The sequence below is a fragment of the Nonomuraea rosea genome, assembly GCF_039539705.1.
GTDB lineage: Bacteria > Actinomycetota > Actinomycetes > Streptosporangiales > Streptosporangiaceae > Nonomuraea > Nonomuraea rosea.
In genome coordinates this window covers 25,804-82,248 of record NZ_BAABDQ010000013.1, presented here as the reverse complement: position 1 = coordinate 82,248, position 56,445 = coordinate 25,804, and the positions used below count along the sequence as shown (strand labels likewise).

Sequence of the window (56,445 nt, the reverse complement as noted above, 5' to 3'; positions counted from 1 at the left end):
CGGCCTACCAGGCGTTCGCCGACGTCAGCGGGCTGGTCGGCAACGCGCGCAGGGACGGCACCTGGTGGGCGGCCGACGCTCCGGTGGAGGAGGGGGTCGCGCGCCATGCCGGATGGAGCCTGGTGCTGATCGTCACCGACCCGTCGGAGCCGTACAGCCAGGCCGTGGTGCTCGACACGGCCACCGTGATCGGCGGCGAGACGCGGCGCGTGCGCATCCCGCTGGGCGGGCTGAGCCCGGCCGCGGCGCCCGCCAGGGTCGAGCTGGTGACGTGGGAGGGGGATGGTGACCTGAAGGGCGACAAGGTCTCACTCGGGTCCGGCGCGCTGCGCCCCGCGGGCGGCGACCGCGACGTCGCGAACGTCTTCGACGGCTCATCCAGCGGCGTGGCGGAGATGACGTTCGGTGCCGACATCGATACGGTCAGCGCTGAGCTCGGGGTGGATCCCGGGCTGACGATCGCCACGGACAAGGACGTGGTCCTGTTCGGAGTCGCCGCGCTGAGCGTGCGTGCGCGATCGTGACCGTAAATGGGACAAACTGGTACGGTCTGCCTAAATGGCCTGGGGCGACGGTGGGCGCGGGGCGAATCGTCGGGATTAACCCTCGCACGATCACCTGCTTCATTACCCTGAGAGAGGGCCGCCAAGTCCGGTCTCTGACGGTGCAGAGCCAGCAAGGGTCGGACCACCAGGAAAGGGGCGGTGTCAGTGGATCGCTGTGCGCTGTTCGTGGACGCTGGCTATCTGCTGGCTGATGGAGCGATGGCCGTGCACGGCACTCGTCATCGCGAAGCGGTTGCCTGGGACTACCCCGGGCTGCTCCAGTTGATGACCGGCCTGTCGCGCGAGCGCACCGGGCTGCCGCTGCTGCGGTGCTACTGGTACGAGGCGACGGTCGAAGGCCGCCGCACGCCGGAGCACGACGCATTGGCCGACATACCGGGGCTCAAGCTCAGATTGTCACGCATCCGGCCCGGCCGGCGCGAAGGCGTGGACGCCCAGGTGCATCGCGACCTGATGACCCTCGCCCGCAACAACGCCATCTGCGACGCGGTGGTGGTCAGCGGTGACGAGGACCTGGCGCAGGTCGTGTGCGACGCGCAGGACCTCGGCATCAGGGTGAGCGTGATCCACATCGCGGCGGACGGCGGCTGGGCCGTGTCGCGGTCGCTTCGTCAGGAGTGCGACGACCTGGTCGAGCTGGGAGCCGTCCACCTGCGGCCGTACGTCAGCGTGGTGACCGGCGTCTCCGAGTCGTCCAACGGGCATCAGCCGCTCAGCAACGGGCACGCCGCGCACGCGCTGGCGCCTGCCCAGCCCTCGTTGCCGCCGATGCCCACGTCCCTGCCGTCGCTGCCGCAGGCGCCGCAGCCGGGCGGCAGTCACGCGGCCGGCTCGCCGTCCGCCAACGGGCCCTCGTCCTCCTCGGGGCGCGGCCAGTCCGCGCCGCCGCCCTCGCTGCCGTCCTACACCAGCTACCAGCAGGAGCCGCCGCCCTCTCCGCCGCCGGCCCCGCCGTCCTCCGCTCCGGTGACCGGGCCCATGCAGGCGCAGTCCCAGTCGCCGAGCACCGGGCAGTTCGCCACGCCGTCCAGCGGGACGTACCAGCCCTCGCAGCTCGGTCCGTACAGCGGGCCTCAGGCCGCGCCCGTCAACCCGCCGTCGGCCGCCACGGCGGGCGCCACGACCCTGGCAGACGCCGTCAAGGCCGCCCACAGGGAGGGCCACGACTTCGGCGATTCCGTCGCCCGCGACGCTCCGGCGCTGTGGCTGGAGGCGGTGCTCGCGCGCAAGCCGCGCATGCCCTCCGACCTGGAGGCCCGCCTGCTGCAGGGATCCTCGCTGCCGATCGACTTCCTGCTGCACGACGAGGTCAGGCACGCGCTGCGGCGCGGCTTCTGGGACGCCCTGGAACGCGCCCGCCACTGACAGCCCCGCGCGCCGCGCCCCGACGCCGCCACGGACGCCATGGACCCGCCTCACACGCGGTTCAGGACGCCGCGCAGAACGCTGACGCCCCGGGGACAGAAAACCCCCGGACGCTTGAGGCGCGTCCGGGGGTCCGGTGAACCGGATCTCAGGAGATCGCGTCGAAACCGGCGCGCAGATGAGTCAGCCGCTCGGCCAGATCGGACAGCGGCACGGCCAGCGTGGGATCCTGCGCCTTGCGCGCCAGCTCCCGCACCCTGCCCAGCTCGTCCTCCACCGCGGTCAGCCGCCGCGACAGCTCGGGCAGCACCGAGGCCTGGTCGCCCGCCCCCGGCGGCAGCTCGCCGCTCACCCGGTCGCGCAGCAGCGCCGACTGTTCGGCCAGGCGTTTGTTCATGTTGTAGAGGTCGGTGAACACCGACACCTTAGCCCGCAGCACCCACGGGTCGAACGGTTTGGTCAGGTAGTCGACCGCGCCCGCCGCGTAGCCACGGAAGGCGTAGTCGGGAGCGCTGTCCACCACGGTCAGGAAGATGATCGGGATGTTCCTGGTCCGCTCCCGCCGCTTGATGTGCGCGGCCGTCTCGAACCCATCCATACCCGGCATCCGCACATCCAGCAGGATGAGTGCGAACTCCGTGTTGAGCAGCGCTTTGAGCGCCTCCTCGCCGGACCGGGCGCGAATGGGCACCAGGTCGAGCGAGCTCAGGATGGCTTCGAGAGCGATCAGGTTCTCCTCGCGGTCATCGACCAGGAGGATCTTGGCACGATCCGGCATCGATCACGACCCTTCGACAGATGAGTCGGACGCGGATCCCCGCCCGCGGCTGAGCCAGCCACGCAGGCGTTCGAGCAGGCGGTCCACGTCGACCGGCTTGGGTACGTAGTCGGAGGCGCCCGAGGCGATGCTCTTCTCTCGGTCGCCTCGCATGACCTTGGCGGTCAGTGCGATGATCGGCAGGTCCGCGAACTGGGGCATGCGCCGGATGGCCGAGGTCGTCGCCCAGCCGTCCATCTCCGGCATCATGATGTCCATCAGCACGAGCGCGACGTCCTCGTTCCGTTCGAGCTGCTCGATCCCTTCGCGTCCGTTTTCAGCGTAGACGACCGTGGACCCGTGCCGCTCCAGGACGCTGGTGAGTGCGAACACGTTACGGATGTCGTCGTCCACGATGAGGATCTTCGCGCCGTTGAGCGGGTCGTCGCCCTGCCACTGCGTGGGCACCTCGGCCGGCGGCTCGACCAGCTCGGGCATCGACAGGTCCAGCGGCAGCGGCTCGGGGGCCGTGCTCGTGGGCTCCTCGATCGGCGAGGCCATGAGCTGCCTGCGGGTGGCCACGCCGCCGTCCGTGGCGGCCAGCGGGCCGGTGTAGGAGGCCGGCAGGTAGAGGGTGAACGTGCTGCCCTTGCCCAGCTCGCTGTCCACGTGGATCTCGCCGCCGAGCAGGCGGGCGATGTCGCGGCAGATCGCCAGGCCCAGGCCGGTGCCGCCGTATTTGCGGCTGGTGGTCCCGTCGGCCTGCCTGAACGCCTCGAAGATGACGTCACGCTTGTCGGGCGCGATGCCGATGCCGGTGTCGATCACCGAGAAGGCCAGCAGGTCGTCGGCCTCGTGCAGGGTGTCGTCGTCGAAGTCGACCCCGGCGGGCGCCGTCGAGACGCGCAGCTTGACCTCGCCCCTCGGGGTGAACTTCACCGCGTTGGACAGCAGGTTGCGCAGCACCTGCTGCAGCCGCTGCTCGTCGGCGCGCAGCTCCATCGGCACGTCGGACTCGATGTCCACGCTGAGCGACAGGCCCTTGTCCTGCGCCAGCGGCGCGAACGCCGCCTCCAGCAGATCGACCATCTTGGGCAGCGATACCTGGATGGGATGGATGTCCATCCGGCCCGCCTCGACCTTCGACAGGTCGAGCATGTCGTTGATGAGCTGGAGCAGCGCCGAGCCCGCGCTGTGGATCGTCCGGGCGAACTCGACCTGCTGCGAGGTGAGGTTGCCCTCGGCGTTCTCGGTCAGCAGCTTGGCCAGCACGAGCAGGCTGTTGAGCGGCGTGCGGAGCTCGTGGGACATGTTCGCCAGGAACTCGGACTTGTAGCGCGAGGACACCGCGAGCTGCTCCGCGCGCTCCTCCAGGGTGCGGCGGGCCTGCTCGATCTGGAAGTTCTGGATCTCGATCGCGCGGTTCTGCTTGGCCAGCAGCGCCGCCTTGTCCTCCAGCTCGGCGTTGGACCTGCGCAGCTCCTCCTGCTGGCGCTGCAGCTCGTCGGAGCGTTCCTGCAACTCGCGGGTCAGCCGCTGCGACTCCGTCAGCAGGTCTTCGGTGCGGGAGTTGGCGATGATCGTGTTCATCGTGACGCCGATGGTCTCGACGAGCTGCGTCAGGAAGTCGAGGTGCACCTCTCCGAACGGCGTGAACGAGGCCAGCTCCAGCACGCCGAGCACCCGGTGCTCGAACAGGATCGGCAGCACCACGATCTGCGCCGGCGTGGACTGGCTGAGCCCGCTGTCGATGGTGATGAACTGCGGCGGCACGTCGTCGAGGACGATGTGGCTGCCCTCGGCCGCCGCCTGCCCGACGATGCCCTCGCCGATCCCGAACCGCTGCCGCGGGCCCCGGTCGGGGCGTACGCCGTAGCCGCCGATCAGCATCAGCTCGTGGTCGCCCTCGGGGTCGATGCCGTAGAAGGCGCCGTAGCGGGCCGAGACCAGCGGCGTCAGCTCGCTCATCGTCAGCTTGGCCACCTCCAGCAGGTCGCGGTGGCCCTGCATGAGCCTGGAGATGCGGGCCAGGTTCGACTTGAGCCAGTCTTGCTCCTGGTTGGCCTGGGTGGTCTCGCGGAGGTTGGCCACCATCGAGTTGATGTTGTCCTTCAGCTCCGCCAGCTCGCCCTGCGCCTCGACGGCGATCGAGCGGGTCAGGTCGCCGCGCGCCACGGCGCTGGTGACGGTCGCGATGGCGCGGATCTGGGTGGTGAGGCTGCCCGCCAGCTCGTTGACGCTCTCGGTGAGCCGCTTCCACGTGCCCTCGACGCCCTCGACTCGCGCCTGGCCGCCGAGCTGGCCGTCGGAGCCCACCTCGCGGGCGACTCGGGTCACCTCGGAGGCGAACGAGGAGAGCTGGTCGACCATCCGGTTGACGGTGGTCTTGAGCGCCAGGATCTCGCCCTGGGCGTCCACGTCGATCTTGCGGGTCAGGTCGCCGTTGGCGACCGCGGTGGTCACCTCGGCGATGTTGCGGACCTGGTACGTCAGGTTGTTGGCCATCGAGTTGACGTTGTCGGTGAGGTCCTTCCAGACGCCCGACACGCCCTTCACCCTGGCCTGGCCGCCGAGCTGGCCCTGCGTGCCCACCTCGCGGGCGACTCGGGTGACCTCGTCGGCGAAGGAGGACAGCTGGTCCACCATCGTGTTGAGGGTGTCCTTCAGCTGCAGGATCTCGCCCTGCGCGTCGACGGTGATCTTCTTCGACAGGTTGCCCTGGGCCACGGCGGAGGAGACCGCGGCGATCTGGCGTACCTGAGACGTCAGGTTGTTGGCCATGCTGTTGACGTTGTCGGTGAGGTCCTTCCAGACGCCCGACACGCCGCGCACCTGGGCCTGGCCGCCGAGCTGGCCCTCCGTGCCCACCTCGCGGGCGACCCGGGTCACCTCGGAGGCGAACGACGAGAGCTGCTCCACCATCGTGTTCATGGTGGACTTGAGCTCCAGGATCTCGCCCTGGGCGTCCACGTCGATCTTGCGGGTCAGGTCGCCGTTGGCCACGGCCGTCGTCACCTGGGCGATGTTGCGGACCTGGTACGTCAGGTTGTTGGCCATGCTGTTGACGTTGTCGGTGAGGTCCTTCCAGACGCCCGACACGCCCTTCACCTCGGCCCGGCCGCCCAGCTTGCCCTCGGTGCCCACCTCGCGGGCGACTCGGGTGACCTCGTCGGCGAAGGAGGACAGCTGGTCCACCATCGTGTTGAGGGTGTCCTTCAGCTGCAGGATCTCGCCCTGCGCGTCAACGGTGATCTTCTTCGACAGGTTGCCCTGGGCCACCGCCGTCGCCACCGTCGCGATGCTGCGCACCTGCGAGGTGAGGTTGTTGGCCATGAAGTTGACGTTGTCGGTGAGGTCCTTCCAGACGCCCGACACGCCGGTCACCTGCGCCTGGCCGCCGAGCTGGCCCTCGGTGCCCACCTCACGGGCGACTCGCGTCACCTCTTCCGCGAAGCCGGAGAGCTGGTCGACCATCGTGTTGACGGTGTTCTTCAGCTCGAACATCTCGCCCACCGCGTCGACCGTCACCTTGCGGCTCAGGTCGCCCTTGGCCACCGCGGTCGTCACCACGGCGATGTCGCGCACCTGCGCGGCCACGCGGGACGACATCGTGTTGACCGCCTCGGTGAGGTCGCGCCAGCTCCCGGACATGCCGCGCAGGTTGGCGCTGCCGCCCAGCCGCCCCTCGGTGCCCGCCTCGCGCGCCACCCTCGTGACCTCGGAGTTGAACAGCGCGAGCTGGTCGACCATGCCGTTGATGGCCTTGCCCAGGCGCCGCACCTCGCCACGGGCCGACCGGTCGAGGTCGATCCGGCGCGACAGGTCGCCCTTGGCGACCGCGTCGATCACGTCGGCCGCGCCGCTCACCGGGCTCACCAGGGCGTCGATCAGCATGTTGACCGACTCGACGCTCTCCGCCCAGGCGCCGACCCCAGGCCCGGGCGTCAGCCGCTCGCTGAACCGGCCTTCCTTGACGACTTCTTTACGAACGCGCACCAGCTCGTTCGCCAGATGCTCGCGTCGGTCGGCCACTTCGTTGAGCAGCAGCCGCACCTCGCTGAGTATGCCCGCGGGCGCATGAGGAACCCGACGCCGGAAGTCGCCGTCACGCCAAGAGAAGAGAGTCTCCAGGATGGGCACGAGATCCGACTCGGTGTACGTCCTCTCCTCCGGGCTTGGCGCGGCCTTGGCCGTGGTCATGGGGCCTCCTTCACTCGCGGCTGGCTCCGGCGAGTGATTCAAGTCTGTCACGATGAGTAGCTCGTAGTCCTGCCCTTGGATTTACCCCAAGTCAGCGGGAAGTGTGGTAGGCACGGTGGGATGACTGCTTCCCCGCATGCGGTGCTCGCTGCGACCTTCGCGCCAGGCGAGACCGCTGTGACGTCTGCGATGAGGTTCACGCGCGAAGTGATGACCGCGTGGGCCACCGGTGGCGTGCTCCATACCGCCGAGCAAGTCGCAGGCGACTTGACGGAGCAGGTCGCTGACGAGCCATTTGAGGTGATCTGGAAGCATTTTGGCGATGCGGTACAGGTCGAACTGAGACAGCGAAGCCTCTCCCAGAGTGATCCAAAAGCTCCCTCCGTGCACGTCGAAGAGTGGGGAGTCACCTTTGCGGGCGAGTCCCGTGTCCATTGGGCAAGGCTCACGCTACCTGGCTCCGCGGACAGGGTTGCCGCCGAATGGCTGGAGGAAAGCTCCAGGGGGCCGCATTGGCTGGGGTTCCTGGCTGACGCGAGTGACCTGCTCGCGGGCACTCTCGACCCCGACATGGTGCCCGCGATCATCGCTCAGGTGGTGGTGCCGCGGCTGGCGAGCTGGTGCGCCGTCTACACCTCCGACAACGCCGCCGGCCCGCTGCGGCTGGTCTACCTGTGGCACGCCGACGAGGCCAGGATCGACGGCCTGCGCGAGCAACTCGCCGACATGGACGTCGCCGCGGCCGACACCCGGGTCACCTCGGCGATCCACCTGCCCGACGCGCAGGTGCTCGCGGTCCCGCTGACCGCCCGCGGCCGCAACCTGGGCATGATGTGCCTGGGCCGGCCCGACCGCTTTCCCGACGAGGTCATCCAGTTCGCCGAGGACATCGGCAGGCGCGCCGCGCTGGCCACGGACAACGCCCGGCTCTACGCCCAGCAGGCCGCCGCCAACCGCGCGCTCCAGCGCAGCCTGCTGCCGCCCAACGAGCCCGAGGTCCCCGGCCTCGACTACGGCGTCATCTACGAGCCAGCCGGCGAGGCCAACGAGGTCGGCGGCGACTTCTACGACCTGTTCAAGGCGGGCGACGACTCGTGGCGGTTCGCGATCGGCGACGTCTGCGGCACCGGCCCCGAGGCCGCCGCCGTGACCGGCCTCGCGCGCCACACGCTGCGGCTGCTGGCCCGCGAGGGCTACGGCGTCGCGGCCGTGCTCGGACGGCTCAACCAGGCGATCCTGGAGGAAGGCGAACGGGCCAGGTTCCTCACGCTGCTGCACGGCGACATCACCCCCGTGGCGAGCGGGCTGGAGGTGCGCCTGGTGTCGGCGGGACATCCCGAGGCCCTGCGGCTCAAGCCGAGCGGCAGGGTGGAGGCGGTAACCACGCCTCAGTCGCTGCTCGGCGTGTTCCACGAGGTCCTGTTCGAGGCCGACACCATCCACCTGGACCACGGCGACGTGCTGCTGGCCGTCACCGACGGGGTGACCGAGCGGCGGTCGGGCGGGCGGCTGCTGGACGACGAGGGCGGCCTGGCCAAGCTGCTGGCCGAGTGCGCGGGACTGTCGGCCAGGGCGGTGGCTGAGCGCATCCGCAGGGGCGCCGCCGAGTTCGCCTCCGAGCCCAGCGCCGACGACCTGGCGATCGTGGTGCTACGCGCCCGCTAGCCGCCCGTCGTGATACGCCCCTGCGCGCCCGTCAGCCGTCGCTGCGGGCGCGCGCCGTCACTCGGCGTCCTGCCAGTGGGTGACGACGTGCTTCCTGGCGAATTCGAGCTGCAGGGCGATCTGCGCGATCCGCTCGGAGACCACCAGGGAGCCGCGGATGGCGTCGTAGGTGTAGACCTCGTGCTCGCGCCCGTTCTCGGCGAGCATGGCCACGTACTTCTCGATCTGGCGCAGCGGGCAGCGTGTGTCGTTCTCGCCGGCCAGGATCAGCAGCGGGCTCTTCACCTGGTCCACGTAGGTGATCGGGGAGCTGGCCGCGTACCGCTCGGGCTGCTCGTCGGGTGAGCCGCCCAGCAGCGCGCGGTGGTAGGCTCGCAGGCTCTCCGCCTCGTCCTCGTAGGAGGTCTGGTGGCAGGCGATGGGCACCGCCGCGATGCCGGCCGTCCACAGGTCCGCCTGGGTGCCGAGGCCGAGCAGCGTGAGATAGCCGCCCCAGGCCGAGCCCGCCAGCACCATCTTGCCGGGGTCGGCGATGCCCCGGTCGACCACCCACTGGCGGACGGCCGCCACGTCGGCCAGCTCGATGTGGCCGACGTCGCCGTGCAGCGCGTCGCGCCAGGCCGAGCCGTAGCCGGTGGAGCCGCGGTAGTTCACGCGTACGACGGCGAAGCCCGCGTCCACCCAGGCGGCGACCTCGGGCGAGAAGGAGTCGCGGTCGTGCGCCGTCGGGCCGCCGTGCAGCAGGAAGACCGCGGGGAACGGCGCGACGCCGACCTCGGGCTTGGAGACCAGCGCGTGGATGCGGCCGCCCGGACCCTCGACGTCGACGTCCTCGACCGGCACGCTCGGCGGCGCGGCCGGGCCGCTGGGGTTGACCACGACCTGGCCGTTGCTCGACCGGATGACCGTCGGCCTGGAGGCGCTCGACCAGGAGTATTCGACGTGGCCGCCGGGCCGGGGAGCCGCCTCGTCGATCACGCCGTGCGGGGTGTCGATGAGGGTCAGGCCGCCGCCCGCGAGGTCGTAGCGGTGCAGGTAGCTGCGGGCGCGGTCGTCGCGCAGGATGAGCAGGCCGCGGCCGTCGTCGTACCATTCGGCCGCCAGGTCGCCCGGGTCCCGCAGCCAGATCTCGCGCTGCTCGCCGGTCACCGGGTCCCAGACCAGGGGCTCGTGGCGCTGGCGGCGCTCGTGCAGGGCGAGCAGGCGGCGGTCGCCCACGACCGGGGCGAAGCGCAGGCCGACCACGCCCTTGGTGGGGCCGTCGTACAGCTCGCCGACCGTCTCGCCGTTCTGGCGGACGACGCGCAGCGCCGGGTGGCGGAAGTCGCCGTACTCGCCGTGGTTGATGGCGATCAGGGAGCCGTCGAGCGACATGTCGGCGACCCAGGAGGCCTCGGTGTTCTCGTACAGCAGACGGGCCGGCTTGCCGTTCTGCACCAGATGGATGCGGAAGAAGCCGCCGCTGGCCAGGCTGATCGCCGCGACGCCCGTCGTGGACAGCGCGATGCCGCCGGGCTGGCCGGGCGGCAGGTCGGGGGCCACGGGCTCGTCGGGCCCGCCGGTGAACGGCTGGCGCATCCACCCGCCGAACTCGTCTCCCGCGGTGTCGGCGAACCAGTAGATCCACTGGCCGATGGGGTCGATCGCGGCGTACGCGGTGCCCTTGGGCCGGTCGGTGACCTGGCGAGTGGCGCCCGTCAGCCGGTCCCAGGCGTAGACCTCCCACGTGCCGGTGGCGTTGGAGCGGTAGATGGAGCGGTTCGGGGCCTGGCGCGCCCAGGACGGCAGCGTCATGCGCGACGCCCGGAACCTGGCCTGCCAGCGTTCCTCCGCCTTCATCCGGCGCGCCCCCTCCCTTTGAAGTCCCGCGCCTCCGGGCGTGGGATGCCGTCCAGTATTGCGCCTGCGTCGGGGAAATACTTGGAGAATGTGGGGGAATTTCGGACTAAATGCCCCATCAGTAACACCGGTCACACATGCCCGTCAAGAAACAGGCCTTGATCAGCGTGCCGGCTCGAAGGTAGACAGGTGAAATGCCGCCCGGGTAACTACTTTTTGTCGGCCATTCGCGACATTCCGCAAGACATATCCCGCGATTCGCTCATCCAGCTCCGCAGCCTCGGTATGCCACGCACTCGGACCCATCCCGACGACCTGCGCGATGTCCTCATGCCCCAGCTCCATCTCGAACTCGATCGAGCGCCGCCCGGTCTCCGCGAAGCCCTCCAGGCTGCGCGCGACCCTGCGCTCTTTCTCCTCGTCCACGGAGAGCAGCCCGAGCTCCTCGACCAGCGGGCTCAGGTGCGTCCTGGCAGGTGTGACGACGACCACGACCCCGCCGGGCCGCAGGATCCTGCTGAACTCCGGCCCGTTTCTGGGCGCGAACACGTCGATCACCGCATCGGCCGCTTCGTCCCGGATCGGGAGCGGCCGCCAAACGTCCGCCACGAACGCCCCCATCCTCGGATGCGCCCGCGCGGCCCTGCGTACAGCGTGCTTGGACACATCGAAAGCCATCCCGACGCCATCGTTGACCGCGTTGAGCGCGGCCACCAGATAGTGCCCGGTGCCCGCGCCTGCGTCGACGATCACCGGCGCGGCCCTGCCCTCCGCGCGACGATCCTCGACGAACTCCGGCTCGTACGCGGGGCCTCCTGGCCCCATGCCGTAGCCGATCTCCACTCCAGCCCCACGGTACGCCCTCTGCTCCCCGCCGTCATTCGTTTCGGTGGAGGACTCATGTTCTCTTGGAACGTTCTGCGTACCGGCCCGCGCTCGCCCGCTCTTCGAGACGGCTTCCGCCACGGTCTCGGCCACGGCGGCGCTCAGCGGGGCGTAATGCCCGGCGTCGAGGAAATCGGCCCGCGCGGCCACCATCGCCGCGCTGTCGGCGGTGCCGGGCGGCCTGGAGCCGACCAGCAGGCTGACGTATCCCTGCTTGGCGACGTCGAACGCGTGCCCCTGCGCGCATCGCAGCGCGGAGTCGCCGAGCCGCACGCCGGCGCGGCAGACGGGGCAGATCAGGAAGTCGACGATGTCAGCCAGCATGCGCCCATTCTCCTGGGCGGGGGCCGCATGTCAGGCGCCGGCCTCAAGGAGGAACGCGGCGTTGGAGGAGGTGGAGCGGAGCTTGCCGATGAGGACTTCGAGCCCCTGCTGCTTGTCGAGCGAGGTGAGCATCCGCCGCAGCCGCCAGATCACCTGGCGCTCGTCGGGGTGCAGCAGGATCTCCTCGCGCCGCGTCCCGGAGGCCTCCAGGTCCACGGCCGGGAACAGCCGCCGCTCGGCCAGCTCCCTGGTCAGGTGCAGCTCCATGTTGCCGGTGCCCTTGAACTCCTCGTAGAGGTTGTTGTCCATCCGCGAGCCCGTGTCCACGAGCGCGGTGGCGAGGATGGTGAGCGAGCCGCCGCCCTCCACGTTGCGCGCGGCGCCGAAGAAGCGCTTGGGGGCGTACAGGGCGCGGGCGTCGATGCCGCCGCTCAGGACGCGCCCGCCGCTGGGCTGCAGGTTGTTGTAGGCCCGTCCCAGCCGGGTCAGGGAGTCGAGCAGCAGCACCACGTCGCGTCCGGCCTCCACGAGCCGCTTGGCGCGCTCGATGGCCAGCTCCGCGATGGCGGCGTGGTCACGGTCGGGGTAGTCGAAGGTGGAGGAGAAGATCTCACCGTCGATCGAGGCACGGATGTCGGTGACCTCCTCCGGCCGCTCGCCCACCAGGAGGACCATGAGGTGGACCTCGGGGTGGTTACGGGTGATCCCGGCGGCCAGCGCCTGGAGGACCATGGTCTTGCCGGCCTTGGGCGGCGCGACGATGAGGCCGCGCTGACCCTTGCCGATGGGCGCGAACAGGTCGATGACGCGGGTGCTGAGCGACTCGGTCTCGATGTTGAGCCGCTCGGTCGGGTGGACGGGGATGAGGTCGGCGAAGTGGGGGCGGTTGCGCCACTGCGTGGTGCCGTTGACCGACTCGACGCCGAGGAGCTTGGTGCCCGCGAAGGACGCGACGATCTGGTCGCCGGCTCGCAGGCCGTACTGCCGGACCCGATCGGGCGGCAGGCGTACGTCGGCCGAGCTCGGAAGGTGTTCGACCCGGAGGAACGCGGATTTGTCGCGATCGTCCAAAAGCCCGGTCACCTGCCGGATCGGCACGCCCGTACGCTGTTCAGGAATGGTTTGCACAGACATGATGAACCCCTTGGGGGAGTACGCCAGAGCCCAGCATGGGCTGGCGGGTAATGAAGGAAGCCGGGCCCTCAACTCGGGGCGAGGCGACACATGAAGAGCAGCGGAGCTTTTGCGCTCAACGCTTGGTGGCAAGATACCACACGCTCTGACCTAGCCAACGCCTAGCCCTCTTGGGCTATTCCCGGGCTGTTCTCGTGTCTTCTCCAACGAGCGCGCACATAACGCGCGACAATGGTCTTCTCAGCACCGTCCGGCGAGGAAAATTACCGCCGCCGGTGTATCGCAGGACACAGAACCCTCGTCCATGCAGCGTCATCGTGTCAAGTGACATGCAGGATCCCTGCAACTCGGTGGGGGTTCCATAGGACCAACAGAAAACTCCTTGGGGGAGCAGCACCATGAAGACCGTCAACTGCCCGCGGTGCCACAGCGAACTCGACGAAGGCCCGATCATGTACAGGTGCGCGCACTGCTGCCGCGCCGTCTACGCCGCCGACCTCGAGAACGAGTACGTCCCGCGTGAGCCCGTCGCCGCCTGATCCCGGCGGCCCCCGTACCCTGATGCGGTGCCGCATCAACCGATAACCGTGTCCGGCGTCGAGGTGACACCGCTCTGCGACGCCGTGGGCCCGATGGGAGCGGCGATCCGCCGCCCGCTCACCGAGATGTTTCCCGGCTCCGGTCTCCAGGACGAGCCGTGGGTCCTGCACTTCCACTGCTATCTCCTGCGCGACGCGGCAGGCCGGCTGACCCTGGTCGACACCGGCATCGGCGGCCACGACTCCCCGGCGTCCAGCTGGGCGCCGGTCCCCGGCACGCTGGCCGGTGAGCTGGCCGCGGCAGGCGTCGCGCCCGCCGAGATCGGCACGGTCATCCTGACCCACCTGCACAGCGACCACGCCTCGGGCGCGGTCACGGACGACGGCCCGGCCTTCGAGAACGCCCGCTACGTGCTTCAGCGCGACGAGCTGGACGCAGCCAGGGGCGCCATGCTCGACCAGGTCGTCGCCAAGATCAAGGGCCAGTTGCACGTCGTCGACGGCGACGCCGAGGTCGCGCCGGGAGTCCACGTGCACTCCGCGCCCGGCCACACCCCCGGGCACCAGATCGCCAGGGCCGGCGAGGTCGCCATGACCGGCGACCTCGTGCTGCACCCGGTGCAGCTGGCGGATCCGAGCATCCGCTACCTCTACGACGACGACCAGGAGGCGGCCGCGCGCACTCGCGCCGACGTGCTCGCCGGGCTCAGAGCCGAGCGGGCGATCCTCGCCACCGCTCACTTCAGCGAGCCGTTCCTACGCCTTTGACAGGTTTCCGGCACCATGTGTGTCCATGAAGATTCGCGTTGTGGCCGGTGCCGTACTCGGCGCCGTTCTGGTGGCCCCCTCGGCGGCGTCGGCTTCGGCCGCGCCTGAGCTGTCGGGCGCCGCCGTCTATGCGAGCACGGGCAACCAGCTCAGCCGGTACGCCGCCGGCGAGTGGAGCACGCTCGCCAAAACCGGCGCCATGCCGCAGTTCTCCGCCGCACCCGACGGCAAGAAGGCCGCCTGGGTGACGACGGGCGGCAGGCTCCAGATCAAGCAGGACGGCAAGGTCACGACCATCGTGTCCGGGCTCCAGGGCGGCACGCCGTGCCTGACCCCGGTCTGGTCGCCTGACTCGGCCAGGGTGGCGTACACGGCCGGGGGCACGATCATGTCGGTCAAGGCCGACGGCAGCGGCGCCCCGCGCAAGCTGGGCGCCTCCAGGGGCGTCTGTCACCTGGCCTGGTCGGCGAACGGCCGCTATGTCGCCGGCTACACCGGCGAGGCCGACGGCCTCTACCGGCTCGACGTCACCACCGGCAAGTCCGTCATGGCCAAGGGCGTCAAGCACGTCACCCACCTGCAGAGCCTGTCGCCCGACGGCCGCAAGGCGGTCGTGGCGTTCCCCGAGAACGCCGACGCGCTGGGCGACGGGAGCTGGCCGGCCTGGTTCAAGCCGGTCGTCGTGGACATGGTGACGGGCCGGCGGCAGAGCCTCGCGGTCAAGGGCAAGCTGCTGGGCGCGTTCTACCTGGCCGACGGCCGGCTGGTCGTCCGGGTCGGCGGCGCGCAGCACAACACGCTGGTCGTGCTCGACGGCGCGGGCAAGGAGGTCCAGCGGGTCGCCGAGCCCGCCAAGGCACGCAAGCTGGCGCTGCTGCAGGTCCTGCCGTAGATCGCGGGTGAGCGGGCGGCTATCGCCCGCTCATCGCGGGCAGGTCGGCCAGGAGTGAGGCGGGCAGGGCCACCATCGCGGTCAGGCCGCCGTACGGCGAGGGCGCGAGGGTGACCTTGATGTCGTGCCTGGCCGCGAGCCTGCCGACGACGAAGAGCCCGAGCCGGTCGCTCTGCGCCAGGTCGAACTCCGGCATCTTCGACAGCCGCTCGTTGAGCTCGTCGAGCTCGACGCGCGGCAGGCCGAGCCCGCGGTCCTCGATCTCGACCATGAGGCCGTGCGTCGTCATGGAGCTGCGCACGTCCACCCTGGTCTGCGGCGGCGAGAACAGCGTGGCGTTCTCGACCAGCTCGGCCAGCAGGTGGGCCACGTCGGTGACCGTGGCGCCGTGCAGCGAGACGGGCGGCGGCTGCAGCACCTCGACCCGCTCGTACTCCTCCACCTCGGCGACGGCCGCGCGCATCACGTCGAGTATCGGCACCGGGTTGCGCCAGCCGCGCCCAGGGGTCTGGTCGGACAGGATGATGAGGCTCTCGGCGTGCCTGCGCATGCGGGTGGTGAGGTGGTCGAGCTTGAACAGGTCCGCCAGCGCCTCGGGCTCCTCCGTGGCCCGCTCCATGCTGTCGAGCTGGAGCAGCTGCCGGTGCAGCAGCGTCTGGTTGCGCCTGGCCAGGTTCACGAAGACCTGGCTGACGCCGTGCCGCAGCCTGGCCTGGCTCACGGCGGCCTCGACGGCCGTGGACTGCACGTCGTTGAACGCCCTGACGATGTCGTCCACCTCGGAGGTGTGCGTCTTGACCACCACCGGCGCGGACTCCTCCGCCGTGGGGGCGGCCACGTTCGTCCGCAGGCGCTTGACCAGCCCGGTCAGCCGGACCTCCGCCAGCTCCGTGGCGGCGTCGCGCAGCCCGGCCAGCTCGCGCACGAGGCGCTTGCGGAAGCGGAGCGAGAGCATGATGGAGGCGATGACGGCGATCAGGCCCACACCGCCCGCCACGCCGATCTTGATCAGCATGCTGATGGCCGCCGGGATGACCCGATCGGTGATGCCCAGTACGGCCGCGGCCTGGTTGCGCTCCACGGCCGCCCACAGGTTCTGGGCGTCGATGGGCCACGTCGCCGCCGTGGCCGGCAGGCCGGTGGTGGCCGCCTGCCCCCTGATGCCGTCCTCGGCCTTCAGGAACTCCTTGTAGACCGGCGAGGCGGACATCTTCCCGTACGGTCCCCGCAGGTCGCCGTCCAGGTGCGAGAGCGCCTGGGAGTAGAGCAGCCGCCTGGTGGCGACCATCCCCGTGAAGGCCTCCCGTTCCCTGGGCTCCACCCTGCCCCTGGCCAGCACGATCGCGATCACCGCACGTTCCCTGGACAGCACGTCCTTGGCCTCGCCGAGCATGGTCACGGCTCTGGCCTGCTGGTAGAGGGCCATGTCGGGCACCAGCACCATGGCGTCGTACATGCGGAAGGAGGCGTCCACGATCTGGCTGTAGCCGTCGATGACGTCGAGCGGCGCGACGGTGGTGCCGTCCACTTCGCGGCGGACGTCCACGAGCTGGTCGAGCTTGCCGTTCAGGGCCGTGAGCTGCGTGGTCATCTCGGGTGAGAGGTCGCGCGCGTTCTTGGAGAGGGTGCGGAAGGCGGTGAGCGCCCGGTCGGTCTCGCCGCGCTGCTCGGCCAGCTTGTCGGCGCCCTTGGCGCTGACCAGGAACTCCACGGAGACCAGCCGCTCGTTCTGGAGCTCGATGTTCACCTGCTCCGACGGGGTGGCCAGGTTGGTGGCCAGGTCGTTGATGGCCAGCAGGCGCAGGCCGTCACCGCCGGTCAGACCTGCCGCGAACGCCCACAGCCCGACGAGGGACAGCAAGGGGACCAGCAGGAGGATGAGGAGTTTGAGCGCGATGGGACGGCCACGCGTGGGGGGCATGCGACCTCCGGGTGCATGATGAGATCGCCTCGCAGAGTACACCCCCCTTTGAAAGGATTTCTGTGCGTCTTCCGCGTTCTTTCTCCGGCTGGACCATCGCGGTCTTCGGTTTCCTGGCCTTCGCGCTCGGCCTGCTCGGGCTGATCTCGCCGGAGACCCTGCTGGTCATGCTGGGTTTCGAGGTGCTCGATGCACGTCCCGCCGGCGACTACACGCTGGTCTACATGGCGGCTTCGTCGATGGCCGCGGTAAATATGGGCGTTTATTACGTCTTCGCCGCATCTGCTAACTACACGCCGTTCTTTCGGTGGACCGTCCCGTTCCGGCTCGTCACGTTCGTCGTCTTCACCACGCTGGTGGTGACCGGAGCGGCGCCCGCCAAGTTCTTCGGCGTCGGGCTCTGGGAAGGGCTGGGCGCGGTGATCACGGGATTCGCCCTCTGGCGGGAGGGCAACCTGCTGCCCTCCCGCCAGAACGCCGAGGCGACCTGATCCACCGTCTGATCTACGGACGGGTGTCCTCGGAGCCACGGGAGACCAGGCGGTCGCCTGGCTCGTGGTCGTTCTCCAGCTTCCGTTCCAGATCGCGCTTCTCATCCTCCAGCCGGGCCACCCGGTTGGAGGCCTCGGCCTTGGCACTGCGCAGCCTGCGGCGACGCCTGGCGCTCCTGCGCGACCCAGAGCCCATCAGCCAGAGACCCACCAGCAGGGCCGCCATGGCGGCGGCTCCAGCCAGGAACATCTCCACGTGATTGAGCTCGAAGGTGTAACCGAACAGGATGTACCTGGCGGTGTCCTCGGCCAGAACCAAGGCCACGGCGCCACCGGCGAGCAAGACCAGGAGCAACCCTAGAAAGATCATCCAACTCACCCCTTGTCGTCAGAGCCACGTTCCACTGCCCTTTCGGCGAAGGGGTATGCGCCATGATTGCGTTCATGAGACCAGAGCCGGGCGAGGTGCTGCACTTCTCGGAGGACCCCACGATCGAGCGGTTCGTGCCGCACGTGGCGAAGACGACGATCATGCGCGAGCCCTACGTGTGGGCGGTCGGTCACGAGCGCTGCCCCGACTACTGGTTCCCGCGGGCCTGCCCGCGGGCGATGGCGTGGATGGGGCCGCGGTCCACCGAGGAGGACAAGACCCGGATCATCGGCTCCGGCTGCGGCGACCGGGTCCACGCCATCGAGTACAGCTGGCTGAAGGCGCTCATGGACGTGCGCCTGTTCGCCTACCGGCTGCCCGCCGACGGCTTCGAGCCCATCGGCGACCCGCCGCACGCGGTGGTCTCCACGGCCCCCGTGCTGCCGCTGGGCCCGCCCGAGCCGGTCGGCGACCTGTTCGAGCTGCACGAGGAGGCGGGGATCCAGCTCAGGGTGCTGGCCAACCTGTGGCCGTTCTGGAACGAGGTGACGGCGAGCACCCTGGAGTTCAGTGGGATCAGGCTGCGGAACGCTCGTCGATGAGCGCGAGCATCGTCTCCAGCGGCATCGAGTGCGGCGGCAGCTTCTCGCGGGCGAACCTGTTGGCCTCGCGCCGCAGCACCTCGTTGACCGGAGTGGGCACGCCGTGCTGCCGTCCGAGCAGGACGATCTCGCCGTTGAGGTAGTCGGCCTCGATCGAGCCGCTGCTCCTGGCCAGGCTCTGCCACGACGATCCGCCGCCGCGCGTGATGCCCTCGATCGGGCGGACGTCCACCTGGTGGCCGCGGGCCTCGATCTCGTCCTCGTTGGTGGAGTAGGGGATGCCGGCCCGGTCGAGCACGGTCTCGGCCTCGGCCTTGACCCGGTCGATCACGGCCGCGACGCCGGGCACGGGGCCGGTGAGGGCGTCCACGGCGTTCGCGAGGTTGCCGATCAGCTTGCCGTACTTCCAGCGCATCACGTCGGGCGAGGTACGCGCCACGAGGCCGTGCTTGCCGAGGTCGCCGACGATCTGCTCGGCGAGGTCGTCCACACCCTGTGGATAGCGGCCGACGTGCAGCATGCCGGAGTTCGGATAACCGTGCGCGGCCACGACGCCGGGCTCCAGGTGCTGGGCGGGCAGCCACACGCACATGCCGTAGACACGCTCGAACCGCCGCAGGACCATGCGCTCGTTGTCCACGCCGTTCTGGGCGCACACCACGGGCAGGTCGGAGGGCCAGGGAGCCAGCGCGGAGATCGTGTCCTGGGACTTGGTGGCCAGGATGAGCACGTCGTCATCGCGCGTGGGCACGGGGCCGTCGGCGGCGGGGATGTCGAGGGTCTCGGCGGATTCTGGGGTGATCAGGCGCAGACCGTCACGCCGCAGCGCCTCGTAGTGGGCGCCTCGCGCGATGAGGACGACGTCGTGCCCGCCTTGGTACAGGCGGGCACCGATGGTTCCCCCGACTGCTCCTGCTCCGATCACTATGTAGCGCATTGTCAGAGAATGTCACCATTCACTTCGCAAGCGCCACTTGGGTGTGCGCGGTCATGGCGGTGCCGCGCGTCCGCTCCCGCATGATCGTCTTGAGCACGCGCCAGCCGTCGCGCACGGCGTGCAGGTTGCTCTCGCCGTGGATCCTGGAGCGCTCGTGGCTGGGCACCTCGTGGATGACCAGACCGGCCTGGGCGGCCCGGACGTTCATCAGGGTCTCGATCTCGAAGCCGTCGCAGTCGAGCTGCATGGCGTCGAGGTGGCGGGCCCAGAAGGCGTTGTAGCCATAGCAAAGATCGGTGTAGCTGGTGCCGTAGAGGAAGTTGGTCAGTCCCGTGAGGACCTTGTTGCCGAGCGAGCGGATCGGGCTGAGGTCGTCCGAACCGCCACCAGGGGCATACCGGGAGCCCTTGGCGAAATCGGCGCCGTTGAGGAGCGTGGTGACGAAAGAGCGGATCTCCCGGCCGTCGGTGGACCCATCGGCGTCGATCATGACGATGATGTCGCCCTGGGCGGCCTGGAAGCCCTCAATGAGGGCGTTGCCCTTGCCCCGCCGGCTCTGCACGACGACCCGGAGGTCGGGGCGCAGCTTGCGCGCGACGGCGATGGTGTCGTCGGTCGAGTTGCCGTCGACCAGGATCACCTCGTCGATCCACTCGGGCAGTGTCGCGAAGACGTGGGGAAGGTTCTCGGCCTCGTTCATCGCGGGAACGATGACACTGACGCTGGGGGCGAAGGGCTGCTTGTTCATGTGTACAAGGTGCGCCCGGGCACATGCAGCGCACTTGACACTGCCTTGCATAGATCACTTAAGTGGGTGATCTCCGCTGATGACGGCTTCTCCGGCCCTGGAGATGATCTCGTCCACGGTCTCTCCCGGGCTCTGCCGCGAGCTGTCCAGCCACAGGCCGAGGCGGGGTGTCTCGGCCCGCAACACCCCATCTAGCTGGGCAATCGTCCAGGCGCCGCCGTAGCCGGTCTTGGCCCGCCGCCGCTCGCGCTCGGCCACGGCGGACGGGGCTGGCGCCAGAACGATCACGTGCAAGGGACGACTGCGGACCAACTTCGTGAACCGTTCCAAATCCTCGCCAAGGATGACGTCTTGAACTATTGCCGTAAATCCCTCATTGAAATACAAGTCAGCTGCTTGTGCCGCGAGGCGGTACCGCAGATGGAGCTGGCGCACCGCCTCGCCGGTCATCTCAGGGGTCATGGGGGCGCCGCCGTTGACCACCATGCGCCGGAACGCGTCGCCCCGGACGTGGGCGGACCGCGGCAGCCGCTCGGCCAGCGCCTGGGCCACGGTGGACTTGCCCGCGGCCGAGACGCCGGTGATCAGGACGACGCCCTTCACACGCCGACGAGCTTTCGCACCCGGTCCGCGCCCACGGCCATGAGCAGCGTGGGCAGCCTGGGCCCGGTGTCGCGGCCGACGAGCAGCCGGTAGAGGAGGGCGAAGAACGAGCGCTGCGCCGCCTTCAGCTCGGGCGTGGCCTTGGCATCGGGGTCGAGCCCCGCCTGGATCTTCGGCACGCCGTACACCAGGGTGGTGAGGGCGTCGATGGTCCAGTCGTCGAGCCCGTCGGCCAGCAGCCGCAGCGACTCCCGCTCCCCAGGGCCGAGCGAGTCGAGCAGCTCCTCGTCCGGCGACTCACGCACGCGCGTGCGCTGGTCGGCGGACAGGTGGTCGTCCACCCAGCGTTGCGCCCTGTCCAGGCGCGGGCGGGCCTCGTCGAGCGAGCCGATCGCGTCGAGGTCGCCCAGGATGCGCAGCGTCTGCTCGGCGTGCCCGGTCGTGATGTCCACGACGGAGGCCAGCGTCCGGTAGGGGACGGGGTGCGGGGTGGCGGGCAGCGGGCCCGCGGCGGTGCCCACGGCCCGTTCGTACGCGGCCAGCTCGGCCGGCTGGCCCTGGCCCGCGGTGATCTTGCGGGCGAGGGCGTCCCACTCGTCGTAGAGCCGCTGGATCTCCTGGTCGAAGGCGATCTTGAAGGACTGGGCGGGCTTGCGGCGGGCGTACAGCCAGCGCAGCACCGGCGCCTCCATGATCTCCAGCGCGTCGGCCGGGGTCGGCACGTCGCCCTTGGAGCTGCTCATCTTGGCCATGCCGGTGATGCCGACGAAGGCGTACATCGGGCCGATCGGCTGCTCGCCGCCGAACACGTCGCCGACGATCTGGCCGCCCACGATCCAGGCCGAGCCGGGCGAATGGTGATCGACCCCGGACGGCTCGAAGATCACGCCCTCGTAGGCCCAGCGCATCGGCCAGTCGACCTTCCACACCAGCTTGCCGTGGTCGTGCCCGGCCAGGCGGACGGTCTCGCCGAAGCCGCACTCGCAGGTGTAGGCCAGCTCCGTGGTCTCGTCGTCGTACGCGGTGACCGTCGTCAGGTCGCGTTCGCACAGATCGCAGTAGGGCTTGTAGGGGAAGTAGTCCTCCACCTGCTTGGACCGGTAGCGCGACAGCACCGCGTCGATCGCGGCACGCTCGCGTACGGCCAGCAGGATCTGCTCGCGGTAGGCGCCCGAGGTGTATTGGGCGGTCTGGCTGATGCCCCGGTATTCGACGCCCAGCTCCGCCAGCGCCTCGGTCATCGGGGCCTTGAAGTGCTCGGCCCAGTTGGCGTGCGGGCTGCCGGGCGGCGCGGGCACCGAGGTCAGCGGTTTGCCGATGTGCTCGGCCCAGGACGGATCGATGCCGGCGGGCACTCTGCGGAAGCGGTCGTAGTCGTCCCACGACAACAGGTGCACGCACTCGATGCCGCGTCGCCGGATCTCGTCGGCCACCAGGTGGGGGGTCATGACCTCGCGCAGGTTGCCCAGATGGATGGGGCCCGACGGGCTCAGACCGGAGGCGCAGACGATCGGTTCGCCGGGAGCGCGTCTCTCCGCTTGGGAGATCACCTCGTCAGCGAACCTGGAGACCCAGTCGGTCTCGCCACTTTCAGCCATCGCGCCATTCTTGCGGCTCGGCGCGGCTCAAGCCAACGCGTTCCGGATCCTCCCTGGTCAGGTGGTGGGTTCGATGGGCGGGTCGGAGAAGACGTGGCAAAGACGGCGATCGAGTCTTTCCGCCGACTTCTCGGTGACCCGCAGGACGTGCAGCCCCGGGGCGACGCTCACGAGCCCGTAGCCCGTGTCGGCCTCCTCCGGGGACACGCCCAGCAGGTGCAGCGCGTCGGCGAGAGTCGCCTCCTGCGGCAGGCGCACCTGGACGAGGAGCATGGATCAGGCCGCTCGCGTCCCGCTCTGCCGGCCGAGCGCGGCCAGGACGGCGACCGGGTCGATGATGCCGTACCCGTAGTCGTAGTCGAAGCCCACCGTGCTGCGGTCGTCGGCGGTGCGGTTGATCAGCGTGCGCAGCTGCGCGGGGGAGAGCTGCGTGGCGGACCTGCGAGAGCGGACGGCCGCGACCACGCCGGCCGCCACGGGGCAGGCGGCGGAGGTGCCGGTGTCGGCGGCGCCGACGGCCTCGGAGCCGGCGAAGTGCGTGTACGCGCAGAAGTCGGGCTTGCGCTCGGACAGCCGGCCGGGGCCCTGGGAGGAGTAGCCCACGCGCTCGCCACGGGTGTCCACGCCGCCGACGGAGGAGACGGAGGGGTGGGAGTTGGCGCCGTTGATCGGGCGGTCGGGGAAGCCGCACCTCTTGTCCGGGCATTCGCGGCCGCAGTTGCCCGCCGCGAACAGGATGTCGGCCCCCGCGTCCTCCAGGCTGCCGACGATCACGTTGAACGGGTGCGCGGGGTTGTCGGAGTAGTTGCTGGGATGGCCGGGCGGGAAGTCGCCCTGGGGCGAGAACAGGCCCCAGCTGTTGGTGACCACCAGGGACTTGGACTCGGCGGGCATGGCCTTCAGCACGTTGGCCAGGTGGGAGTAGGCGGCGATCGCGTCGGAGAGGAGGCCGCTCATCCCGCTGCTGCGGCTCAGCAGGACGGGGATGTCCAGCAGGGTCGCCTTCGGGGCGGCGAGCAGCGCGTCGAAGGCGCACATGGTGCCGTGGTCGACGGCGTACTTGCCGGGGGTGCGGTCGACGCCCGCCGGGCTCCAGCTCCGCTTCGCGTCGATGCTGACGGCGTGGCCGATGCGCGCCTCGACGTGCGCGGCGTTGATGCCGCTGTCCACGACCGCGAGGGCCACACCGCTGCCGTCGTGCCCCTGCGCCCACAGGTCGGAGGCGTGCAGGAGCCGCCTGACCTCCTGCCAGTCGCCCACGGGCCCGTCGCCGCCGCAGGTCGCGTTCGGCTCGATGACCGGGTCGACGTACACGCCGACGACCTCGCGTACGGACGCGGGCAGCAGCGAAGCCCTGGTCGAGAACTCGGCGTCGGAGATCTCGCCGCGCACCAGCACGGAGGCGTCCTCCGGGGTCAGCGAGAACCCGACCCGCTGGTGCAGCGACAGCGGATCGCCGTGGGCCGTGACAGGACGTGGGACGGGCACGGGCTCGAACGCGTCGTCGAGCAGGACTCCCCGCAGCTCGCCGATGATGTCGGCGACCGTGGTCCGGACGTCCGGATCGATCACCGAGGCGACGACGTCGGCGGCGGGGCGGAGCTGGATGAGGACACGCATCGAATACCACCTTGGGTTTCGTGACCGAGTGATTACCTAAGGTGATGGTGCCCGGCCGACTTGGGAAGACTCCTTTGTGTAAGGATGTTGTCACTTTATGTAATCGAAGCCGGGCGACGCCCGTCGCCCGGCTGTCGATCAGGAAAGGGTCGCGGCGTACGGGTCCCAGCCCGCCGGCAGCGCCTCCGGCACGGCCGTGCCCGAGGTGATGCTCCTGAACTCCGAGCGCTCGCCCGACTCCGCGATGGCGGCCATCAGCTCCAGCACGTGGAAGGCCAGCTCGCCGGACGCGCGGTGCGGCGCGTCCGCCCGGAGCGACCTGGCCAGGTCCAGCACGCCGATCCCGCGCCCGGCCGTCGTGCCCGTCACCGGCAGCTCACGCCAGTCCGTGTCCCGCAGGCCGCGGGCCAGCAGCGGGCCCTCGAAGGTGTTGGGATCGGGCAGGGACAGGGCGCCCTCCGTGCCGATGATCTCGATCAGCCGCCGGTTGACGGCCGAGTCGAAGCTGAACGTGGCCGACGCCGTCGCGCTGCCCGGGAAGTCCAGCAGGGCGTTGACGTGGGTCGGGACGTCCACGGGGAACGAGGTGCCCTCCTTGGGCCCCGAGCCGACCAGGCGACGGCCGCGGGCCTTGCGGGTGTCGGCCGCCACCTGGCTGACGGGGCCGAGCAGGGACACCAGGGCGGTCAGGTAGTAGGGGCCCAGGTCGAAGAGCGGGCCCGCGCCCGGCTGGTAGAAGAACTCCGGGTTGGGGTGCCAGGACTCGGGGCCGAGGCTCTGCGTGGCCGCGGTGACCGCGACCGGCTCGCCGATGAGCCCCGAGCGCAGGGCGTGCAGCGTGGACTGCAGCCCGGCGCCCAGGAAGGTGTCGGGGGCGCCGCCGACGCGCAACCCCAGACCGGCGGCCTCGGCCATGACCTTCGCCGCCTCGTCGGTGTTCATCGCGAGCGGCTTCTCGCCGTACACGTGCTTGCCCGCGCGCAGGCTCTCCAGCGCGACGGCCGCGTGCGCGGACGGGACGGTGAGGTTGACCACGATCTCGACCTCGGGCACCGCGAGCACGGTGGCGAGGGTTCCCGACACGGGCACGTCGTGCTCGCGCGCCACCTCGGCGGCGCGCCCGGCGTCGATGTCCGCGACGCCGAGCACGCGCACGTCGGGGAAGTCGTTGAGGTTGCGTAGGTACTGGCCGCTGATCACTCCGGCGCCGACCAGGGCGACGCCGACGGGGCCGTTGCTCAAGAGCTCTCCAATTCCGCCGATGAGGTGAGGTAGGCGTGGCTGTCCGCGAGGGCGGCGAAGACGTCGGTCGCGCACTCGTCCAGCTCCACGATGCGCCACGCGTCCGGCGCGGCGGCGAGGATGTCCGGTACGGGCATGACGCCCTGGCCCACCGCGGTGTGCGGCTCGCCCTTGACCACAGGGCCGTCCTTGACGTGCAGCGCCAGCGTGCGCTGTCCGAGGCGGCCGAGCAGGGCGGGCACGTCCGCGCCGCCCACCGCCGCCCAGTACGTGTCGATCTCCAGGAACACCTCGGGCGCGAGCAGGTCCGCCAGCACCTCGATGGCGTGCCTGCCGTCGATCCTGGGCTCGATCTCCCACCAGTGGTTGTGGTAGCCGATCCGCATCCCGTGCCCCGCGGCCTGCTCGGCCAGGCCGTTCAGCAGGTCGGCCGTGCGCGAGAGGCCGTCGCGGGTGGTGAACTCCGCCTCCGCGATCCCGCCGGGGATGATCACCAGGTCGGTGCCGACCGTGGCGATCGCGTCGAAGACCTTCGCGGGCTCCTCGCTGAGCAGCGCGTACGCGTGCGTGCTCGACACGCTCAGCCCCAGGTCGTCGGCGACCTGGCGGAACCCCTTGGGGTCGGTGGTGGGGTCGTAGGGCTCGACGGACCGGTAGCCGATCTCCGCGATCCGCCGCAGCACGCCGTCCCGATCGGCCGCTAACGCGTCTCTGACGGTGTAGAGCTGGACACTGATGGGTTTGCTCATCCGCGTACCCCCATGAGGTGTTCGAGCGCGAGCTGGTTGAGCCGGGTGAAGTGGAAGCCGCGGGCGGCCGCCACCTCGGGGTCGAATTCGTCCTTGGCCAGGTCGGCCCAGGTCTCACCGGCGGCGAGCGTGGGCTGGGCGAGCTCGTCCACGCGCGAGGCGCGCAGGGCCTCCTGGACCTCCGGGTCGGCGCGGTAGGCGCGCGACTTCTCCTTGAGGATCAGGTACGTGCGCATGTTCGCGGCGGCCGAGACCCACACGTCCTCGGGGTCCTCGGTGCGCAGCGGCTTGTAGTCGAAGTGGCGCGGGCCCTCGTAGCCGCCGTTCTCCAGCAGGTCCACCAGGAAGAACGCGCTCTTGAGGTCGCCGTGGCCGAAGATCAGGTCCTGGTCGTACTTGGGGCCGTGCTGGCCGTTGAGGTCGATGTGGAAGAGCTTGCCGTGCCAGAGGGCCTGGGCGATGCCGTGCACGAAGTTCAGGCCGGCCATCTGCTCGTGGCCGACCTCGGGGTTGAGGCCCACCATCTCGGGGTGCTCCAGCTCGTTGATCAGCGCCAGGGCGTGGCCGATGGTCGGCAGGAGGATGTCGCCGCGGGGCTCGTTCGGCTTGGGCTCAAGGGCGAAGCGCATGTCGTAGCCGCGCTCGCGGACGTACGAGCAGAGCAGGTCGAGGCCTTCCTTGTAGCGCTCCATGGCGGCCCTGACGTCCTTGGCCGCGTCCGACTCCGAGCCCTCGCGCCCGCCCCAGCAGACGTAGGTCGTGGCGCCCAGCGAGGCGGCCAGGTCGATGTTGCGGATCACCTTGCGCAGGGCGTAGCGGCGTACGTCGCGGTCGTTGCTGGTGAACGCGCCGTCCTTGAAGACGGGGTGCGTGAACAGGTTCGTGGTGGCCATCGGCACCTTCATGCCGGTCTCGTCCAGCGCCTTCTTGAACGCGGCGACGGCCTTGTCCCGGTCGGGCTCGACGGCGAGCAGGTCGTCGTCGTGGAAGGTGACGCCGTGCGCGCCCAGCTCGGCCAGCCGGTGCACGCTCTCCACCGGGTCGAGCGCCGGCCTGGAGGCATCGCCGAACGGGTCGCGGGCTTGCCAGCCGACCGTCCACAGCCCGAAGGTGAAGCGGTCGGCGGGGGTGGGCGTGAAATCGGGCATTGTGTGCTCCCTCTATTTTTAGTCCATAATCTGTACATAATCCTGAGGAGGTGGGCATGCCGTCGTCAAGAGGGGTGCGGCATGATTCCATGCGCGCCCGTAACTTGGCCGTAGTGCTGGGGACCATCCACCGATCAGGACCGCACACCAGGGCCGCGCTCGCCGAGCTGACCGGGCTCACCAAGACGACCGTATCCAGCCTGGTCTCGGATCTCCTGGAGGCGGGGGTGGTGACCGAGAGCGGCACCGTGCGGGCGGGCGAGCGCGGGCGGCCCGGCGTGGCGGTGAGCCTGAGCGGGCACCGGCTGGCCACCCTGGGGCTGGAGATCAACATCGACTACCTGGCCGCGTGCGTGGTCGATCTGACCCGTACCGTGCGGCTGCGGCGGACGCGGCCGGCCGACAACCGCAACTCCAACCCGGCCGACATCCTCCAGGAGCTGCGCGACCTGGTGAAGGAGACGACGGCGGAGGCCGAGTCGGCCGGGCTGCGGGTCATCGGCGCGGCGCTCGCCGTCCCCGGCACGGTCGAGGACGGCGTGCTGCGGAGCGCGCCGCACCTCGGCTGGCGGGACGTACGGGTGGCGGACCTGATCGACCTGCCGTTCGCCATCGACAACGAGGCGAACCTGGCGGCGCTCGGCGAGCTGTGGTTCGGCTCGCGCGAGACGGACTTCCTGTACGTCTCCGGCGAGATCGGCATCGGCGCCGGGCTCGTGGTCGGTGGGACGGTGTTCAAGGGCACGTTCGGGCTGGCGGGCGAGCTGGGGCACGTCGTCGTCGTGCCGGACGGGCCCGCGTGCAGGTGCGGCGGGCGCGGCTGCCTGGAGGTGTACGCCGGCCAGGACGCCCTGCTCGGACCCTTGGCCTCGGTCGCGGACCTGGTGGGCCGGCTGGAGTCGGGCGACCGGCGGGCCCTGGAGGCGTGCGAGCGGGCCGGTCACGCGCTCGGCGTGGCGCTCACCTCGGCCGTCCACCTGCTCGACCCCGGCAGGATCGTGCTCGGCGGGATCTACGCGCCCCTCTACCCGTGGCTCGAAGGGCCGGTCGCCGAGGGGCTGGGGGCCCGGCTGGGGCAGATGCGCGGCACGCCGCCGGCCCTCACGGTGTCGGGGATCGGCGCGGACGCGGCCGTGCTGGGCGCGGCCGGGCTGATCATCCAGCAGCTCATCGCGGAGCCCGCCCAGGTGCTCGGCCTCTGAGTCGCCGAGCCCGCTCAGGTGCTCGCCTCTGAGCGGCCGGGCTGCCCAGGCGCGCGGCCTCTGGCGGGTGACGCTGCTTCAGCGGGCGTGACGTCGCGCGGTATTTTCTGCGCCATGGACCCTTCGACACCGCGGATCAGGCGGTCGCTGTTCCTGCACGCCCCGATCGGCCGCAGGCCGGCCGCCATGCTGCGCCGCATGCTGGAGCTCGTCGACGACGACACCCTGCCGGAGGCCCCGCAGGCGGCGGTCGAGGCGCGGCTGGCTGAGCTGCTGGGCAAGGAGGCGGCGCTGTTCTTCCCGACGGGGACGATGGCGCAGCAGGTCGCGCTGCGCGTGCACGCCTCCCGCAGGGGCCGTACCGCCTTCGCCGCGCACCCGCAGACCCACCTGGACGTGTGGGAGGAGCAGGGCTACAGCGTGGTGCACGGCCTGCGCCTGCACCGGGCGGGCGACCGCAACGAGCTGATGACCGGGGCCGACCTCGAAGCGGTTGCGGAGCCGCCGGCCGCCGTCGTGTGGGAGCTGCCGCAGCGCGACCTCGGCGGCCTGCTGCCCGAGTGGGACGACCTGCGCGCGCAGGTCGCCGTCGCGCGGCAGCGCGGAGCGGCCGCGCACCTGGACGGAGCCCGGCTGTGGGAGGCCCAGACGTACTACCGGCGGCCTCACGCCGAGATCGCCGGGTTGTTCGACTCCGTGTACGTCTCGCTCTACAAGGCGCTCCAGGGCGTCTCCGGGGCCGTCCTGCTGGCCGACGCGGACACGATCGCCGAGGCGGGCGTATGGCTGAACCGGCTCGGCGGGCACGCCGAGTCCTGGCCGCAGGCCCTCGCGGCGCTCGCCGGTCTCGACACGCTGCTGCCGCGCATGGAGTCGTTCCGCGAGCACGCCGTCGCGATCGCGGCGGCCGTCAACGAGGACGGTGTGGCCTTCGCCTGGCCCGACCCGCCGCAGACGCCCCTGTTCCACGTGCACCTGCCCGCCGGGCGGCGGGCGGTCGCCGCCGCGGGGGCCGCGATGCTGGCTGAGCACGGGGTGCAGCTCTACGGGCGCGTGCGCTCGGCGCCCGACCCGCGCCGGTCGAGCTTCGAGATCACGGTCGGGGAGAACGCCATGGACTTCACCCCGGAGGAGGTCGCCGGGCTCATCCGCGAGCTCGTGGCGCGAGCGACGGGCTGAGCTCGGCGACCCGGGCCGCCGTTACGTGACCCGGCCGTCGTGACTTGGGCCGTCGTGACCTGGGCCGCTGTGGCCCGGGCCGTCGTGGCCCGGGCCGCCGCTGCGTGACCTTGGGCCGCCGCTATGCGGCCGGTTGGCCGCTCAGGGCGAAGATCTTCACGTTGGGGACCGCGGAGCTGGTGAACGAGATCGCCTCGCGGGCCGGGTCGGCGGGGACGCGTACGCGCCAGATGGTCACCTTGCGGCCGTCGGCGGTGCCGTTGACGTTGTAGCGGGTGCCGGCCGTGACGGCCGCCTCCTCGCCGAAGCGCGGCGCCGTGCTCGCCCAGTCGGTGACCTTCAAGGGCGCGGCGGACGTCGTGCCGTCGGCGTAGGCGATGGTGAGCTCGGTCTGCTGGTCGCCGTTGACGGCGGTGACGAGCAGGTCGAGAGCCTGGTAGCGGCCCGGGGTCAGGTAGGTGCGCTGGCCGCGGAGGCTGTGGAAGTTCCCCGTGGTGCCCTTCGTCTCGGGGATCAGGTAGCCGGGCGTGGACTGCGTGCCGGGGGCGGGGAGCTGCTCGGCGGGGAAGCTCCAGCCCTTGCCGTCCAGGTTGCCCTGGGACTTGGCGTCGCCGGTGGCCACGCCGTCCACGTCGTACTGGAGGTTCTGGGCGCACGCGGAGCCGGTCGGCACGCAGGCGGCGGGCAGGTTCGGCACCGGGGCGTCCGCCGCGGGGACGTGGTCCACCGGCAGGTCGCCGGTCGCCGTGCCCCAGGAGGTGTTCGCCGTGGCGCCCACGTTGACCACCACGTCGCCGCCCCTGTTGAGCAGCGACTCGGGGAGCCAGGACCGGGAGTACGCCTTGCCGTTCACCCGCACGTCCTGCACGTAGATCGCGTCGGGGGCCGCCCGCGGGGCGGTCACCGTGATGGTCCTGCCGTTGCCGCGCTTGATCCACGCCTTCTGGAACATCGGGCTGGACAGCAGCATCTCGGCGCGGCTCGGCGTCTGGGGGTACATGCCGAGCGCGGCGAAGACGTACCAGGCGGACATGGTGCCGAGGTCGTCGTTGCCCGGCAGGCCGCCCGGCCCGGTCTTGTAGACCAGGGACGCCATCGCGCGCACGGTCTGCTGCGTCTTCCACGGCTGACCCAGCGCGTTGTAGAGCCACGGGACGTGGATGCCCGGCTCGTTCGTGGGGTCGTAGCGGAAGCCGTCGCCGCCGGTCGCCCACGAGCCGTCGGCGCGGTGGAAGAACGCATCGAGCCGCTTGGCGGCCTGCTCCTTGCCGCCCATGGCGGCGGCGAGGCCGGACACGTCGTGCTGGACCATCCAGGTGTAGGTCGCGCTGGTGCCCTGGGCGAAGCCCGCGTCAGAGGTCGTGGAGAACGGCCACAGCCAGCTCCCGTCGGCCTTGCGCGCCTGCTGGTAACCGCCCTCCTGGCCGGCCGACGGGTTGAAGGTGTTGCGCCACCAACCGGCCCGCGGCATCAGCGTGTCGTGCTCGGCCGTGCGGCCGAGCCGCTTCGCCCAGTCCGCGAGCGCGAAGTCGGCCGCCGCGTCCTCCAGCGTCTCCGCCGCGCCGCCCCAGCAGTGGCAGGTGTCCTGGGGCGCGTAGTGCAGCCGCAGGTACTCGGCCAGGTTCGGCCGCTGACCCTCGCACTGCCCCGGGCAGCCCGCGTCGGACAGGCCCGACGGGTGCGGCACGGTCGCCTGCGTCACCAGGGAGTCGAACGCGCCGCGCACGTCGAAGTTGCGCACGCCGAGCGCGTGGAAGCCGGCCAGCGTGGGGGCCGACGGGTCGCCGGTCATCACGTGCGTGGGCCCGTTCACGTGGACCCAGCGGTCCCACACGCCGCCGTTCTGCCCGGCCAGGTTGTACAGGGATTGCGCGAAGTCGCCCGCTACCTCCGGTTCGAGCAGGGCGAGGAGCTGGGTGTGCGCCCGATACTGGTCCCAGCCGGAGAAGTTGCCGTACTGGGCCCGCTGGCCCCTGGCGAGCCGGTGCACCTTCTGGTCGCTGCCGAGGTAGGTGCCGGCGACGTCGCTGGTGACGTTCGGCTGGAGGTAGGAGTGGTAGAGGGCCGTGTAGAACGGGGTGAGCTGGTCCGCGGAGCCGCCGGCCACCTCGATCGAGCGCAGTCGTTCCGCCCAGGCCCTGGTCGCCTTGGCCGCCACCGAGCCGACGTCGTCCCGTTTGGTGACCTCGCGGGCGAGGTTCTGCCTGGCGGCGTCCAGGCTCGTGTAGGAGATGCCCACCTTCATCCGCACGTCGGCGTCGGAGGCGGTGTCGAAGCTGACGTATCCGCCGGAGCCGCGGCCCGCGCGGTCCGCCCCGGTCGCGTAGCCCTCGCCGCCGCTCGCCGTCGTCGTGCCGGGACGCAGGTCGCCGTCGACCCACGTGCCGGTGCCGGAGAAGGCGCGGTCGAACGACGCGGCGAAGTGCAGCCGGTAGTAGGTCTTCCGGTTGTTGACGCCGCCGTTGGCGCGGCGCCCGCAGAACGCGCCGGTCAGCACCGAGCCGGTGACCGTACGCGTGGCGGGGTCGATGGTGATCTCGGCGTCCTCGCTGCCGTTGAGCGAGTTGGACACCCGGAACAGCAGGTTGGCCGTGGCGCCCTTCGGGAAGGCGAACTCGCCGACGCCCGCGCGCGTGGTGACCGAGAGGTCGGCCTTGACGCCGGAGTCCAGCGTGACGGTGTACCGGCCGGGCTTCGCGCTCTCGTTGTCGTGGCTGAAGCCGCCGGCGTAGACGGCGTCCTTCGTGTCCGCCGTCGGCGAGGAGGTCACCTCGCCGGCCCACGGCATGATCGGGATGTCGCCCGCCGCCCCTGGATGGCAGCCCGCGCCGTTGACGTGCGTGAGCGCGAAGCCGCGCACCCGGGGTGTGGCGTAGGAGTAGCCGTTGGCGCCGGCGGCGTTGGTCTGGTCGCCCGCCGTGTTGGTCGGGCTCCACGAGATCATCCCGAACGGCAGGACCGCGCCGGGATAGGTGTTGCCGCCGTTGGCGGAGCCGATCAGCGGATCGACATGACTGACGGGATCGGAGACCTTGCCGGGGATGGACCGGGCGGGATCGGCGGCGGCCGGTCCGGCGGTGATGAGGACGGCGGTCGTCGATGCGATGATCGCGCCGATGAGCGGCGTGGCTAGCCACGAACGGGGAGGGGACACCTCGTGATCACACCGGTCCACATTAACCGAGTCATGAACGCTCAAGTAAGCACAGAAGTCCTCAAAGATAAAAGCCCCGGGGCCCGCGGTCCGGCGGATCGCGAGCCCGGGTGTCTCAGCCGAGCCCCTCCTCGGATCGGCCGCCGGTCAGGAAGTCGGTGGCGGACAGCCGCCCGTTCATGATCATGAGGGCGGCGACGGTGGCGGTCCACCCGGTCTGGTGGGAGGCCCCGAGGCCCGCGCCGTTGTCGCCGTGGAAGTACTCGTAGAACGACACGAGGTCCCGCCAGTGCGGATCCTCCTGGAACTTGCGCTGCCCGCCGTACACCGGCCGCCGCCCGTCCGCGCCGCGCTGGAAGACGCGGACGAGCCGCTCGGAGATCTCCCTGCTGACCTCGTACAGGGTCAGCTGGTTGCCCGATCCCGTGGGGCACTCGACGGTGAAGTCGTCGCCGTAGTAGGCGTACAGGTGCAGCAGCGCCCGGATGATGAGCGCGTTGATCGGGAACCAGACCGGTCCGCGCCAGTTGGAGTTGCCGCCGAACATCCCGCTGTCGGACTCGGCCGGCAGGTACGCCACGCGATATTCGCGCCCGTCCACCCAGAACGCGTACGGATGCTCGGCGTGGTGCTTCGACAGCGACCTGATCCCGTACGGGCTCAGGAACTCCGACTCGTCGAGCATCCGGGCCAGCACCCGCCTGAGCTTGCCCTGGTCCAGCAGGGACAGCAGCCGGCGGTTCGCCACCCCGGGCCGGTCGGCCGCCGACATGCCCTGGGTCACCGCGGGATGCCGCCGCGCGAACGCCCTGATCTTGTTGAACAGCCGCGCGTCCTCCTCCGCCGCGCGCGGCACGAACACGCTGGACGCGCACAGCGGCAGCAGCCCGACCATCGAGCGGACCCTGAGGCGGGTGGCGTCGCCGTTCGGCAGGCGCAGCACGTCGTAGAAGAACCCGTCGGCCTCGTCCCACATCTCGTCCTTGACCTCGCCGGTCCGGTCGATCGAGGCGGAGATGCGCAGGAAGTGCTCGGCGAACTTGACGGCCAGATCCTCGTACGCGGGCGCCCGGTCCGACAGCTCGGCCGCCATCTGCAGCATGGTCTGCGTGTAGAACGCCATCCACGCCGTCCCGTCGGCCTGGTCGAGCGTGCCGCCGGTGGGCAGCGGGGCGCTGCGGTCGAACACGCCGATGTTGTCCAGCCCGAGGAAGCCGCCCTGGAAGACGTTGCGGCCGTCGGGGTCCTTGCGGTTGACCCACCAGGTGAAGTTCACCAGCAGCTTCTGGAACACCCGCTCCAGGAAGTCCAGGTCGCTGTGGCCGGTGAGCCGGCGGTCCATGCTGTTGATGAAGCGGGCGGCCCACGCGTGGACGGGCGGGTTGACGTCGCTGAACTCCCACTCGTACGCGGGAATCTGCCCGTTGGCGTGCAGGTGCCGGTCGCACAGCAGCACCTCGACCTGGTGCTTGGCCAGATCGACGTCGACCATGGCGAGCGCGACCGCGTGGAAGGCCAGGTCCCAGGCGGCGAACCAGGGATATTCCCACTTGTCCGGCATGACCAGCACGTCGTCGGCGTTCATGTCGAACCACGACTGGTTGCGGCCCTTCTTCGGCGTCCACGGGTCCGAGCCGTGCTCGGCCAGCCAGGTCTCGACGTCGAAGTAGTAGTACTGCTTGCCCCACAGCAGGCCGGACAGGGCCTGGCGGAGCACGCGGGCGTCGTCCTGGCTCGCGCCCTCGGCGGCGAGCTCGTCGTAGAAGCCGTCCGCCTCGGCCCGCCGCCGCGCCATCACCTCGTCGAAGGCCGATCCCAGCGGGTCCTGGACGTCCGCGGCGGTAAGCCGGACCCGCACGGTCGCCTCCCCGCCGGCCGGCACCCGCAGCACGTACTGGGCGGCGGCCTTGGTGCCGGTGCGCGCCGGGTTGATCGCGCGGTCGTCCCCGTCGACGACGTGGCGGCCGATGCCGTCCTTGACGTACGGGGCGGGGTTCGGGGTGTGGAACACCCGCTCGTTGTCCGTCTCGTTCTCGGTGAACAGCAGCGGCACGTCGGCCGCGCAGTGCAGCCGGTACGTGCCGAGGTCCTGATGGTCGGCCTGGATCACGCCGGGGGCGGTCGCCCGCATCGACGGCTTGGCCGTGCCCTGGCCCCACGACCAGGTGTTGCGGAACCACAGGGTCGGCAGGACGTGCACCGTGGCGTCCTCCGGGCCCCTGTTGGCCACGGTGACGAGCACGAGCAGGTCGTCGGGGGCGGCCTTGGCGTACTCGAAGAAGACGTCGAAGTAGCGGTCGTCGTCGAAGACGCCGGTGTCGAGCAGCTCGTACTCGAAGGCGTGCCGGTCGCGGGCCCTGCTGGTGGCGATCAGGTTCTCGTAGGGGAACGGGGCCTGGGGGTATTTGTACAGGTAACGCATGTAGGAGTGGGTCGGCGTGTTGTCGAGGTAGAAGTAGTAGTCCTTGACGTCCTCGCCGTGGTTGCCCTCGCCGTTGGTCAGCCCGAACGGCCGCTCCTTCAGTATCGGGTCCCTGCCGTTCCACAGGGCCATCGACAGGCACAGGCGCTGCTTGTCGTCGCTGACGCCGCCGAGCCCGTCCTCGCCCCAGCGGTAGGCGCGCGAGCGGGCGTGGTCGTGCGGGAAGTAGTTCCAGGCGTCGCCGTCGTAGCTGTAGTCCTCGCGGACCGTGCCCCATTGCCGTTCGCTCAGGTAGGGGCCCCACCTGCGCCATGGCGCGTCTGCAGCGGCCGACTGCCGTAGTCGTCCTCGTTCTGCATCCATTTGCGCAGCATCCTCCCGGCGGGCGGTCGCGCCTGCTCTCCCCGAGGTGACGTCGCCGATCCCGCCGGGCGCTCGCCGGGCACTGTCGCGCGCTTGTTACGGCGGTTGCCGGGCGGTCGTCACGGTGGCCCTTGGGTGCTCGTCACGTGGTGCGCCAGGCCGCCGCCACCTTGTCGCCGTAGGAGATCTCGCGGGCGCCGGCGAACGCGGCCAGCTCGGCGACCGCCCGGCCGACGGCCTGTGTGGTCTCCCGGTCCGGGACCGTGTCCGGCTCGGGGAACAGCCCCTCGATCTCCAGCAGGCCCCGGCGCCGATCCAGGCGTGGCACGAGCCGGCCGGCCAGCCGGTCGCCGTGCAGGATGGGCAGGATGTAGTGGCCGTACTGGCGCTTGTCCTTGGGGATGTACATCTCCGTGCGGAACGCGAAGCCCCACAGGCGCTCGGTCCGCGCCCGGTCGCAGATGAGGTTGTCGAACGGCGACAGCAGCGTCGTGCGCGGCTCCCAGCCGGAGTCGAGCAGGCCGAGCACGTCGCGGTGCGCGTACCAGCGCTCGGTGCCGCCCTCGACCTCGACCGGCCGCACGCGGCCCGCCCGCTCCAGCTTGACCAGCACCTCGGCGAGGCCGGGATAGCGGTCGCGGACGAAGTGGCGCTCGATGTCGGCCGCGCGGGCCACGCCGAGCGCGCGCAGCGCGTGCTCGGTGGCCTGCGTGACCGCCTCCTCCTGGGTCAGCGGCGTCGGCTCCGCCGCCTCGCGCAGCCGCCGCTCGGTCAGATCCCAGTGGCGCTTGCGCCCCTCGCGCCCGGCCACCGTGATGTGCCCCTGGGACCACAGGAAGTCGAGCATCCGCTCGACGTTGCGGCCGTTGGTCCACCCGCTCGACGCCCACGCCACCACCGACAGGTCGTCGAACCCGCCGGCCGGCAGCGGCCCCTGCTCACGTAACCGGTCGAGCACGTGCTGCCGCAGCAGGTCGTTCGCCTCCAGCCAGCGGCGGACCCGCTGCCCGTCACCGGACTTGCTCCCCGGATAGGCGCGCATCATGACGTGGTGGATCGGATAGTCCTCCGCCAGCACGATCGACGCGGCGTGCGCCCAGTATTCGAACAGCCACCGCTCCTGCCACAGCAGCACGTCGAGGTCGGCCTGATCGAAGTCGCCGATCCTGCTCCACAGCACCAGCAGGTGGCTCCTGGCGATCACGTTGACCGGGTCGAGCTGCAGGCAGCGGAGCGTCCGCAGCACCTGCCGCAGCCCGTCGAGGTCGTTGCCAGGACGGCGACCGGCCAGGTGCTGGCAGCGCACGGCCAGCCGCCGCGCGGACTCCAGGCTGAGTGCCAGGGGGGATGACATGCCTACGAAGTGTAGTCGAAAAGGAGTTCGATAGCATGCGGCCACGCTCAGTGTTGCATGCGCCCGGCTTGATCGGGTAGGCCTGCGTGCATGTCGGTTTCGCACTCCGCGGGATGGTTACTGGCTGGACGCTACCGGCTGCTGGCCGAGATCGGCCAAGGCGGCATGGGGCGGGTCTGGCGGGCTCATGACGAGCTGCTGGACCGCCAGGTCGCCGTGAAGGAGGTCACCCTCGGCCATCGGCCGTGGCGCGAGCGCGAGGTGCTGCTCGGCCGTACGATGCGCGAGGCGCGGCTGGCCGCCCGGCTGAGCCACCCGCACATCGCCGCCGTCTACGACGTGGTGGTGGCCGACGAGCGCCCGTGGATCGTGCTGCAGCTCGTGCCCGCCCGCAGCCTGGCCGAGGTGATCGCCGAGGACGGGCCGCTGCCCGTGCCCGCCGCCGCGCGCATCGGGCTGCAGGTGCTGGACGCGCTGCGCGCCGCGCACGCCGACGGCATCGTGCACCGCGACGTCAAGCCGGGCAACATCCTGCTGACCGGCGGGCTCCGGCAGCATGCCGTCCTGACCGACTTCGGGCTGGCCACCACCCTGGACGATCAGTCCCATCTCACTCAGGCGGGCACGGTGGTCGGCACACCCGCCTACATCGCCCCAGAACGGGCCCGGGGCGGCCCCGCCACCGCGCGGGCCGACCTCTGGTCGCTGGGCGCCACCTTGTACGCGGCCGTCGAAGGGCGGGCTCCTTTCGCGCACAGCAGTGAGCTGGCGACCCTCTCCGCGGTGCTCACCGCCTGCCCCGACCCGTTCCTGCACGCCGGCCCGCTCGCCCCGGTCATCGCGGGGCTGCTGGAAAAGGACCCCGCCCGCCGTACGGACGGCGAGGAGGCGCACCGGCAACTGACCCGGGTGGCCGCACTGGCCGAACGGGAGCCGGCGGACGCCGTTCCGGAAGCCGCTGAGGTGATGGACGCCGGTTCGGGGACCGCTGAGGTGATGGACGCCGGTCCAGGGACCGTTGAGGTGATGGACGCCGGTTCGGGGACCGCTGAGGTGACGGACGCGGCCGCTGGTCTGGGAGCTGTGGCGCGCCCGCGACCGGTGCCGTACGGCGCCGCCGGCCGCACCCCGGTGCAGGCGGGTTCCTCGATCGTCCTGCCCTCGCGATGGCGGCAGGCCGCCGCGCTGACCGCCTTGATCGCCAGCGTGCTCGCCACCACCTCCTGGCCGACCAGCGAGCCCGCCCGGCGCGTCGATCCCGCCCCGTACCTGGCGGCCGAGCCCGTCGGCGTCATGCTGGCCGACCCGGTCATCCACCAACGGATCCCCGGCGACCGCCCGCGCAACCCGCCCGCGACCGGCATCGATCGGGAGCCGCTGCCGGGAGGCCCGGTCAAGAAGGCGAAAAAGGTCAAGAAGGCGAAGAAGGCGACGGCCGGCCACGGCTGGCAGAAGCACGCAGGCAAGGCCCGCGGGCGCGGCTAGTGCGTTCTGGTGGCGGTGAGCACGGCGGTGATGGCCTGTTCCACCGTGACGTACACGGGCAGGTGCGCGCCCACGTTGGTGATCTGCAGCAGCCGGGCGGGCGCGCCCTGGGCGGCGGCGAGGTGGACGCGCACGCCGTCGGCGGCGGCCTGCTGGGCGCTGACCAGCAGCACGTGGAGGCCCGAGCTGTCCATGAACCCCAGCTCGGTCAGATCGAAGACCACATGGTCGCCGGGCCGGCGGACGCGCTGGACGTAGTCGGCCAGCTGAGGGCTGGTCGTGCGGTCGATCTCACCGCCGATCGCGATCACGCTCATGCCGGGCAGGTATTGGTGCGTCAGATCCAGGGATGCGGTGGTGCACCTCGCCGGACGGGACGAGGACTCGTGCTGCCAGGAGGCGCCCATGCGCGCACCATAGACCTTTCGCATCAGGTCCGGTACCCCCGCTCCATGTCACAGGTGTGACAGCAGTGCCGCGAGCCTGAACGGCGTGCCCAGCCGGCCCCGGAGCGCGGGGCGCAGCCGCATCTTCAGGCTCAGCCGGGACCCGAGGTCGGTCTGTTCGAGGTGGACCGCGTCGCACAGGTGCTGGATCACCCAGAGCCCGTAGCCGTGCGTGGCGGTCTGGTCGAGTGTGCGGGCCGCGGTCAGGTGGTCGTCGGTGAGCCGGCCCGCCGTGTCGAGCACTTCTACCGTGACCGCCTCGCTGGTGGTGCGCGCGGTGATCAGGCCGCCCTTGCCGGCGTGGTCGAGCACGTTGGTGACGGCCTCGTTGACGGCCAGCACCAGGTTGTCCAGCCGGGGGTCGCGCAGGCCGCTGTGATGGCCGTACATGCGTATCAAGTCTCGGATGAAACCGAGATCGGCGCTGATGGGACAGCGCAGCTCGAATTCCGCCTGCATGATCGTCTCGCCTGCCGGGCGTCTGAGGGGATAGGGCCGAAACGGTGCTATCCCCGGCGAAGATCCTCAAACGGCGAACGCGAGGATCAGGTTGCGGGATCGGATGGAGTGATCGGCCTGAAGTCCCTGACGTTCTCGTCGCCGTGCGGGCCCGAGCCGTTCTTCGGCACGTACAGCCGCAGCCCAGGGCTCAACTGCCAGCCCAGCAGGCCGAGCAGGTCGCGCACCACGGGCGGCGCCGCGGCCAGGATCACCTTGCGCGGCTGGGGCAGCGTGGCGGCGGTGCTTGCGATCAGGCGCAGACCGGCCGCGTCGATGAAGGTGAGCTGGGTCAGGTCGAGGTGGATGTCGTCGTCGCCGACGCTCACGGCCCAGAGCAGGGCGCGCTCCAGCAGATGCCGGGTGCTGCGGTCGATGTCGCCGCTGACGCGCAGGCCGAACGGGTGAACGACGGGGACGATCTGCACATGGTCGCTGGTGGGGGAAGTCATCGTGCTCCGGGGCTCGGGGACAGGGCAGCGCTGCGCCCGCGCATGACCGAGTCCGGGCCGGGAGCCCAGGAGGGTGATGGCCGCGGGGCGCGGCGGACCGGAAGCCGCATGGGTGCGTCGGCACCGCGGCATCGAGCGAGGAAGCAGCAGATCTTGGGGCGATCCGCCTTTCCTGCCAGGCACCGGTAGTGGTTCTCACGGTTGCTCGTGGGGAGCGCCCGGCTCTGCTCGCTTACGGGGTCGACAGCCTCTCTGCCCTCAAAAGCGGGGTCTAGGCCGAGGGCACCCCGTACCTGCTGATTCCCGGCCTCGGCCGGTGCTCAGGAGAAGGACTTGGCCGGTCCTCAGGAGAAGGATTTGGCCGGTGCTCAGGAGAAGACAGCACCGGGCGGCTCGCTCGCCGGGTCAGGGACTCGCGCAGACGTACCCGGAAGGTACTTGGGTGTTGCCGGACGGGCGGGCGGCCTGGAAGCCGAACGTGACGCTCTGGCCGGGCGCCAGCGCGCCGTTGTGCCCGAGGCTCTTGGCCGTGACGGTCTGGCCGCCGCTGGTCAGCGTGGCGTTCCAGGACCCGGTGACGCTGTGGCCGCTGGGCAGCGTGAACGTGACCGTCCAGCCGTTGACGGCGGACGTGCCGGTGTTGGCCACCGTGACGGGCTGGATCACGTAGCCGCCGCCCCACTGGGTCTGTGTGGTCGCCGTCGCCGTGCAGCCGCCGGTGGTCCCGCCCGAGGTGGTGGTGACCGCCACCGTGCCGGACACGGGGGAGAGGTTGCCGGCCGCGTCGCGGGCGCGTACCTGGTAGCGGTAGGCGGTGCTCGCGGTGAGCCCGGTGTCGGTGAACGAGGTGGTCGCCGACGTGCCTGCCTGCGTGAACGTGCCGCCGGTCGCACCCGGTGCGCGCAGGACGTCATAGCCGCTCACTCCGACGTTGTCGGTCGAGGCGGCCCACGCCAGCGTGGTGCCGGTGGCGGTCGTCCCCGACGCGGTCGGGTTGCCCGGAGCGGTGGGCGGGCTGGTGTCGGTGCCGGTCGTGGCCGGTGGGATCCGGATGACGCGGTCGTCCTGGGCCACGGGGGTGCCGCGGCCGTCCCGGTTGCTGGTCGTCACCCAGAGCCAGCCGTCAGGGCCGACCGCGACCGCGCGCAGCCGTCCGTACGCGGACTGGAGCTCGGCCACCGGCGTGCCGGCAGTGCCGCTGCCGGTGAGGGGCACGGCCCAGAGCCGCTGTCCGCGCAGGGCCGCGGCGAAGAGCGTGTTGTTGGCGTACGCCAGCCCGCTCGGCGACGCCTCGGCGGTCGTCCAGGTGACGATCGGGCTGCGGAAGGAGGTGTTGCCGCAGTTGCCCTCGCACGTGGGCCAGCCGTAGTTGCCGCCGGCGACGATCTGGTTGATCTCGTCCCAGGTGTTCTGGCCGAACTCGCTGGCGTACATCCGGCCTTGGGCGTCCCAGGCCAGCCCCTGCACGTTGCGGTGGCCGTAGCTCCAGACGCGGGAGCCGGAGAACGGGTTGCCCGACGGGATCCCGCCGGTGGGCGTCATGCGCAGGATCTTTCCCGCGGGGGTGTTGAGGTTTTGGGCGTTGGCGGTGTTGCTCGCGTCGCCGGTCCCCAGATAGAGCATGCCGTCCGGCCCGAAGGCGAGCCGGCCGCCGTCGTGGATCGTGGCGCTCGGAACGCCGGAGAAGAGCACCGGCTGCGTCTGCGGCGCGCTGAGCTGCAGCCTGATCAGCCGGTTGTCGCCGCTGGTGCTGGTGAAGTACGCGTACACCCAGCCGTCCTGCGCGTACGTCGGCGACACCGCGATGCCGAGCAGCCCGCTCTCACCCGACGCGCTGACCCCGCTGACCGTGGCGACCGGGACGGCCGTCTGCCCCGGTCGTACCTGGAGAATCCGGCCCGTGTTCCGCTCGGAGACCAGCGCGCTGCCGTCCGGCAGGAAGGCCAGACTCCAGGGGACCTGCAGGCCCGTGACGGACACCTCGGCTCTGGCGAAGTCGAACCCGCCCACCACCTGGGCGCGGGCCTCTGGAGCGCTGACGAGGAGAGCGATCAGGGCCAAAATCAGGGCCGGAACGATACGGGCGCGCATGACGGACTCCTTGACCGGACCACCGGGTGCGGATGTAAGCACCGTAGGCAGCAGAACGGCGCCAACTCAACCGCCCAGGCCGATTCGGTCCGCCCATCAGCGCGGACGGCACCGCACCGGTGAAACTTTCACCCGGCTCGCAACTTCCGCGTCACCCGGACGACCGCGACGAAGAGCACCCCACTGGCCACAGCGATGCCCAGACACATCAGAAGGGAGTCCTGTTGCGGACGCGCTTATCCTTTCGCGAGGGTGACGCGCCGCCACCGAAATTTGCACGAGATTCCGCACGTCACGCGCAGCCGGCCGCGAGAGATCATTCCACGACCGCTACGGACACTCCGGTGCTTGCCGTACCGGGTTGCGCGGCTTTCGCTACCGTCGCGTCCATCCCGTACGAGAGGAAATCCCGGATGCGACGCTCCCTTTCCGTTTTCGCGGCGGCGCTCGCCGTCACCTCGCTCCTCCCCGCCCACGCCTCGGCTCGATCCGGCCGGAGCGAAGAGACCGGAGCCATCAGGGGAAGGGCGACTTTCTACGAGCTCAAATCCGGCGGCGGCAACTGCTCCTATCCGTCGCCTCCCACCGGCAACCTCTACGTCGCGCTCTCCCCGGGCGAGTACGCGGCCGCGGCGGCCTGCGGCGGCTACATCGACGTCACAGGACCGAACGGCTCCGTCCGGGTCAAGGTCGTCGACCAGTGCAAGGAATGCCCGAAGGGGCACCTCGACCTGAGCCGCGCGGCGTTCGCCCGCGTCGCGGACCCGGGCAAGGGCATGGCCGGCGTCACCTACCGCCCGGTCAGGAACCCGCGCGTCGGCAGGCCGCTCTCGTTCCGCGTCAAGGAGGGGTCGTCGCAGTGGTGGCTGGCCCTGCTGGCCGACGACCACGGCAACCCGCTCACCTCGGTCGAGGTGAAGGCCGGCGGCGCGTGGCGCAAGCTGGCCCGAGCCGACTACAACTACTGGATCGCCGAGTCCGGCATGGGCAGGGGCCCCTTCGCCGTGCGGATCACCGACACGCGCGGCCACCGGGTCACGGTCAAGCGCGTCCGCCTGGCCCCCGCCGTCGTCCAGCGCACCACCACGAAGCTGTACTGAACCGGCTCCCCGCAAAGTACACTATCCATGTAGGCTATGTGGACAATGTGAGGGGCGCCTGTGACAGATCCTGGCATCGACGTTCGCGGAAGCACCTTCACCAAGGCGGCCGGCGGGTTCGTCACCGAGCACGATGACCTGGCCAAGGACGTCCGCTGGATTCTCGACGCCATCGCCGCGTTAGGCGATTTCGCCGGCACGGACGAGACGGCGAACACGTTCAGGCAGGGCTATTCCACGGCGTTGAAGAAATCCGAGTCGTACGTCGCAGCGCTACGCGACGTCTATCCCGCGGTCGCCGAACGACTGGCCGGCATGAAGACCGGTTACGACATCGCGAACTGGGCCAGCATCGCTTCCCTGCCGAAAGTGTCCGACCCGCCCGAGTATTCGGAGTCGGACGGCACGTTCATTCCGGAGACCCGATGAAAACGCCGGACGACGGTTTCCTGGACGAGGAGATGCACCGCCTGCTCGCCCAGTTCCAGGCCGATACGCGGCCACTGCGGGAATTGCAGGAGCGCCTCACGGACATCCGCGGCCGCGGCGAGGCGGCCCATGGTCAGGTGACGGCCGAGGTGCTGCCGACCGGCGCGCTCGGCGGCCTGCGCATCGACCCGCGGGCGATGCGGCTGGGCGCGGACGCGCTGGCGGAGGCGGTGCTCGCCGCCGCGGCAGCCGCCGCCGCCGACCTGACCGCCCAGATGGCCGGGATGATGACGGACGGCCTGACCCCGTTCGCCGACGAGGTCAAGCGTTTCGGCCAGGACTAGCGGCATGGTCACCGTTTCGGCCAGGACTAGCCACATGGTCACCGTTCCGGCCGGGATCAGCCGCATGGTCACCGGCGGTCAGAGCCCGCGCCAGCGCCTGAACTGGTCCTGGCCCGCGGCGACGCCCAGCTTGGCGAGCATCTGCTCCCACGTGGGCAACAGGCTGACCGGATCGTCGACCACGTCGCCGGGCCGGTTGAGCGCGTTCGCCGTGGAGGTGAAGATGGCGGAACCGGTCAGGAACACGATGGCGTTCTGGGCCGCCCGGTTCTTCGGCAGCAGGTTCGCGGCCTTTCCGAAATTGGCCGGGTCCACGTGGTAGAAGACCATGGCCGCCGCGAAGTTCTTCACCATGTAGTCGCCGCGGTCGCCCCACGACCCCATGTCCTCGCCGCGCGCGAGCTTGAGCCCGTCGACGACGGCCTGGTCCAGGACCGTGTAGGCGAAGCTGCCGCCCACGGCGTAGATGAACCGCTTGCCCACCGCGTGATTGAACATCTTGAGCAGCAGCCGTGCCTGCGACCTGCGCATCGCCCAGTTGATCAGCACCCGGACCTTCTTGTCGATCGCCGGCCAGCAGAAGAACATCAGCAGCTCCAGCCACTGGATCATGGCCATCGTCCGGAGCGCGTGCTGGGTCTGCTCCAGCAGGTCCGCGTAGTCGTCGACCGCGTCGGCCAGCCCGCGGAGGTAGGCGGAGACCCGCGGCGGATAGGGCGCGACCTCCTCGTTGAAGTATTTCCTGAAGGCGTCGACGCCCACGCCGGAGCTGGGCGGCCGCCACACCCTGGCGGCGACCTCCTCCACGTCGTCCAGGCTGACGTCCACCCGCCCGGCCAGTTCCCGCAGCAGCCGCGCCGCCTCGCGGGCCCTGGCCGGGTCACCGTCGGGATAGACGACGCTCAGCATCTGCAGGACCACGCCGCCCACACCGACGGCCGAGAACAGGAACCCGGTCATCGGAAGCGACTTGGGGGACGGACTCACGTAGCAGACCCCTCTCTTAAAGGATCGTCCGATGATCCCACCAATATCGCTGCCGCGCTAGGGTAATAAAACCGAGAATCGGGAGGGGGCCGAGGGTGGAGCCGGCCGACTGGGAGTCGCATCGCCCCGCGGTCTTCGGGGCGGCCTACCGGATCCTCGGCACCGTGGCCGAGGCGGAGGACGTGACGCAGGAGGTCTGGTTGCGCGCCGCCGCCGCCGACCTGTCCGAGGTGCGGGAGCTCCGCGCCTGGCTGGTGACCCTGGCCGCCCGTACGTCCTACAACGTGCTGAAGTCGGCGCGCGTCCGGCGCGAGTCCTATGTCGGACCTTGGCTGCCCGAACCGCTGCTGACCGGCCCCGACGTCGCCGCCCAGGTGCTCATGGACGAGTCGGTGAGCACCGCGATGCTGGTGGTCATGGAACGGCTCGCCCCCGCCGAGCGCGTCGCGCTGGTGCTGCATGACGTCTTCGGCTTCCCGTTCGGCCAGATCGCCGACGTGCTCGGCGGCACGCCCGCCGCCAGCCGCAAGCTCGCCTCCCGCGCGCGGGCGCGGGTCGCCGCGGTCCAGGAGCGGCCCCGGGCGTCCAGGGCCGAGACGGAACGCGTGCTCAGAGCGTTCAAGGCGGCCGCCGACGCGGGGGACATGGCCGCGCTCGTCGAGCTGCTGGACCCTGAGGCCGTCTACGTCGCCGACGGCGGCGGCAAGGTGACCGCCGCGCGCAGGCCGGTCCTGGGCGCCGGGACGATCGCCTTGCTGGCGGTCAGGCAGATCGAGCTCAGGCGCCCCGACGCGTTCCAGATCATCGAGGTGAACGGGCATCCGGCCCTGGCCACCTATCTCGGCGGCGAGCTGATCTGGCTCGACACCGTGGAGATCGCCGGCGGGCGGATCACGGCGTTCAGGAGGCTGGCCAATCCCGAGAAGTTCGCTCATCTCGGTCACATCTGAGCCTGCCGTCTTGTCTCCCTGGCGCCCCTCCGATCCCCCGGAGGGCGCGGCTGAGAGAGGACGACACGATGGCCCACATTGTCATCATCGGAGGCGGTTTCGCGGGCGTGTGGAGCGCGGCGGGTGCGGCGCTGGCACGCGGAGCGGCGGACCTGCGCATCACGCTCATCGCGCCGAACGAGCACCTGGTGCTGCGGCCACGCCTGTACGAGCCGGACCCGGAACTGGCCAAGGTAGAGCTCGGCAGGATCCTCGAGCCGATCGGCGTCGAGCACCTGCGGGCCACGGTGAGCGCGATCGACACCGACCGGCGCGTGGTGGTGGCCGGCGGCGCGGAGATCGGCTACGACCGGCTGGTGCTGGCGGCCGGCAGCAAGCTCGTACGGCCGCAGAGCCTGCCCGGCGCTGAGCGGCTCTTCGACATCGACACCCTGGACGGCGCCCGGCGCCTCACCGGCCTGCTGCGCGACCGGGAGGACTACTCCGCCGTGGTCGTCGGCGCCGGGTTCACCGGCCTGGAGGCCGCGACCGCACTGGCCGCCCGGGGCCGGGTGCTGCTGGTGGACCGGTCGGAGGTGGTCGCGGCCCAGCTCGGCCCCGGCCCGCGCGAGGAGATCACGGCGGCGCTGGACGAGCTGGGCGTCGAACGCCGCCTCGGGACGACGGTGACAGAGGTCGGCGACGGGTACGCCGTGCTCTCCGACGGCGTCAAGGTCGAGGCGGACGCGGTGGTCTGGTCGGTGGGGATGAGGGCCAGCGAGCTCACCCGGCAGATCTCCGGCGAGCTCGACCACCTCGGCCGGGTGCCGGTGGACCGGTGGCTGCGGGCACTCCCCGAGGTGTTCGTCGCCGGGGACACGGCAGCGGCGGCGTTCGACGCCGAGCACACGGTCATGCAGTCCTGCCAGCACGCCACCCCGCTCGGCAAGGTCGCCGGCTACAACGCGGCGGCCGACCTGCTCGACGTGCCGCTGCGCGCTTTCACCCCCGGCCCGTACGTCACCTGCCTGGACCTGGGCGGCGCCGGCGCGATCTTCGCCCGGGGCTGGGAGCGCAGGGTGATGGCCTCGGGCGCCGACGGCGCGGCCGTCAAGAAGCGGATCAACGAGCACATCCACCCGCCGGTCGACGACGCCTCGAAGATCCTCGCCGCCGCAGACCGCGTCTACCTTGAGCTCCCCTTCTTTCCCCGCATTTCCTGAAGAAGGGTAACGGTAAGCGAGCCGCAATGGACCCCCCTAATAGTAGGGATTGGGGAAGAGCTTTCGTTCGGACCACTATGTGAATTGCGTCGTTCGACGCCCATCGGTCCGTTCAAAGGAAATTAGTTGAAACTCACAACTCGCCTATTCGGTACAAAGCCCTCGGCAATGCTGGCGCTGCTCCTCGCCACGCCGGCGCTGCTCCTGGCCGGCGCCGATGCGGCGTCGGCGCAGTCAGTGCGGCATTTCCACAACGTACGCTTCCAGCGCTGCCTGGACGCGGACACCAACACCGGCGGCAACGGCGGCAAGGTCCAGCTGTGGGACTGCGGCCCCTGGAACCAGCAGGACTGGGAAGTCCGGCAGGACGGCTCCATCTACAACATGCGTTTCCAGCGCTGCCTCGACGCGGACACCAACACCGGCGGCAACGGCGGCAAAGTCCAGCTGTGGGACTGCGGCCCCTGGAACCAGCAACAATGGATTCTCCGCGACGACGGCTCCGTGTACAACGTGCGTTTCCAGCGCTGCCTGGACGCGGACACGAACACGGGCGGCAACGGCGGGATCGTTCAGCTGTGGGACTGCGGCCCGTGGAACCAGCAGTGGTGGCGGTAACCGTCTCGCGGTTCCCGTGCCCGCCCCTCGCAAGGGGCGGGCACGGGACTACGGCCAGAATCTTCCTGGGAGGGTGGAACAAACCGGGAGTCTCGGACACGTACGAAGTGTCAGACCTCCGGAAGAACGAATGAGAGCAGAGTGGGCCCTCCCCATGGCAAGCAGCGTTTCGAGGAGATCTACGCCGCGAACTATCCCGACATCCTCGCCTACATCCGGCGGCGTACCGACTCGCACGACGATGCCGCCGACGCCCTCGCCGAGACGTTCACCACCGCCTGGCGCCGCCTGGACGACATCCCCGAGGGCCCCAGAGCCCGCCTGTGGCTGTACGGCGTGGCCCGCCGCGTCCTGGCCAACGGCCGCCGGGCCGAGTCGCGCCGCAGCGAACTGGTCGAACGGCTCGGGCAGCAACTCGCGCTGTGGGCGGAGACGGCCGGCGCGGACGGCGACCTCGACGGCGTACGCGAGGCATTCCAGCGCCTGAACCCCGACGACCGGGAGGTGCTCGCGCTGGCCGGCTGGGAGGGACTGAGCTCGGACGGGATCGCCACGGTCCTGGGCTGCTCACGCGGCGCGGCCCGGCTGCGGCTGCACCGCGCCCGCAAGCGGCTGGCCAAGGAGCTGCAGGCGGCCGGGCTCGACGTGGCCCGCTACGGCTTGCGCGCGATCACCATGACGAGGGAGGCGACGTGAACAACGACATCGACCGCCTGGTGGCCGGCATCGCCCCCGATCCGGGACCAGGCATGACCCCGCTCGCCGCGGAACTGCTTGAGGAGATCATCTCGGCTCCCGTGGCGGCGGCCGAGGCCGTACCGAACCGCGGCCGGACCGCCGCCGCACGCCGGCGATGGCCGGCGAGCCCGCGCCGCCGCTGGCTCGCCGCGCCGGCCCTGGCGGCCGTGATAGCCGTCGTGACCTTCGCCGTCGGCCAGACCCCGGCCGCCGCGGCCCTGGACATCGAGCAGGTCGGCGACCACTACGTCATCACGGTCAAGGACCTGATGGCCGACCCCCGGGTGTACGAGGCCGAGCTCAAGGCCCGCGGCCTGGACATCACGCTCACCCTCGCACCGACGTCCGCGAGCCTGGCCGGCAGCCTGTTCGTGATGAACGACTCCGACAAGCTGAGGGCCGGCCAGCCGGTGCCCGCCGAGGGCCCCATCACCGCCATTGAGGCCCCCGGCTCCTGCCCCCGCTTCGGCGGCTGCGCCACCGGCCTGAAGGTCCCGGTGGGCTTCGACAAGAAGGCCGAGGTCATCCTCGGCCGGCAGGCTCAGCCGGGGGAGAAGTACAGGATGCCGCCCGGCATCGCCATGCCCGGCGAGCCGCTGTACTGCGTGGACTTCGTCGACAAGAACGTCACAGAGATCGGCACGATCCTCAAGGGACGCGGCGTCGAGCCGGCGTTCATCTCCCACGGCCGGCAGGCCGAGCCCACCGCCCCCGGCGACTGGTACGTCCACGACGGCGTCATGAGCGAGGAGGGCAAGGCGCTCCTGCTGGTCGGCCCCGCCCCGTCCACCCAGCCCCACCCCCTGAACGCCTCCTGCCCGAACCGGCAACGGCCCGGACCATGAACTACAGCCGTCCGCCATGGCCGATTCCTCCCCCTATCTGAGCGCGACGGCGGACGCCTACGACGCCGTCGCCGACCTCTACGCCGACCTCGCCCGGGACTCGCTCGACCGCCTGCCGCTGGATCGCGCGATCCTCGCCGAATTCCGCCGGGTCCTGGCCCCGGGTGGTTACCTCCTGCTCGGTTTCTTCGAATCGAGGGCGGCCCGGTGCTGGAGTTCGAGCACAAGGTCACGCCGCAGACCGGACGCCACCTCTACGGCTCGACACGAAGAGCAGCACGGCTGGCCTCGATGACGTCCAGGGCAACGAGCAGCGCAGCCTCATCACCTCGCAAGACACGCCTTCTCACGAGATGATGCTCCCAACAGAGCGGCTGCAACACGGGATCCGTGTTGCAGCCGCTTTTCATGCGTAGCGAGTCAGGAAGACGGACGAAGCGCCGCCACCGGGCTCAGGTTTCTTCAGGTCTTCTGCTTGGCCTGCCCGGCCCGGATCGCCACATCATCGATCTGGAACGCGGGCCCGGAAGCGCTCGCGTTCCAGACGAAGGTCCAGTCGACGCGGGTCGCGCCCGTGGGCGCCGTGAACGTGCCGGCCGCTGCGGTCCAGGCGGTCTTCTGGGTCAGGGGGATGGCGTCGGTACGCAGCAGCGTGCCGGACTCGTCGCGCCACCGCACATTCCAGGTGACGGTGGGCATGGGCGCCACGGCCTGCCGGTACCACAGCGACACGTCGTAGCTCGCACCGGCGACCACACCGCTGTATCCGGGGAAGTTGTCAAGCGCCACCGCGCTGCCACCCGACTGGGTGCTGGTCAGCTGGAGCGAGCCCGTGCCGCCATGCGCGCCGCCGGTCTGGTGCGCCACGCTGGACCCGTACCACGGGGAGTAGGGCGAGATCGTCGAGCCGGACTCGAAGTCCTGCTCGGTGATCGGCGGCGGGACGGGCGTGCCGCCGTCGAACGTGCTGCCGGCGTCCTGGCCGTACTGGGGGCCGACCCACTGCCCGGGCGCGATGCGAGTGCCCATGTCGGTGACCCTGAACTGCCATGGTCCTGTGTAGGTGTTGTCGTGCCAGGAGTTGTTCGACGCGTGGACGATCGACTTCTGGATCACGTCGCCCTTGTACGGGGACCAGTCCGGGTAGGTGCCCCAGTTGGACAGCAGGGCCATGTGCCCGCAGTACTGCGTCGGGCAGCCGCCGTTGACGGCACTGGGGTCGAAGGTGAACGTGTTGTGGTGGACGTCGACGTTCTTCGTCCACCAGCGGCAGTTGGTGTAGAGCGGCTCGCTGGCGATGGCGGGAGCCGCGCACTGTGCGGTGTTGGTCGGCCCGACGATCAGCGTGCAGTCGCCGGTCGTGGAGGCCGGGCTGTTGCAGAACCGGTCGGCGTTCGCCCACCCGGTGATCCCGCCCCAGTTGTTCTCCAGCAGGTTGCCGGTGATCTCGATCTTGCTGGTCCGCGCTGGGATGCGGGGCTCACCATCCGCCTCGGACAGGTAGATCGCCGCCTCGGGGAACGGGTCGCCCTTCGTCGCCCGCTCGGCGCCGGAGGCCCAGGCGTTGCCGCGGATGGTGTTGTTCCGGATGATGGCGTTGTAGCTGATCTCGTAGAAGATCGCGAGCGATTCGTTGTCCTCGATGAGGTTGTTCTCGATGAGGAAGTCGTTGTTGTTGGTGTCCGCCCAGACTCCCGGCCCGTGGTTGCCGTGGACCCAGTTGCCGGTCACGTCGGCGCCGTTCACCGCCCAGAACTTCATGCCCCCGGTGCACCCGCACCCAGGCTCCTGGTGCTCCCAGTCATCGGTGTTGTTGCCGGTGAACTCGTTGTCCGCCACAACCAGGCCGGTGATGGTGTTGCCGGCCTTGTACGCGTTCAGGCCGTACTGCCCGTTGTCCTTGAAGCAGTTGCCACGGATCTTGTTCGTGGCACCGGCCATCAGCGCCGCGCCGGAGTTGTCGCGGAGCGTGTTGTGCTCCACGGTCCAGGCGTCGCCGGAGTCGTGGTTGACCACACCCTGATCCTTCGGCGCGACGAACCCGGTGATGGTCAGATACCGGACCGTGACACCGTTCACCTTCCCGCCGAACGCGTAGTTGTTCACCCCCTTCCCGTCCAGCACCGCGCCGGGCGCGCCGATGAACGTCGCGCCTTCGCCGGGCAGGATCTGGGCGTACATCTCGGGGGCCAGCGTGTGCGTGCCGGTCGCGAAGTAGTACGTGGTGTTCGCCTTGCGTAAGTCCACGCCGCTGTTGTCGCCCGCGGGGACCACGACCGCGCCGGCGGGCGGTGTGGCCGGGCCGTTCAGCGACGAACTGCCGCAGACCGCCGCCGCTGCCGCAGCCTTCGTCGAACCGGTCGCCGGATCGACCGCGTCGCCACTCGCCGGCGTCGCGCCGCCCATGACAACCGTGGCGAGGGCTACCAACGCCAGTGGCCAGGTTTTTCGCATTCCTGTCTTCCTCCAGATTGAACTCTGCCTTGACTGCACTTGACCGCCAGGCGCCGCAACTTTAGCCAGGGCTCGCGCCATGTATCCGCAAGATCGAAAAAATGAGCGAGACGACTGCAGCCTGTGAGCTTCCACGCTGCCGCGTCCTCGGGGCCCATCCCAGACAGGCCCCGAGGACGTTCCTTCTTCTCGACGTCGTCGGATTTCCACCACGCGGACAACTGGCCGAGGAAGGTGAAACGCACCCGCACCGCGGACCGTCCGACTGCCTGGCGCAGCTCCACGACCTGCGGCTCAGGCCCGCGAGCCCCGGTGGCCTTCAGACGTTCTTTTCCAGCCAGGCGACGATGCTGCGCACGTACCCTTCGACGTTCGTCAGCGGGCGGCCGTCGAGGACCCCGACGAGATGTCCGACGTCGAACGGGGCGTCGTAGATGCGGGCGCGCCGGTAGGTCTCGGGGTCCACGGCTTTCCTGACGTTGTCCCAACCGTGCCAGGCCATCAGGGCCGCGTCGATGGCGGGGTCGAACAGATGGGCCTGGTCCCAGTCCAGGACGCCGATCAGTCGGCCGTCCCTGCTCCAGTGCACGTTGAGGCCGCACAGATCGCCGTGGACCAGTGCATCCGGTACGGCTTCCAGGTCGCGTGCCGCTTCCAGACGCCTGCGGCACTCGTCCCGCCATCTGTCCGGCAGACGCGGAACGACCTCCTCAGCCAGGATTTCGGCCCAGCCCTTTTCTCGCGGGGCGTTGAGCAGTTGTCTCAGGCGCGGAGTGACGGTGACCTCTCGTACGGCGCGCAGCAGTTTTCCGATCTGGGCCGGATCGCCCTGGCCCTCGGGCTGCGCCTCGCCGCCGATCCATGAGACGGCGACCGCCGCGCGCTCGCCGAACCGGGTCACGGGCGTGAGCGGTTCCGGCACCGCGAAGGGCAGCCCGGCCTGGGCGATCTCCCGCAGTACCTCCGTGCGGCGCGGCATCTCCTGCGCCGATGACGGGCGTTTGCTCACCCGCACGGCCGCTGTTCCTGGGAGGAGGATGGCGTGGTGGAGATTGCCCGCGGTGATGCGAGCGGAATCGAGGGAGTGCCCGGGCAGGAGGGCGTCGGCGATCTCCAGCAGCTCGCTGGTGGTCGGAGCGGCGGGCGCGGGGTTTACGGTCATGCCTTCACTGACATCCAGGTCGCTGCGAGGCTCCGGGCGGCCCGCAATGTCGCCACCGAGGCTGTCACTCCCATCGGATCCCCAGAGAGTCACCCAGCCAACAAGTAAGGCCGCTTCCGATGTCCGAAAGCGGCCCTTTGAGCTGGGTCGGGGTGGCGGGATTTGAACCCACGGCCTCTTCGTCCCGAACTCGTGGCATGGAGGTCATTAGAGGTCGGTGTGGCGGTCACGCTGGGCATTGAGGTCAGCAAAGGTCGCCGATGGCCGATGCAGTTGCTGCACTCTGGTGCTGCACGAGCCTTGCGGCAGGGGGCACTGTGCCGGGACTACAGAGCCACGGGGGACCCGGCCGTCAGTTCTTGCGGTCGTACTTGGCACCTAGGACATGATCCGCACACGCCCAGTTGCTGACGGACCCCGGGCTCTTCCAGGGGCCGTAGACCCAGCGGCCCAAACCGGTCCCAGGGTTGGAACTGCAATAAAGGGCTACGCGGAATTTCCCGGTTCCGCTGTTGCATTTGGCCGTGCCGCTGTGCACGCCGATGACTCTGGCCGTACACGTGTTGGGCAGCGCGTTCGCGGGTGCGGGGGCGTTGGCCACCAGGGTGGCTGCGGCGAAGGCGAGGGTTACCGCAATCTTCCTCATATGAGCTCCGTTTCGGGGTTATGGACGTTCGCAGAGGATTAAAGCAGAGGGCGGTATATCGCAGGTATGTCAGTCCAGGGTGATGGTTGCCCCTCGGACGATCAGGTACAGGATGAGGTTAGTGGTGGTCATCTCCTCGTCGGGCAGGCGTAGCCATACCGGGCCGGACGTGCCAGGGCAAGCCGTCGTTCGCGTGTACATGTGTCCCGGTGAGCTTCCTCGCTTGGAAGGAACACGGACTTGTCTTCGCGTCCAAGGTCGGCACCCCGCTTGATCCCTCTCACGTACGACGTCACTTCCGCAATGCCATCAAGGACGCCGAAGGCGTGGACTCTTCGAAGTGGACGCCAAGAGAGCTACGGCACAGCTTCGTATCGCTGCTCTCGGACAACGGTCTGCCGCTGGAGGAGATCTCTCGACTCGTGGGTCACAGCAGCACGGCTGTGACCGAAGCCGTCTACCGGAAGCAGATCCGTCCAGTTCTCCAAGGCGGCGCGGTGATGATGGATCATCTCTTCGAGAATACGGATAATTAACGCCATCTGGGGTGTTAGCTCAAGCGGCGACTCTGTTCGAGGAGCGCTGCTATGGGCTTATCCGGCACTATGGCCGGGTGACCACGAAGATGCCGCAGCTATGTGCTGGCTGCGGCAAAGAGACCGACGAGCAAATGTATAACGGCAAGAAGGGAAAGTACTGCCAGGCTTGTTATAGATATGAGCGGAAACACGGTACGGTTGTGAGGCGTGGCGTCAAGCCTGCCTTATCCATGGAGATCATCATCCAGGTTTCGGAGCGCGATCCGGATACAAACTGCCTTGTCTGGAAGGGGGAGACGGATCGCGACGGTTACCCCCGCTACTTTGACGGTGTCCGCCACGCACACGGTGCCAAGGCGCTCGTATACGTCCGACGGTGGCTAGTTGATCGAGACGAAGCGTTCTGGCCTAAAGGGCAAATAGTAGAGAGCAGTTGTGGCGAGCGGCTCTGTGTTGAGCCCAGCCACCTCTCCATCACCAAAGTTTCGAACGGTCGTTGGACGCAAGCTGGCATCAACTCGCGGAAGACACATTGCCAGAACGGGCACGAGCTTCCTGGGGACAATATCTATTGGGCCGATGGCGGAAGGAGGTAGTGTAAGCAATGCCGATAGGAATCGGCTATGCGGAGTCAGGGGAAAGACCCGGACGAGCTGGAGCGTGGTACCTGGAACGGCAATAAGACTCACTGCCCATGGGGTCATGCCTACGAGGAATATGGAGGCACCCATCGGGACGGGTCTCGCTACTGCCGCCCATGCCGAGTCGCTACGCAGCGCAAGGCGATGTATGGCCTGGACCGTAACGAGTACGACTCGATGCTGGAGCGCCAAGCCAATCGTTGTCTGACCTGTCGGCAGGAATTTGCACATGATGGTACGCGGACCACTGCTCATGTTGATCATGATCACCAGACCGGCCAGGTGCGGGGGATCTTGTGCCAGCAGTGCAATAAGGCGCTCGGCTTACTCTACGAGAACGTTGAGACCATGCAGCGCATGATCGACTATGTCCTGCTTCACAGGTCTCAGACTCGGCCTGCCGACATCGCGGAAGCGTAGTCATGCAGTTAATCACTCAGAGGACGAGTAAGGCCGCTTCCGATCTTCGGAAGCGGCCTTCTACCTGGTACTTCTGGGTCGGGGTGGCGGGATTTGAACCCACGGCCTCTTCGTCCCGAACGAAGCGCGCTGCCAAGCTGCGCTACACCCCGGTGCACGCCGGTCTTGAGCGTGCTTGGAAAGTCTAGCGGACTCGCGGCGTACTTGTGACCGCGTTATCGGCGGGGAACCAGCGTGAGCAGAGACGCCTCGGGGAAGCAGGCGAACCGTGCGGGAGCGTAAGGCGAGGTGCCGAGCCCGGCGGAGACGTGGAGCCAGGCGCTGTCGTGGCGGTTGAGGCCCTTCACCCTGGCCCGGTCGATGCCGCAGTTGGTGACCAGGGCGCCGTAGAACGGGATGCAGAGCTGGCCCCCGTGCGTGTGGCCGGCCAGCAGGAGCTGGTAGCCGTCCGCGGCGAAGCGGGTCATGTTGCGGGGCTCGGGCGAGTGCATGACGCCCAGCCGGAGGTCGGCGTCCGCGGGCGCGGGGCCGGCCACGAGGTCGTAGCGGTCGCGGGAGATGTGGGAGTCGTGGATGCCCGCCACCGCCACGTCCAGGTCGCCCACCTTGATGCGGGCCGTGGTGTTGTTCATGTCGAGCCAGCCCTCGGCCGCCATGCCGGCCCCCAGCTCCTCCCACGGCAGCGTGGGCACGTGCTGGCGGCGTTCGTTCTTGGAGGTGCGCCAGAGGTAGCGGACCGGGTTCTTCGGCTGGGGCGCGTAGAGGTCGTTGGAGCCGTAGACGAACAGGCCGGGGCGCGAGAGCAGGGGCTCCAGGGCGTGCAGGAGCGAGGGCACGGCCTGCGGGTGCGCGATGGAGTCGCCGGTGTTGACGACCAGGTCGGGCTTGAGCTCGCCCAGCGAACGGACCCAGTTGATCAGCATCGTACGGCGCGGCGTCAGGTGCAGATCCGACAGGTGGAGGATGCGTACGGGACGCTGCCCGCGCTCCAGCACCGGCACATCGAAACGGCGCAGACGGAACCAGTTGCGCTCCACCACGGAGGCGTAACCGAGCCCGGCCAGGCCGAGACCGAGCATGGACAGTGGCACTGCGACGGCTTTCCTCACCCATTCATGATGCCCGACATCCGGCGCGAGGCGTCCGGGCAGTCCGCGCAGACGGCAAGATGGAGCGCATGAGCGCAATGAAGGACAAGCTGAAGGCCGATCTGACGGCCTCGCTGAAGGGCGGCGACGCCGTACGCCTCCGGACGGTTCGGATGGCACTGGCCGCGGTGAACGTCGAGGAGGTCGCCGGCAAGCAGGCCAGGGAGCTGACCGACGACGAGGTCATCAAGGTCCTCGCCAAGGAGGCCAAGAAGCGGCGGGAGGCGGCCGAGGCGTTCGGCAACGCGGGCCGGACCGAGCAGGCCCAGGCGGAGCTGGACGAGCAGGCGGTGCTGGAGGAGTACCTGCCCGCGCAGCTCTCCGACGAGGAGCTGGCGCAGCTCGTGGACGCCGCGATCGCGGAGACCGGCGCCTCGGGGCCGCAGGCGATGGGTCAGGTCATGAAGGCCGTCAACCCGAAGGTCGCCGGGCGGGCCGAGGGCGGCCGGGTCGCGGCCGCCGTCCGCGCCCGCCTCGCCTAGAGACGCCCGCCTCGCCTAGAGACGCCCGCCTCGCCTAGAGACGCCCGCCTCGCCTAGAGACGCCCGCCTCGCCTAGAGACGCCCGCCTCGCCTAGAGACGCCCGCCTCGCCTAGAGACGCCCGCCTCGCCT

Annotated in this window: 50 protein-coding genes and 1 tRNA gene (1 of these 51 only partly in view); 23 read left to right on the top strand and 28 right to left on the bottom strand. The window is 70.0% G+C overall.

The features are described from left to right. Together ABEA43_RS28265 and ABEA43_RS28260 are read left to right on the top strand one after the other, a co-directional pair. Positions 1-524: the 3' end of a sigma-70 family RNA polymerase sigma factor gene (locus tag ABEA43_RS28265; RefSeq protein WP_345566462.1), read on the top strand. Its footprint begins 1,819 nt before the window's first position; the window shows 524 of its 2,343 coding nt (coding positions 1,820-2,343); the start codon falls outside the window, past its left edge; its stop codon occupies positions 522-524. 186 nt (positions 525-710) lie between these two features. After that, positions 711-1,931 carry an NYN domain-containing protein gene (locus ABEA43_RS28260; RefSeq protein WP_345566460.1) on the top strand — a complete coding sequence of 407 codons (1,221 nt, stop codon included), beginning with the start codon at positions 711-713 and terminating at the stop codon, positions 1,929-1,931. A 148-nt stretch (positions 1,932-2,079) separates the two neighbouring features. On the opposite strand, the gene ABEA43_RS28255 is transcribed toward ABEA43_RS28260, so the two are convergent. Together ABEA43_RS28255 and ABEA43_RS28250 are read right to left on the bottom strand one after the other, a co-directional pair. Continuing rightward, positions 2,080-2,709 carry a response regulator gene (locus ABEA43_RS28255; RefSeq protein WP_345566459.1) on the bottom strand — a complete coding sequence of 210 codons (630 nt, stop codon included), beginning with the start codon at positions 2,707-2,709 and terminating at the stop codon, positions 2,080-2,082. A gap of 3 nt (positions 2,710-2,712) precedes the next feature. Then, the gene (locus ABEA43_RS28250; protein WP_345566457.1) at positions 2,713-6,888 is read right to left on the bottom strand and encodes a HAMP domain-containing protein; all 4,176 of its coding nucleotides are present in this window, start codon (positions 6,886-6,888) and stop codon (positions 2,713-2,715) included. A 384-nt stretch (positions 6,889-7,272) separates the two neighbouring features. On the opposite strand from ABEA43_RS28250, the gene ABEA43_RS28245 reads away from it, so the two are divergent. After that, entirely contained in the window at positions 7,273-8,553 is a 1,281-nt protein-coding gene (locus ABEA43_RS28245; protein ID WP_345566456.1) for a PP2C family protein-serine/threonine phosphatase, read from the top strand. Positions 8,554-8,610: 57 nt separating this feature from the next. Here ABEA43_RS28245 and ABEA43_RS28240 read toward each other — a convergent pair whose 3' ends face one another. The 3 genes from ABEA43_RS28240 to rho all read right to left on the bottom strand — a co-directional run bounded on the left by ABEA43_RS28240 (position 8,611) and on the right by rho (position 12,735). Continuing rightward, entirely contained in the window at positions 8,611-10,392 is a 1,782-nt protein-coding gene (locus ABEA43_RS28240; protein ID WP_345566455.1) for a S9 family peptidase, read from the bottom strand. A gap of 162 nt (positions 10,393-10,554) precedes the next feature. Then, on the bottom strand, positions 10,555-11,601 hold the full coding sequence (locus ABEA43_RS28235) for a putative RNA methyltransferase (protein ID WP_345566453.1): 1,047 nt from the start codon (positions 11,599-11,601) through the stop codon (positions 10,555-10,557). Positions 11,602-11,631: 30 nt separating this feature from the next. Then, complete coding sequence (gene rho / locus ABEA43_RS28230; RefSeq protein WP_345566452.1) at positions 11,632-12,735, bottom strand: transcription termination factor Rho; 1,104 nt, start codon at positions 12,733-12,735, stop codon at positions 11,632-11,634. A 398-nt stretch (positions 12,736-13,133) separates the two neighbouring features. Here rho and ABEA43_RS28225 point away from each other — a divergent pair, with 398 nt between their 5' ends. Genes ABEA43_RS28225 through ABEA43_RS28215 form a run of 3 tightly spaced genes read left to right on the top strand, consistent with a single transcriptional unit; the run spans position 13,134 to position 14,934 of the window. Further along, the gene (locus ABEA43_RS28225) at positions 13,134-13,274 is read left to right on the top strand and encodes a hypothetical protein (RefSeq protein ID WP_345566451.1); all 141 of its coding nucleotides are present in this window, start codon (positions 13,134-13,136) and stop codon (positions 13,272-13,274) included. A 27-nt stretch (positions 13,275-13,301) separates the two neighbouring features. Continuing rightward, a complete protein-coding gene (locus tag ABEA43_RS28220) occupies positions 13,302-14,042 on the top strand; it encodes an MBL fold metallo-hydrolase (protein WP_345566450.1) in 741 nt (246 codons plus the stop codon). 25 nt (positions 14,043-14,067) lie between these two features. Beyond that, positions 14,068-14,934: a TolB family protein gene (locus ABEA43_RS28215; protein ID WP_345566448.1), complete on the top strand. Its 867-nt coding sequence runs from the start codon at positions 14,068-14,070 to the stop codon at positions 14,932-14,934. A gap of 19 nt (positions 14,935-14,953) precedes the next feature. Here ABEA43_RS28215 and ABEA43_RS28210 read toward each other — a convergent pair whose 3' ends face one another. Then, the gene (locus tag ABEA43_RS28210; protein ID WP_345566447.1) at positions 14,954-16,855 is read right to left on the bottom strand and encodes a sensor histidine kinase; all 1,902 of its coding nucleotides are present in this window, start codon (positions 16,853-16,855) and stop codon (positions 14,954-14,956) included. A gap of 62 nt (positions 16,856-16,917) precedes the next feature. Here ABEA43_RS28210 and ABEA43_RS28205 point away from each other — a divergent pair, with 62 nt between their 5' ends. Further along, complete coding sequence (locus tag ABEA43_RS28205; RefSeq protein WP_345566445.1) at positions 16,918-17,346, top strand: hypothetical protein; 429 nt, start codon at positions 16,918-16,920, stop codon at positions 17,344-17,346. 13 nt (positions 17,347-17,359) lie between these two features. Here ABEA43_RS28205 and ABEA43_RS28200 read toward each other — a convergent pair whose 3' ends face one another. Then, positions 17,360-17,716: a hypothetical protein gene (locus ABEA43_RS28200; RefSeq protein WP_345566443.1), complete on the bottom strand. Its 357-nt coding sequence runs from the start codon at positions 17,714-17,716 to the stop codon at positions 17,360-17,362. Between the two features lie 74 nt (positions 17,717-17,790). Here ABEA43_RS28200 and ABEA43_RS28195 point away from each other — a divergent pair, with 74 nt between their 5' ends. Further along, entirely contained in the window at positions 17,791-18,318 is a 528-nt protein-coding gene (locus ABEA43_RS28195) for a DUF6886 family protein (protein WP_345566441.1), read from the top strand. Here the strand turns inward: ABEA43_RS28195 and ABEA43_RS28190 are convergent. From ABEA43_RS28190 to xylA, 9 genes are all read right to left on the bottom strand, one after another. Continuing rightward, positions 18,293-19,255 (bottom strand): ketopantoate reductase family protein, encoded by a 963-nt coding sequence (locus tag ABEA43_RS28190; RefSeq protein WP_345566440.1) that lies wholly within the window; start codon positions 19,253-19,255, stop codon positions 18,293-18,295. The genes ABEA43_RS28195 and ABEA43_RS28190 overlap by 26 nt on opposite strands. A 19-nt stretch (positions 19,256-19,274) precedes the next feature. Next, positions 19,275-20,003: a glycosyltransferase family 2 protein gene (locus ABEA43_RS28185; protein ID WP_345566438.1), complete on the bottom strand. Its 729-nt coding sequence runs from the start codon at positions 20,001-20,003 to the stop codon at positions 19,275-19,277. Between the two features lie 54 nt (positions 20,004-20,057). Then, positions 20,058-20,606: an AAA family ATPase gene (locus ABEA43_RS28180; protein WP_345566437.1), complete on the bottom strand. Its 549-nt coding sequence runs from the start codon at positions 20,604-20,606 to the stop codon at positions 20,058-20,060. Beyond that, the gene (gene lysS / locus ABEA43_RS28175; RefSeq protein WP_345566435.1) at positions 20,603-22,204 is read right to left on the bottom strand and encodes a lysine--tRNA ligase; all 1,602 of its coding nucleotides are present in this window, start codon (positions 22,202-22,204) and stop codon (positions 20,603-20,605) included. Before lysS ends, ABEA43_RS28180 begins: the two co-directional genes overlap by 4 nt. Before the next feature lie 57 nt (positions 22,205-22,261). After that, the gene (locus ABEA43_RS28170; RefSeq protein ID WP_345566433.1) at positions 22,262-22,477 is read right to left on the bottom strand and encodes a hypothetical protein; all 216 of its coding nucleotides are present in this window, start codon (positions 22,475-22,477) and stop codon (positions 22,262-22,264) included. A gap of 3 nt (positions 22,478-22,480) precedes the next feature. Then, complete coding sequence (locus tag ABEA43_RS28165; protein WP_345566431.1) at positions 22,481-23,824, bottom strand: S8 family serine peptidase; 1,344 nt, start codon at positions 23,822-23,824, stop codon at positions 22,481-22,483. A 138-nt stretch (positions 23,825-23,962) separates the two neighbouring features. Then, positions 23,963-25,066, bottom strand: coding sequence for a Gfo/Idh/MocA family protein (locus ABEA43_RS28160; RefSeq protein ID WP_345566429.1), 1,104 nt, complete (start codon positions 25,064-25,066; stop codon positions 23,963-23,965). After that, entirely contained in the window at positions 25,063-25,815 is a 753-nt protein-coding gene (locus tag ABEA43_RS28155) for a sugar phosphate isomerase/epimerase family protein (protein WP_345566427.1), read from the bottom strand. Before ABEA43_RS28155 ends, ABEA43_RS28160 begins: the two co-directional genes overlap by 4 nt. Next, the gene (xylA, locus tag ABEA43_RS28150) at positions 25,812-26,963 is read right to left on the bottom strand and encodes a xylose isomerase (protein WP_345566425.1); all 1,152 of its coding nucleotides are present in this window, start codon (positions 26,961-26,963) and stop codon (positions 25,812-25,814) included. The genes ABEA43_RS28155 and xylA overlap by 4 nt, the downstream gene beginning before the upstream one ends. 113 nt (positions 26,964-27,076) lie before the next feature. On the opposite strand from xylA, the gene ABEA43_RS28145 reads away from it, so the two are divergent. Next, positions 27,077-28,165: an ROK family protein gene (locus tag ABEA43_RS28145; protein ID WP_345566423.1), complete on the top strand. Its 1,089-nt coding sequence runs from the start codon at positions 27,077-27,079 to the stop codon at positions 28,163-28,165. 114 nt (positions 28,166-28,279) lie between these two features. Next, a complete protein-coding gene (locus tag ABEA43_RS28140; protein WP_345566422.1) occupies positions 28,280-29,344 on the top strand; it encodes a threonine aldolase family protein in 1,065 nt (354 codons plus the stop codon). Between the two features lie 121 nt (positions 29,345-29,465). On the opposite strand, the gene ABEA43_RS28135 is transcribed toward ABEA43_RS28140, so the two are convergent. From ABEA43_RS28135 to ABEA43_RS28125, 3 genes are all read right to left on the bottom strand, one after another. Next, on the bottom strand, positions 29,466-32,498 hold the full coding sequence (locus ABEA43_RS28135) for a GH92 family glycosyl hydrolase (protein WP_345566421.1): 3,033 nt from the start codon (positions 32,496-32,498) through the stop codon (positions 29,466-29,468). 115 nt (positions 32,499-32,613) lie between these two features. Continuing rightward, positions 32,614-35,283, bottom strand: a complete 2,670-nt coding sequence (locus ABEA43_RS28130) for an MGH1-like glycoside hydrolase domain-containing protein (RefSeq protein WP_345566420.1) — start codon at positions 35,281-35,283, stop codon at positions 32,614-32,616. A 142-nt stretch (positions 35,284-35,425) separates the two neighbouring features. After that, positions 35,426-36,637 (bottom strand): winged helix-turn-helix domain-containing protein, encoded by a 1,212-nt coding sequence (locus tag ABEA43_RS28125; protein ID WP_345566418.1) that lies wholly within the window; start codon positions 36,635-36,637, stop codon positions 35,426-35,428. Between the two features lie 90 nt (positions 36,638-36,727). Between ABEA43_RS28125 and ABEA43_RS28120 the strand changes: the two genes are divergently transcribed. After that, positions 36,728-38,122 (top strand): serine/threonine-protein kinase, encoded by a 1,395-nt coding sequence (locus tag ABEA43_RS28120; RefSeq protein WP_345566417.1) that lies wholly within the window; start codon positions 36,728-36,730, stop codon positions 38,120-38,122. Here ABEA43_RS28120 and ABEA43_RS28115 read toward each other — a convergent pair. The 4 genes from ABEA43_RS28115 to ABEA43_RS28100 form a co-directional block, all read right to left on the bottom strand. Next, on the bottom strand, positions 38,119-38,529 hold the full coding sequence (locus ABEA43_RS28115; protein WP_345566416.1) for an STAS domain-containing protein: 411 nt from the start codon (positions 38,527-38,529) through the stop codon (positions 38,119-38,121). The two genes, ABEA43_RS28120 and ABEA43_RS28115, sit on opposite strands and share 4 nt — an antisense overlap. Positions 38,530-38,577: 48 nt before the next feature. Further along, a complete protein-coding gene (locus tag ABEA43_RS28110) occupies positions 38,578-39,027 on the bottom strand; it encodes an ATP-binding protein (RefSeq protein WP_345566415.1) in 450 nt (149 codons plus the stop codon). Positions 39,028-39,113: 86 nt separating this feature from the next. Next, on the bottom strand, positions 39,114-39,518 hold the full coding sequence (locus tag ABEA43_RS28105) for an STAS domain-containing protein (RefSeq protein ID WP_345566413.1): 405 nt from the start codon (positions 39,516-39,518) through the stop codon (positions 39,114-39,116). Positions 39,519-39,923: 405 nt separating this feature from the next. After that, positions 39,924-41,609: a PQQ-dependent sugar dehydrogenase gene (locus ABEA43_RS28100; protein ID WP_345566411.1), complete on the bottom strand. Its 1,686-nt coding sequence runs from the start codon at positions 41,607-41,609 to the stop codon at positions 39,924-39,926. Positions 41,610-42,022: 413 nt separating this feature from the next. Between ABEA43_RS28100 and ABEA43_RS28095 the strand changes: the two genes are divergently transcribed. The 3 genes from ABEA43_RS28095 to ABEA43_RS28085 are packed head-to-tail and all read left to right on the top strand — an operon-like array spanning position 42,023 to position 43,482. Further along, a complete protein-coding gene (locus ABEA43_RS28095) occupies positions 42,023-42,709 on the top strand; it encodes an expansin EXLX1 family cellulose-binding protein (RefSeq protein WP_345566410.1) in 687 nt (228 codons plus the stop codon). 60 nt (positions 42,710-42,769) lie between these two features. Beyond that, on the top strand, positions 42,770-43,138 hold the full coding sequence (locus ABEA43_RS28090) for a hypothetical protein (RefSeq protein WP_345566408.1): 369 nt from the start codon (positions 42,770-42,772) through the stop codon (positions 43,136-43,138). Next, positions 43,135-43,482 carry a YbaB/EbfC family nucleoid-associated protein gene (locus ABEA43_RS28085; RefSeq protein WP_345566407.1) on the top strand — a complete coding sequence of 116 codons (348 nt, stop codon included), beginning with the start codon at positions 43,135-43,137 and terminating at the stop codon, positions 43,480-43,482. Before ABEA43_RS28090 ends, ABEA43_RS28085 begins: the two co-directional genes overlap by 4 nt. A gap of 78 nt (positions 43,483-43,560) precedes the next feature. On the opposite strand, the gene ABEA43_RS28080 is transcribed toward ABEA43_RS28085, so the two are convergent. Further along, positions 43,561-44,469: a hypothetical protein gene (locus ABEA43_RS28080; protein ID WP_345566405.1), complete on the bottom strand. Its 909-nt coding sequence runs from the start codon at positions 44,467-44,469 to the stop codon at positions 43,561-43,563. A 95-nt stretch (positions 44,470-44,564) separates the two neighbouring features. Here ABEA43_RS28080 and sigJ point away from each other — a divergent pair, with 95 nt between their 5' ends. The 6 genes from sigJ to ABEA43_RS28050 all read left to right on the top strand — a co-directional run bounded on the left by sigJ (position 44,565) and on the right by ABEA43_RS28050 (position 49,117). Then, positions 44,565-45,419, top strand: coding sequence for an RNA polymerase sigma factor SigJ (gene sigJ / locus ABEA43_RS28075; protein WP_345566404.1), 855 nt, complete (start codon positions 44,565-44,567; stop codon positions 45,417-45,419). A gap of 68 nt (positions 45,420-45,487) precedes the next feature. Beyond that, positions 45,488-46,621, top strand: coding sequence for an NAD(P)/FAD-dependent oxidoreductase (locus ABEA43_RS28070; protein WP_345566402.1), 1,134 nt, complete (start codon positions 45,488-45,490; stop codon positions 46,619-46,621). 168 nt (positions 46,622-46,789) lie between these two features. Continuing rightward, positions 46,790-47,239, top strand: a complete 450-nt coding sequence (locus ABEA43_RS28065) for a ricin-type beta-trefoil lectin domain protein (RefSeq protein WP_345566400.1) — start codon at positions 46,790-46,792, stop codon at positions 47,237-47,239. A 141-nt stretch (positions 47,240-47,380) separates the two neighbouring features. After that, a complete protein-coding gene (locus ABEA43_RS28060) occupies positions 47,381-47,935 on the top strand; it encodes an RNA polymerase sigma factor (protein WP_345566398.1) in 555 nt (184 codons plus the stop codon). Beyond that, the gene (locus ABEA43_RS28055) at positions 47,932-48,822 is read left to right on the top strand and encodes a hypothetical protein (RefSeq protein WP_345566396.1); all 891 of its coding nucleotides are present in this window, start codon (positions 47,932-47,934) and stop codon (positions 48,820-48,822) included. The genes ABEA43_RS28060 and ABEA43_RS28055 overlap by 4 nt, the downstream gene beginning before the upstream one ends. A 16-nt stretch (positions 48,823-48,838) precedes the next feature. After that, on the top strand, positions 48,839-49,117 hold the full coding sequence (locus tag ABEA43_RS28050; RefSeq protein WP_345566394.1) for a class I SAM-dependent methyltransferase: 279 nt from the start codon (positions 48,839-48,841) through the stop codon (positions 49,115-49,117). Between the two features lie 167 nt (positions 49,118-49,284). Here ABEA43_RS28050 and ABEA43_RS28045 read toward each other — a convergent pair whose 3' ends face one another. Continuing rightward, positions 49,285-51,276: a right-handed parallel beta-helix repeat-containing protein gene (locus ABEA43_RS28045; RefSeq protein WP_345566392.1), complete on the bottom strand. Its 1,992-nt coding sequence runs from the start codon at positions 51,274-51,276 to the stop codon at positions 49,285-49,287. Between the two features lie 319 nt (positions 51,277-51,595). Continuing rightward, entirely contained in the window at positions 51,596-52,438 is an 843-nt protein-coding gene (locus ABEA43_RS28040) for a phosphotransferase (protein WP_345566391.1), read from the bottom strand. 855 nt (positions 52,439-53,293) lie between these two features. Here ABEA43_RS28040 and ABEA43_RS28035 point away from each other — a divergent pair. Both ABEA43_RS28035 and ABEA43_RS28030 read left to right on the top strand, forming a co-directional pair. Next, positions 53,294-53,620, top strand: a complete 327-nt coding sequence (locus ABEA43_RS28035; RefSeq protein WP_345566389.1) for a tyrosine-type recombinase/integrase — start codon at positions 53,294-53,296, stop codon at positions 53,618-53,620. Between the two features lie 626 nt (positions 53,621-54,246). Then, positions 54,247-54,684, top strand: a complete 438-nt coding sequence (locus ABEA43_RS28030) for an endonuclease VII domain-containing protein (RefSeq protein WP_345566388.1) — start codon at positions 54,247-54,249, stop codon at positions 54,682-54,684. Between the two features lie 78 nt (positions 54,685-54,762). Here the strand turns inward: ABEA43_RS28030 and ABEA43_RS28025 are convergent. Both ABEA43_RS28025 and ABEA43_RS28020 read right to left on the bottom strand, forming a co-directional pair. Beyond that, a tRNA-Pro gene (locus ABEA43_RS28025) sits at positions 54,763-54,836 on the bottom strand. Between the two features lie 63 nt (positions 54,837-54,899). After that, on the bottom strand, positions 54,900-55,763 hold the full coding sequence (locus tag ABEA43_RS28020; RefSeq protein WP_345566816.1) for a metallophosphoesterase: 864 nt from the start codon (positions 55,761-55,763) through the stop codon (positions 54,900-54,902). A gap of 98 nt (positions 55,764-55,861) precedes the next feature. Here ABEA43_RS28020 and ABEA43_RS28015 point away from each other — a divergent pair, with 98 nt between their 5' ends. Further along, entirely contained in the window at positions 55,862-56,314 is a 453-nt protein-coding gene (locus ABEA43_RS28015) for a GatB/YqeY domain-containing protein (protein WP_345566387.1), read from the top strand. The last annotated feature ends 131 nt before the right edge of the window (positions 56,315-56,445 follow it).

Excerpts from the sequence above, each read along its gene's own strand:
- ABEA43_RS28200 (WP_345566443.1), bottom strand. The coding sequence starts at position 17,716 with ATGATCTTTCTAGGGTTGCTCCTGGTCTTGCTCGCCGGTGGCGCCGTG.
- ABEA43_RS28240 (WP_345566455.1), bottom strand. The coding sequence starts at position 10,392 with ATGAAGGCGGAGGAACGCTGGCAGGCCAGGTTCCGGGCGTCGCGCATG.
- ABEA43_RS28095 (WP_345566410.1), top strand. The coding sequence starts at position 42,023 with ATGCGACGCTCCCTTTCCGTTTTCGCGGCGGCGCTCGCCGTCACCTCG.
- ABEA43_RS28255 (WP_345566459.1), bottom strand. The coding sequence starts at position 2,709 with ATGCCGGATCGTGCCAAGATCCTCCTGGTCGATGACCGCGAGGAGAAC.
- ABEA43_RS28235 (WP_345566453.1), bottom strand. The coding sequence starts at position 11,601 with ATGCTGGCTGACATCGTCGACTTCCTGATCTGCCCCGTCTGCCGCGCC.
- ABEA43_RS28130 (WP_345566420.1), bottom strand. The coding sequence starts at position 35,283 with ATGGATGCAGAACGAGGACGACTACGGCAGTCGGCCGCTGCAGACGCG.
- ABEA43_RS28070 (WP_345566402.1), top strand. The coding sequence starts at position 45,488 with ATGGCCCACATTGTCATCATCGGAGGCGGTTTCGCGGGCGTGTGGAGC.
- ABEA43_RS28105 (WP_345566413.1), bottom strand. The coding sequence starts at position 39,518 with ATGACTTCCCCCACCAGCGACCATGTGCAGATCGTCCCCGTCGTTCAC.
- ABEA43_RS28040 (WP_345566391.1), bottom strand. The coding sequence starts at position 52,438 with ATGACCGTAAACCCCGCGCCCGCCGCTCCGACCACCAGCGAGCTGCTG.
- ABEA43_RS28110 (WP_345566415.1), bottom strand. The coding sequence starts at position 39,027 with ATGCAGGCGGAATTCGAGCTGCGCTGTCCCATCAGCGCCGATCTCGGT.
- ABEA43_RS28195 (WP_345566441.1), top strand. The coding sequence starts at position 17,791 with ATGAGACCAGAGCCGGGCGAGGTGCTGCACTTCTCGGAGGACCCCACG.
- ABEA43_RS28250 (WP_345566457.1), bottom strand. The coding sequence starts at position 6,888 with ATGACCACGGCCAAGGCCGCGCCAAGCCCGGAGGAGAGGACGTACACC.
- ABEA43_RS28140 (WP_345566422.1), top strand. The coding sequence starts at position 28,280 with ATGGACCCTTCGACACCGCGGATCAGGCGGTCGCTGTTCCTGCACGCC.
- ABEA43_RS28100 (WP_345566411.1), bottom strand. The coding sequence starts at position 41,609 with ATGCGCGCCCGTATCGTTCCGGCCCTGATTTTGGCCCTGATCGCTCTC.
- ABEA43_RS28015 (WP_345566387.1), top strand. The coding sequence starts at position 55,862 with ATGAGCGCAATGAAGGACAAGCTGAAGGCCGATCTGACGGCCTCGCTG.
- ABEA43_RS28045 (WP_345566392.1), bottom strand. The coding sequence starts at position 51,276 with ATGCGAAAAACCTGGCCACTGGCGTTGGTAGCCCTCGCCACGGTTGTC.
- ABEA43_RS28085 (WP_345566407.1), top strand. The coding sequence starts at position 43,135 with ATGAAAACGCCGGACGACGGTTTCCTGGACGAGGAGATGCACCGCCTG.
- ABEA43_RS28155 (WP_345566427.1), bottom strand. The coding sequence starts at position 25,815 with ATGAGCAAACCCATCAGTGTCCAGCTCTACACCGTCAGAGACGCGTTA.
- ABEA43_RS28115 (WP_345566416.1), bottom strand. The coding sequence starts at position 38,529 with ATGGGCGCCTCCTGGCAGCACGAGTCCTCGTCCCGTCCGGCGAGGTGC.
- rho (WP_345566452.1), bottom strand. The coding sequence starts at position 12,735 with ATGTCTGTGCAAACCATTCCTGAACAGCGTACGGGCGTGCCGATCCGG.
- ABEA43_RS28030 (WP_345566388.1), top strand. The coding sequence starts at position 54,247 with ATGCGGAGTCAGGGGAAAGACCCGGACGAGCTGGAGCGTGGTACCTGG.
- ABEA43_RS28225 (WP_345566451.1), top strand. The coding sequence starts at position 13,134 with ATGAAGACCGTCAACTGCCCGCGGTGCCACAGCGAACTCGACGAAGGC.
- ABEA43_RS28215 (WP_345566448.1), top strand. The coding sequence starts at position 14,068 with ATGAAGATTCGCGTTGTGGCCGGTGCCGTACTCGGCGCCGTTCTGGTG.
- lysS (WP_345566435.1), bottom strand. The coding sequence starts at position 22,204 with ATGGCTGAAAGTGGCGAGACCGACTGGGTCTCCAGGTTCGCTGACGAG.
- ABEA43_RS28190 (WP_345566440.1), bottom strand. The coding sequence starts at position 19,255 with ATGCGCTACATAGTGATCGGAGCAGGAGCAGTCGGGGGAACCATCGGT.
- xylA (WP_345566425.1), bottom strand. The coding sequence starts at position 26,963 with ATGCCCGATTTCACGCCCACCCCCGCCGACCGCTTCACCTTCGGGCTG.
- ABEA43_RS28120 (WP_345566417.1), top strand. The coding sequence starts at position 36,728 with ATGTCGGTTTCGCACTCCGCGGGATGGTTACTGGCTGGACGCTACCGG.
- ABEA43_RS28185 (WP_345566438.1), bottom strand. The coding sequence starts at position 20,003 with ATGAACAAGCAGCCCTTCGCCCCCAGCGTCAGTGTCATCGTTCCCGCG.
- ABEA43_RS28170 (WP_345566433.1), bottom strand. The coding sequence starts at position 22,477 with ATGCTCCTCGTCCAGGTGCGCCTGCCGCAGGAGGCGACTCTCGCCGAC.
- ABEA43_RS28020 (WP_345566816.1), bottom strand. The coding sequence starts at position 55,763 with ATGCTCGGTCTCGGCCTGGCCGGGCTCGGTTACGCCTCCGTGGTGGAG.
- ABEA43_RS28065 (WP_345566400.1), top strand. The coding sequence starts at position 46,790 with ATGCTGGCGCTGCTCCTCGCCACGCCGGCGCTGCTCCTGGCCGGCGCC.
- ABEA43_RS28210 (WP_345566447.1), bottom strand. The coding sequence starts at position 16,855 with ATGCCCCCCACGCGTGGCCGTCCCATCGCGCTCAAACTCCTCATCCTC.
- ABEA43_RS28050 (WP_345566394.1), top strand. The coding sequence starts at position 48,839 with ATGGCCGATTCCTCCCCCTATCTGAGCGCGACGGCGGACGCCTACGAC.
- ABEA43_RS28165 (WP_345566431.1), bottom strand. The coding sequence starts at position 23,824 with ATGCGTGTCCTCATCCAGCTCCGCCCCGCCGCCGACGTCGTCGCCTCG.
- ABEA43_RS28125 (WP_345566418.1), bottom strand. The coding sequence starts at position 36,637 with ATGTCATCCCCCCTGGCACTCAGCCTGGAGTCCGCGCGGCGGCTGGCC.